General features: G+C 46.1%; 53 protein-coding genes, 1 pseudogene and 1 other annotated feature (2 of these 55 only partly in view). Of the genes and pseudogenes, 47 read left to right on the forward strand and 7 right to left on the reverse strand.

Features of this window, described 5'->3' with window-relative positions; all coding sequences use genetic code 11:
* From BN1546_RS20095 to BN1546_RS20115, 5 genes are all read left to right on the forward strand, one after another.
* On the forward strand, nucleotides 1–31 hold the end of the coding sequence (locus tag BN1546_RS20095) for a DMT family transporter (protein ID WP_016821655.1). It extends 857 nt beyond the left edge of the window; 31 of the gene's 888 nt are visible here — the last part of the coding sequence; the start codon falls outside the window, past its left edge; its stop codon occupies nucleotides 29–31.
* A 166-nt stretch (nucleotides 32–197) separates the two neighbouring features.
* Nucleotides 198–974 (forward strand): NAD-dependent epimerase/dehydratase family protein, encoded by a 777-nt coding sequence (locus BN1546_RS20100; protein ID WP_025675177.1) that lies wholly within the window; start codon nucleotides 198–200, stop codon nucleotides 972–974.
* 233 nt (nucleotides 975–1,207) lie between these two features.
* On the forward strand, nucleotides 1,208–2,200 hold the full coding sequence (locus BN1546_RS20105) for an ABC transporter permease (RefSeq protein ID WP_090738710.1): 993 nt from the start codon (nucleotides 1,208–1,210) through the stop codon (nucleotides 2,198–2,200).
* A gap of 18 nt (nucleotides 2,201–2,218) precedes the next feature.
* Nucleotides 2,219–3,112: a carbohydrate ABC transporter permease gene (locus BN1546_RS20110; protein ID WP_013372217.1), complete on the forward strand. Its 894-nt coding sequence runs from the start codon at nucleotides 2,219–2,221 to the stop codon at nucleotides 3,110–3,112.
* Between the two features lie 111 nt (nucleotides 3,113–3,223).
* The gene (locus tag BN1546_RS20115) at nucleotides 3,224–4,765 is read left to right on the forward strand and encodes an extracellular solute-binding protein (RefSeq protein WP_090738711.1); all 1,542 of its coding nucleotides are present in this window, start codon (nucleotides 3,224–3,226) and stop codon (nucleotides 4,763–4,765) included.
* A 72-nt stretch (nucleotides 4,766–4,837) separates the two neighbouring features.
* Here BN1546_RS20115 and BN1546_RS20120 read toward each other — a convergent pair whose 3' ends face one another.
* A complete protein-coding gene (locus tag BN1546_RS20120) occupies nucleotides 4,838–7,099 on the reverse strand; it encodes an AraC family transcriptional regulator (RefSeq protein ID WP_090738712.1) in 2,262 nt (753 codons plus the stop codon).
* Nucleotides 7,100–7,329: 230 nt separating this feature from the next.
* Nucleotides 7,330–8,043 carry an expansin ExlX gene (locus BN1546_RS20125; RefSeq protein WP_040103278.1) on the reverse strand — a complete coding sequence of 238 codons (714 nt, stop codon included), beginning with the start codon at nucleotides 8,041–8,043 and terminating at the stop codon, nucleotides 7,330–7,332.
* A 350-nt stretch (nucleotides 8,044–8,393) separates the two neighbouring features.
* Between BN1546_RS20125 and BN1546_RS20130 the strand changes: the two genes are divergently transcribed.
* Complete coding sequence (locus BN1546_RS20130; RefSeq protein ID WP_058710248.1) at nucleotides 8,394–9,110, forward strand: metal-dependent hydrolase; 717 nt, start codon at nucleotides 8,394–8,396, stop codon at nucleotides 9,108–9,110.
* Nucleotides 9,111–9,204: 94 nt separating this feature from the next.
* Here the strand turns inward: BN1546_RS20130 and BN1546_RS20135 are convergent, their stop codons facing one another.
* Entirely contained in the window at nucleotides 9,205–10,284 is a 1,080-nt protein-coding gene (locus BN1546_RS20135; RefSeq protein ID WP_016324571.1) for a M42 family metallopeptidase, read from the reverse strand.
* A gap of 184 nt (nucleotides 10,285–10,468) precedes the next feature.
* On the opposite strand from BN1546_RS20135, the gene spoVAC reads away from it, so the two are divergent.
* The 15 genes and pseudogenes from spoVAC (at nucleotide 10,469) to BN1546_RS20210 (ending at nucleotide 23,363) form a co-directional block, all read left to right on the forward strand.
* Nucleotides 10,469–10,975, forward strand: a complete 507-nt coding sequence (gene spoVAC, locus BN1546_RS20140; protein WP_016821646.1) for a stage V sporulation protein AC — start codon at nucleotides 10,469–10,471, stop codon at nucleotides 10,973–10,975.
* The gene (gene spoVAD / locus BN1546_RS20145; RefSeq protein ID WP_013372210.1) at nucleotides 10,972–11,994 is read left to right on the forward strand and encodes a stage V sporulation protein AD; all 1,023 of its coding nucleotides are present in this window, start codon (nucleotides 10,972–10,974) and stop codon (nucleotides 11,992–11,994) included. The genes spoVAC and spoVAD overlap by 4 nt, the downstream gene beginning before the upstream one ends.
* Complete coding sequence (gene spoVAE, locus BN1546_RS20150; RefSeq protein WP_013372209.1) at nucleotides 11,991–12,347, forward strand: stage V sporulation protein AE; 357 nt, start codon at nucleotides 11,991–11,993, stop codon at nucleotides 12,345–12,347. Before spoVAD ends, spoVAE begins: the two co-directional genes overlap by 4 nt.
* Before the next feature lie 216 nt (nucleotides 12,348–12,563).
* The gene (locus tag BN1546_RS20155) at nucleotides 12,564–13,523 is read left to right on the forward strand and encodes an AAA family ATPase (protein WP_025675587.1); all 960 of its coding nucleotides are present in this window, start codon (nucleotides 12,564–12,566) and stop codon (nucleotides 13,521–13,523) included.
* Between the two features lie 3 nt (nucleotides 13,524–13,526).
* Nucleotides 13,527–14,774: a DUF58 domain-containing protein gene (locus BN1546_RS20160; RefSeq protein ID WP_090738713.1), complete on the forward strand. Its 1,248-nt coding sequence runs from the start codon at nucleotides 13,527–13,529 to the stop codon at nucleotides 14,772–14,774.
* The gene (locus BN1546_RS20165; protein ID WP_090738714.1) at nucleotides 14,771–17,017 is read left to right on the forward strand and encodes a transglutaminase domain-containing protein; all 2,247 of its coding nucleotides are present in this window, start codon (nucleotides 14,771–14,773) and stop codon (nucleotides 17,015–17,017) included. The genes BN1546_RS20160 and BN1546_RS20165 overlap by 4 nt, the downstream gene beginning before the upstream one ends.
* Before the next feature lie 142 nt (nucleotides 17,018–17,159).
* The gene (locus BN1546_RS20170) at nucleotides 17,160–17,690 is read left to right on the forward strand and encodes a YqeG family HAD IIIA-type phosphatase (RefSeq protein WP_013372205.1); all 531 of its coding nucleotides are present in this window, start codon (nucleotides 17,160–17,162) and stop codon (nucleotides 17,688–17,690) included.
* Nucleotides 17,683–18,810 carry a ribosome biogenesis GTPase YqeH gene (gene yqeH / locus BN1546_RS20175; protein WP_013372204.1) on the forward strand — a complete coding sequence of 376 codons (1,128 nt, stop codon included), beginning with the start codon at nucleotides 17,683–17,685 and terminating at the stop codon, nucleotides 18,808–18,810. Before BN1546_RS20170 ends, yqeH begins: the two co-directional genes overlap by 8 nt.
* Before the next feature lie 105 nt (nucleotides 18,811–18,915).
* Complete coding sequence (aroE, locus tag BN1546_RS20180; RefSeq protein ID WP_013372203.1) at nucleotides 18,916–19,785, forward strand: shikimate dehydrogenase; 870 nt, start codon at nucleotides 18,916–18,918, stop codon at nucleotides 19,783–19,785.
* A gap of 68 nt (nucleotides 19,786–19,853) precedes the next feature.
* Nucleotides 19,854–20,150 (forward strand): ribosome assembly RNA-binding protein YhbY, encoded by a 297-nt coding sequence (yhbY, locus tag BN1546_RS20185; protein WP_013372202.1) that lies wholly within the window; start codon nucleotides 19,854–19,856, stop codon nucleotides 20,148–20,150.
* 17 nt (nucleotides 20,151–20,167) lie between these two features.
* A pseudogene (nadD, locus tag BN1546_RS20190) lies at nucleotides 20,168–20,757 on the forward strand (nicotinate-nucleotide adenylyltransferase).
* Entirely contained in the window at nucleotides 20,741–21,337 is a 597-nt protein-coding gene (yqeK, locus tag BN1546_RS20195) for a bis(5'-nucleosyl)-tetraphosphatase (symmetrical) YqeK (RefSeq protein WP_013372200.1), read from the forward strand. Before nadD ends, yqeK begins: the two are co-directional and overlap by 17 nt.
* Complete coding sequence (gene rsfS / locus BN1546_RS20200; protein ID WP_090738715.1) at nucleotides 21,334–21,681, forward strand: ribosome silencing factor; 348 nt, start codon at nucleotides 21,334–21,336, stop codon at nucleotides 21,679–21,681. Before yqeK ends, rsfS begins: the two co-directional genes overlap by 4 nt.
* Nucleotides 21,678–22,586, forward strand: a complete 909-nt coding sequence (locus BN1546_RS20205; RefSeq protein WP_013372198.1) for a CvfB family protein — start codon at nucleotides 21,678–21,680, stop codon at nucleotides 22,584–22,586. Before rsfS ends, BN1546_RS20205 begins: the two co-directional genes overlap by 4 nt.
* A 3-nt stretch (nucleotides 22,587–22,589) precedes the next feature.
* Entirely contained in the window at nucleotides 22,590–23,363 is a 774-nt protein-coding gene (locus BN1546_RS20210; protein WP_058829918.1) for a class I SAM-dependent DNA methyltransferase, read from the forward strand.
* A 72-nt stretch (nucleotides 23,364–23,435) separates the two neighbouring features.
* Here BN1546_RS20210 and BN1546_RS20215 read toward each other — a convergent pair whose 3' ends face one another.
* Complete coding sequence (locus tag BN1546_RS20215; protein ID WP_058829917.1) at nucleotides 23,436–23,825, reverse strand: tautomerase family protein; 390 nt, start codon at nucleotides 23,823–23,825, stop codon at nucleotides 23,436–23,438.
* A 179-nt stretch (nucleotides 23,826–24,004) separates the two neighbouring features.
* Nucleotides 24,005–24,262 (forward strand) — a binding site (T-box leader).
* A 61-nt stretch (nucleotides 24,263–24,323) separates the two neighbouring features.
* Between BN1546_RS20215 and leuS the strand changes: the two genes are divergently transcribed.
* Entirely contained in the window at nucleotides 24,324–26,762 is a 2,439-nt protein-coding gene (gene leuS, locus BN1546_RS20220) for a leucine--tRNA ligase (RefSeq protein WP_013372195.1), read from the forward strand.
* On the opposite strand, the gene comER is transcribed toward leuS, so the two are convergent.
* Complete coding sequence (comER, locus tag BN1546_RS20225; protein WP_058829916.1) at nucleotides 26,743–27,588, reverse strand: late competence protein ComER; 846 nt, start codon at nucleotides 27,586–27,588, stop codon at nucleotides 26,743–26,745. The two genes, leuS and comER, sit on opposite strands and share 20 nt — an antisense overlap.
* A 287-nt stretch (nucleotides 27,589–27,875) precedes the next feature.
* Here comER and BN1546_RS20230 point away from each other — a divergent pair, with 287 nt between their 5' ends.
* The 6 genes from BN1546_RS20230 (at nucleotide 27,876) to holA (ending at nucleotide 35,605) form a co-directional block, all read left to right on the forward strand.
* Nucleotides 27,876–28,523: a ComEA family DNA-binding protein gene (locus BN1546_RS20230; protein ID WP_058829915.1), complete on the forward strand. Its 648-nt coding sequence runs from the start codon at nucleotides 27,876–27,878 to the stop codon at nucleotides 28,521–28,523.
* Between the two features lie 87 nt (nucleotides 28,524–28,610).
* A complete protein-coding gene (locus BN1546_RS20235; protein WP_013372191.1) occupies nucleotides 28,611–29,129 on the forward strand; it encodes a deoxycytidylate deaminase in 519 nt (172 codons plus the stop codon).
* A gap of 89 nt (nucleotides 29,130–29,218) precedes the next feature.
* Complete coding sequence (locus tag BN1546_RS20240; RefSeq protein WP_081317871.1) at nucleotides 29,219–31,951, forward strand: ComEC/Rec2 family competence protein; 2,733 nt, start codon at nucleotides 29,219–29,221, stop codon at nucleotides 31,949–31,951.
* 394 nt (nucleotides 31,952–32,345) lie between these two features.
* The gene (locus tag BN1546_RS20245; RefSeq protein ID WP_013311184.1) at nucleotides 32,346–32,894 is read left to right on the forward strand and encodes an RNA polymerase sigma factor; all 549 of its coding nucleotides are present in this window, start codon (nucleotides 32,346–32,348) and stop codon (nucleotides 32,892–32,894) included.
* Entirely contained in the window at nucleotides 32,891–34,360 is a 1,470-nt protein-coding gene (locus BN1546_RS20250) for an anti-sigma factor family protein (RefSeq protein WP_090738716.1), read from the forward strand. Before BN1546_RS20245 ends, BN1546_RS20250 begins: the two co-directional genes overlap by 4 nt.
* A gap of 213 nt (nucleotides 34,361–34,573) precedes the next feature.
* Nucleotides 34,574–35,605, forward strand: coding sequence for a DNA polymerase III subunit delta (holA, locus tag BN1546_RS20255; protein WP_025674274.1), 1,032 nt, complete (start codon nucleotides 34,574–34,576; stop codon nucleotides 35,603–35,605).
* 83 nt (nucleotides 35,606–35,688) lie between these two features.
* Here the strand turns inward: holA and rpsT are convergent, their stop codons facing one another.
* Complete coding sequence (gene rpsT, locus BN1546_RS20260; RefSeq protein WP_013372187.1) at nucleotides 35,689–35,961, reverse strand: 30S ribosomal protein S20; 273 nt, start codon at nucleotides 35,959–35,961, stop codon at nucleotides 35,689–35,691.
* 198 nt (nucleotides 35,962–36,159) lie between these two features.
* On the opposite strand from rpsT, the gene gpr reads away from it, so the two are divergent.
* The 6 genes from gpr to BN1546_RS20290 all read left to right on the forward strand — a co-directional run bounded on the left by gpr (nucleotide 36,160) and on the right by BN1546_RS20290 (nucleotide 43,313).
* Nucleotides 36,160–37,161 carry a GPR endopeptidase gene (gene gpr, locus BN1546_RS20265; RefSeq protein ID WP_013372185.1) on the forward strand — a complete coding sequence of 334 codons (1,002 nt, stop codon included), beginning with the start codon at nucleotides 36,160–36,162 and terminating at the stop codon, nucleotides 37,159–37,161.
* 232 nt (nucleotides 37,162–37,393) lie between these two features.
* Nucleotides 37,394–38,653 carry a stage II sporulation protein P gene (locus tag BN1546_RS20270; protein WP_058829912.1) on the forward strand — a complete coding sequence of 420 codons (1,260 nt, stop codon included), beginning with the start codon at nucleotides 37,394–37,396 and terminating at the stop codon, nucleotides 38,651–38,653.
* A gap of 26 nt (nucleotides 38,654–38,679) precedes the next feature.
* Nucleotides 38,680–39,189, forward strand: coding sequence for a hypothetical protein (locus BN1546_RS20275; protein ID WP_025674277.1), 510 nt, complete (start codon nucleotides 38,680–38,682; stop codon nucleotides 39,187–39,189).
* Nucleotides 39,190–39,260: 71 nt separating this feature from the next.
* Nucleotides 39,261–41,075, forward strand: coding sequence for a translation elongation factor 4 (gene lepA / locus BN1546_RS20280; RefSeq protein WP_013372182.1), 1,815 nt, complete (start codon nucleotides 39,261–39,263; stop codon nucleotides 41,073–41,075).
* A 417-nt stretch (nucleotides 41,076–41,492) separates the two neighbouring features.
* Nucleotides 41,493–42,680 carry a radical SAM family heme chaperone HemW gene (hemW, locus tag BN1546_RS20285; RefSeq protein WP_025674281.1) on the forward strand — a complete coding sequence of 396 codons (1,188 nt, stop codon included), beginning with the start codon at nucleotides 41,493–41,495 and terminating at the stop codon, nucleotides 42,678–42,680.
* A gap of 156 nt (nucleotides 42,681–42,836) precedes the next feature.
* Entirely contained in the window at nucleotides 42,837–43,313 is a 477-nt protein-coding gene (locus BN1546_RS20290) for an N-acetyltransferase (protein WP_025674283.1), read from the forward strand.
* Between the two features lie 71 nt (nucleotides 43,314–43,384).
* Here the strand turns inward: BN1546_RS20290 and BN1546_RS20295 are convergent, their stop codons facing one another.
* Nucleotides 43,385–43,849 (reverse strand): hypothetical protein, encoded by a 465-nt coding sequence (locus BN1546_RS20295; protein WP_058829911.1) that lies wholly within the window; start codon nucleotides 43,847–43,849, stop codon nucleotides 43,385–43,387.
* 442 nt (nucleotides 43,850–44,291) lie between these two features.
* Between BN1546_RS20295 and hrcA the strand changes: the two genes are divergently transcribed.
* The 13 genes from hrcA to BN1546_RS20360 form a co-directional block, all read left to right on the forward strand.
* Nucleotides 44,292–45,323, forward strand: coding sequence for a heat-inducible transcriptional repressor HrcA (hrcA, locus tag BN1546_RS20300; RefSeq protein WP_013372178.1), 1,032 nt, complete (start codon nucleotides 44,292–44,294; stop codon nucleotides 45,321–45,323).
* Nucleotides 45,324–45,444: 121 nt separating this feature from the next.
* Nucleotides 45,445–46,017 carry a nucleotide exchange factor GrpE gene (gene grpE / locus BN1546_RS20305; protein ID WP_040103293.1) on the forward strand — a complete coding sequence of 191 codons (573 nt, stop codon included), beginning with the start codon at nucleotides 45,445–45,447 and terminating at the stop codon, nucleotides 46,015–46,017.
* A gap of 87 nt (nucleotides 46,018–46,104) precedes the next feature.
* Complete coding sequence (gene dnaK, locus BN1546_RS20310) at nucleotides 46,105–47,940, forward strand: molecular chaperone DnaK (RefSeq protein WP_013372176.1); 1,836 nt, start codon at nucleotides 46,105–46,107, stop codon at nucleotides 47,938–47,940.
* 246 nt (nucleotides 47,941–48,186) lie between these two features.
* Complete coding sequence (gene dnaJ / locus BN1546_RS20315; protein ID WP_013372174.1) at nucleotides 48,187–49,311, forward strand: molecular chaperone DnaJ; 1,125 nt, start codon at nucleotides 48,187–48,189, stop codon at nucleotides 49,309–49,311.
* A 153-nt stretch (nucleotides 49,312–49,464) separates the two neighbouring features.
* A complete protein-coding gene (gene dcuS, locus BN1546_RS20320; protein ID WP_090738717.1) occupies nucleotides 49,465–51,120 on the forward strand; it encodes a DcuS/MalK family sensor histidine kinase in 1,656 nt (551 codons plus the stop codon).
* Nucleotides 51,113–51,820 carry a two-component system response regulator DcuR gene (gene dcuR, locus BN1546_RS20325; protein ID WP_058829909.1) on the forward strand — a complete coding sequence of 236 codons (708 nt, stop codon included), beginning with the start codon at nucleotides 51,113–51,115 and terminating at the stop codon, nucleotides 51,818–51,820. Before dcuS ends, dcuR begins: the two co-directional genes overlap by 8 nt.
* Nucleotides 51,821–51,940: 120 nt before the next feature.
* Nucleotides 51,941–53,287: a 2-hydroxycarboxylate transporter family protein gene (locus tag BN1546_RS20330; RefSeq protein WP_058829908.1), complete on the forward strand. Its 1,347-nt coding sequence runs from the start codon at nucleotides 51,941–51,943 to the stop codon at nucleotides 53,285–53,287.
* 63 nt (nucleotides 53,288–53,350) lie between these two features.
* A complete protein-coding gene (locus tag BN1546_RS20335; RefSeq protein ID WP_058829907.1) occupies nucleotides 53,351–54,547 on the forward strand; it encodes an NAD(P)-dependent malic enzyme in 1,197 nt (398 codons plus the stop codon).
* Nucleotides 54,548–54,729: 182 nt separating this feature from the next.
* Complete coding sequence (locus BN1546_RS20340) at nucleotides 54,730–55,104, forward strand: hypothetical protein (protein ID WP_013372169.1); 375 nt, start codon at nucleotides 54,730–54,732, stop codon at nucleotides 55,102–55,104.
* Nucleotides 55,105–55,128: 24 nt separating this feature from the next.
* Complete coding sequence (locus BN1546_RS20345; protein WP_016324562.1) at nucleotides 55,129–55,314, forward strand: YfhD family protein; 186 nt, start codon at nucleotides 55,129–55,131, stop codon at nucleotides 55,312–55,314.
* A 248-nt stretch (nucleotides 55,315–55,562) separates the two neighbouring features.
* Nucleotides 55,563–56,528 carry a 50S ribosomal protein L11 methyltransferase gene (prmA, locus tag BN1546_RS20350; protein ID WP_040103299.1) on the forward strand — a complete coding sequence of 322 codons (966 nt, stop codon included), beginning with the start codon at nucleotides 55,563–55,565 and terminating at the stop codon, nucleotides 56,526–56,528.
* 2 nt (nucleotides 56,529–56,530) lie between these two features.
* A complete protein-coding gene (locus BN1546_RS20355; RefSeq protein WP_013372166.1) occupies nucleotides 56,531–57,223 on the forward strand; it encodes a site-2 protease family protein in 693 nt (230 codons plus the stop codon).
* 157 nt (nucleotides 57,224–57,380) lie between these two features.
* Nucleotides 57,381–57,671, forward strand: the beginning of a protein-coding gene (locus BN1546_RS20360; RefSeq protein WP_090738718.1) for a 16S rRNA (uracil(1498)-N(3))-methyltransferase. 474 nt of this gene lie beyond the right edge of the window; 291 of the gene's 765 nt are visible here — the first part of the coding sequence; the start codon lies at nucleotides 57,381–57,383; its stop codon lies beyond the right edge, outside the window.

Consider the following 57,671-nt stretch of genomic DNA (forward strand, 5'->3'; position numbering starts at 1 on the left):
TCGCAGAGTGAGGGTAGTACGGCAAGCTTGAAATTAATATCTTAAAAAAAGCAACAAGTAAGGACTCTGCTCAGGTAGCAGGGTCCTTTTTTATAGGTGACAGAATGCAGTGAATGACGGTACAAGGTTCCCTCTCTAGGTAGTTGGTTAAGCTATGGATGACGGCACACTGTCAAAGAAGAAGGGAGATGCGGACGATGGCACGGAAATTGTTGATTACAGGAGCGGCGGGCACAATTGGGAAAGTACTCTATGAAGGGCTAAAAGCGGAAGGAAGATATAAAATAACCGCCGCAGATGTAAGGAGGGATGAAGAAGCAGGGATTGTCGAACTGGATATACATGATGCTGCAAGATTGGCTGAGCTTACACACGGAGTGGATACGGTACTACATTTTGCATGGATTAAGGATGAAGGGGACTTTCTCGGCAAAGTGCTGTCTGGCAATGTAAGCGGAGCTTATAAGCTGTATGAAGCTGCGGTTAAAAATGGGGTAAAACGCATTATTTTTGCCAGTTCCAATCATGCCACGGGGTTTTATAGAGTAGGCGAAACCATAGATGTAGAAGATCCCTACCGACCAGATAGTTTTTATGGATTGAGTAAGTGCTACATTGAACTGCTAGGACGGCTATATGCCGATCAGGGCAAAATATCTTCAATTAATATCCGCATCGGTAATTTTCCTGGGGATGATCGACCGCATTCGGAGCGCGCTGCTCATATTTGGATCTCTGAGCGCGATATGATCCATCTGACCGTCTGCTGTATCGAGGCCCCTTCAGAGATGAATTATCTTAATTTGTATGGGACATCAGCCAATACGGATAATTATTATGATATTGGCTACTTGGAAGAACGAATCGGATATAAGCCGCAGGATAATGCTGCTGAGTTGCTGGAGCAGGCCAAGAAAATTGGATTTCATGTGAAACAAGATGAAACCACTTTTCAGGGTGGACAAAAGGAATAGAGCAGATTGTCCAAATGTGCTTTATAATAGGCTTAAGGCGTCGATCAGGCGCCTCTTATTACACAAAACTTCACAAATATCCGAATTGTTCACTCCTCTAGACACTCCTTTGTTCATGAAGCATGAGAGGCTTCACTTTTCATTTTGAATGCGCTTACATAATATATAGTTATACGGCGGCGATGCTACAAACCTTGCAGTCGGTAATGTATATAGAGGGGGAGTGACTCACATTGAATCAGCCTATGCCCAAAAATTCTGCAATGCTTACGACGGATTCCCGCTTGAACGGTAGGCTGGGAACAGGTAGGAAACACGGTTTCTTCTATGAACTGATCCGCAATCGAATATTATTTCTGATGTTGTTGCCCACTTTAATCTTTTTCTTCATAAATTCATACATTCCTATGGTCGGCATCTATTATGCATTTACCCAGTTCGACTTCAATACCAGCCTTTTTGAGGCCCAGTTCGTCGGACTCCAGAATTTTCGCTTTCTATGGCAATCCGGCACGCTGACAAAATTGACATTGAATACGGTTGGATACAACGCGGCTTTTATCTTACTCGGCAACGTGTTAGCGATTGTCCTTGCCATTTTACTGAATGAGTTGCGAGGTCGCTACTTTAAAAAGATCACTCAATCTGTGATGTTTCTTCCATATTTTGTTTCTTTCGTTATTCTAAGTGTCATCGTGTATAACATATTTAATTATGATAATGGTTTTCTGAACACGCTGCTGCTGCAATTCGGCGGTGAACGCGTGGATGTGTATAACAAACCATGGGTGTGGATTTTCTTGATTATCCTGTTCTATTTGTGGAAAAATCTCGGCTACAGTATGGTAATCTACCTAGCAGCGATTACAGGGATCAGTGACGAATATTATGAGGCAGCTAAAATAGACGGAGCTAACATTTTTCAACGAATCTGGTACATTACCGTTCCTATGCTCAAGTCAACATTCGTTGTGCTGTTGTTATTTGCGCTGGGTAGTATTATGAAAGGACAATTTGATCTATTCTATCAGTTAATTGGTAATAACGGAGTGCTGTACAATACGACAGATATTTTGGACACTTATGTGTATCGTTCCTTGAAAGTGACTTTTGATGTGGGTATGGCTTCGGCGGCAGGCGTGTACCAATCCTTGTTCGGATTTGTACTGATCATGACCGTGAACTATATCATCCGCAAGCTGAACGACGAATATGCCTTATTCTAGAAAGGAGGACCGAAACGGATGGCGATCAAAGAGGATGTATACACTCGGATTTTTAAAGTCATTTCTTATGTGGTTATCATTGTGGCATCCATTGCTTGTTTACTCCCGTTCCTACTTATTATCTCGGCTTCACTAACCAGTAATGAATCGATTATCAGGGATGGTTATCACTTTATTCCACAGCAATTCTCGCTGGAAGGATACCGGACGGTGTTCACCTTTCCTGAAGAGGTGTTAAGGGCGTACGGGGTGACGATTTTTACCACGGTTGTAGGCACGACATTGGGCCTGTTCCTGATGACGATGGCCGGATATGTGCTGGCGCGTAAAGATTTTAAATACCGCAATGCGTTTTCATTCTATATTTACTTTACGACGTTGTTCGGAGGCGGCTTGGTACCTTGGTACATTATGCTGACGAAGTATTTAGGGCTGCTAGATACGTACACAGTGTTGATTTTCCCAGGATTAATGACTCCATTTCTGATCATTTTGATGAAAAACTTCATTCGTTCCTCCATGCCGGAAGAGCTGTTCGAGTCTGCTAAAATTGATGGTGCGGGTGATTTTAAAATATATTATCGAATTGTACTGCCTTTATCTACACCGGGTATTGCCACTGTGGGGCTGTTTCTGGCCTTGGCTTACTGGAATGACTGGTTCTCATCCTCACTCTTTATTAATGACCCGCACAAATACCAGTTGCAGTATTATCTGTATAATGTAATTAACTCCATGCAATTTATTGCTCAAATGGGTGCGGGTACCGGCGTGTCCCTTTCCAACGATATGCCGACAGAGTCGACCAAAATGGCAATGGCGATCGTGGTTACGGGTCCCATTTTACTACTGTATCCGTTCATTCAGCGTTACTTTGTCAAGGGATTGACCATTGGTGCGGTAAAAGGATAAAGCGGTACTATAGAGCTGCGATGGCATGACGTGCTGACGGCGTGCCATCCAAGCAGCACTTTTTGTAAGCGTTTTATTAAAACGGACTACCATTTCAAAGGGAGGATTCACATGACATTCACAAAGAAAAAAAAACAACGCATGTCCATCCTGATTGCAGTAATGGTCATCATGGCGCTCTTAGCTGGATGTGGAGGCGGTAGCGGAAACAGCGCACAAAAAGCAAATGGAGAGGATGATAAATCCCAAAAAGTACAGCTGCAATTTTATATGCTGGGTGATGCTCCTAAGGATCTGCCTACCATTGAGGCAGAGATCAATAAGTTGGCAGAAAAAGATCTGAATGCCACCGTCAAATTTAACTATACGACGTGGACCGACTGGGATCAAAAATATAAGCTGTTATTGTCTTCGGGTCAGCCTATTGACCTCATCTTCACAGCAGATTGGACGCAGTATCAGGCCTATGCCAAGAAGGGCGCATTCCTGCCGTTAGACGATCTGCTGCCTAAGGCCGCACCTGCCTTGCAAAAATTTGTACCTCAGGATATGTGGGATGGGGTTAAAATCGGAGGCAAAATTTATACTGTACCTGGCACGTATAAAGAATATGTCACAAACGGTTTTGTATGGCGTGAGGATTTACGCGAAAAGTACAATTTGCCTAAACCGACTGATATCAAAAGTTACGAGGCTTATATGGATGGGATACGTCAGCATGAGCCAAATATGAAAACCGTATCTCTGAACAGCGATATCAAGGGAAATCTGCATGATCGATATACCGAATTAGTAACGAAGAGTGTGGGGGCTTTACCTTATGGCATTGGTATCAAATATGAAAAACCAACAGAGGTATATAAGTATTGGGGCTCAGATGAACAAAAAGAAGAGCTGAATACTTACAAACGCTGGGCTGATAAAGGATTCATTCCTAAAAACGTATTAAACGTAAAAGATACGCTTCAGGATCAAGTCACTTCTGGTAAAGCAGCGAGTATTTTCGGCGACAACCCAACCCGGTTTAATGACATGGTCATTAAGCTCAAAGCATCCCACCCGGACTGGAAGCTTGAGTACTATCCATTCCCGCTGACAACGGGCTATGCCACTCCGGTACATCCGATTCATAATGGCTTTGCAATTCCAAAAAGCAGCCCGAACCCAGCCCGCGCATTGGCCTTTTATGAGAAGCTGGTGACAGACAAACGCTATAACCTGCTTACGCAATATGGTATCGAAGGCAAAAACTACGAAGTTAAAGATGGTTACTATCAAATGATAGGTAGCGGTAGTACGAATGGATTTTCACGGGAAGGTATGAACAGCTGGGCTTGGCGTAACCCGGAATACATGCTGTTTGATTCAGGTTTTGACCGTGTGAAGAAGATTTTTGCTGAGCTGGATAAAATCCAGAAGCCTGACCTGTTTACCGGCTTTGCAGAGGACTATACGACCTACCAAGCAGAGAAAGCGGCCTTGGAACAGGTTGAGAAGCAATACCTGTACCCGCTCCAAGCTGGACTGATCGACAACGTTGATCAAGGTCTTGAGACCTTCATGCAAAAGGCGAACCAAGCTGGCTTAGAGAAAATTCAAACCGAATATACAAAACAATGGAAAGCCTATGTGAAGGAGAAGGGGATAAAGTAAAACATAAGAGCAGTGATACAAAGCAGAAAAGCAAGTCTCCAGAAAATTGGAGGCTTGCTTTTTTGATGTCGCCTATTGCGCATTCGCTTTAGAACGGCGAAAATCTGTGGGCGTCACGCCCAAGCTACGTTTGAACATACGGTGGAAATAAGAGCTACTCGCAAACCCGGTTTGTTCTGCCACGTCAGCCACTGACCAGTCGGTCTGTTCCAGCAGCTCGCAGGCCTTGCGAATACGGAGCTGCTGGATGACGTCTACGATGGTGGACATGGTTTGTTGCTTATAAAGCCTGCTGACATAGATTGGCGACATATCCAGCTCTTCCGCAATCTGATTGAGACAGAAATTAGGATCTGTATAGGCCTGTTCCATTCGCTCATTGATCTGTTGCACCAAGCGTTCTTGCTTCGTATTTCGTTTTTCCGCTAGACTGGAGCGAATCTGATCAAAGACTAATTGGTAATGATCAATAAGATCCTCGGCGGTCTCTAATCGATCTGCGGATGGTAATTCAGGTTTAGATTCGATAGCAAATCCATTGAGTTCACTTATATGCCGAACGGCATTATTCACACTCATGATGAGCCGGGATATTGCCACCCGAACAGAGGAAAACGGATATTTCTCCATATGCATCAACAGATCTTTGAACATCCGGTGCGCATCCTCCGTATGACCAGATAGCAGCGTATCCAGCAATTTTTTTTCTTTATCCGATGGATACACATAAGTATTTTGGACATCTTCATCTGTAGTGTTTCGTGCATTAATAATACAGCCATGACCCTGAAAAAAACGGTGCATAGATGCGTTCTCTACCTGGCGGTACAGCAGATGTAGCCGTTCTGGTTGACTGGTAATCGCGCTGTAGGTTAGTGATACACTCAGCTTCAAATATTCAAAACAAGCTTCACGTATTTGGCGTAATAGGGTCTCCAGTAGTACCGTGTCTGTATGTTCGGCGGGGTCTAGAATATTGAGCATCAGCAGGACGCTATCCTCATCCATATCAACGGTTTCCACCCGGTATGTCTGCCCGCATATTTCGGAAGCGATATTCATGATTGCAAACTTGTAGGGTAGCAGATCAGGTCCACGCTCGCTTTGCCATCGGGCATATTCATCTATGCGCAGGAGTACAAGGCGATAGTCTTTGTCGAACTGGAACGTAATCCCAAGCTCGCGCAGTCGTTCCGGTTCTTCACCAGCAGGAAGATTTCGGATTCCCCTAATCACATTCCGCAAAATGTTTTGCCGGATCGTATACATACTGTTGCGTTTTTCCGATTCCAGTGAATTCATATGCACAACAATTTGGCCAATAGGCGTATACAACATTTTGGACAGTAGCCAGGAAGCCACAAATCCTGCCATTCCGATGATGGCTGCGATCAGTACCATGGCATTACGAATAACACTCGCCATTTTGATAACGCTTTCATATGGTGTGACACTAATATACTGCCAACCTAGTCCATCCGGGGAAGTATAGGAAATCAGTGATCTTTTACCATGAAATTCTTCTACAAAATAGCCTGTTTCCTGTTTTTTGACTCTGGTATGCAGCCATAGCTGTTCTTTTTCGTTCAAAGCTTCGTCTGTCAACGTCGTCCCAGATAACAGTCTGCCTTGATCGTCTAAAATATAAGCGGTCCCGCCTGAGATGGGGCTCGCCGCCATTTCCTTGTTCATCCAGGCCGCCGATACATTCACAATCACTGCCGAATTTATCGCTTCGTTCGAGTTGATTGCGTCATAACATAAATACGTATAGGCTGCGATGTCTGGGCTTGCTTGCTCTAGGCCAGCTCCCGAGTCTGAGGCAGACAGCAACGGATACGTACGTGGGATAGGCATAAAGGGTTTGTAGTCCTGATAATGATCGAGCACGCGAATGATATCTGTATCAGCCAGTTCATGTTTGCTGAATAACCCGTTTTGCCCTTGTGATGACGCAATGTAGAAAGTGTCACTTTTAGGGTTATACACATAAATGGATTCAATATACGGCATGGAGTTAAGATAATTATTTAATTCGGTCATGGCAGCGGTTACATCATATACATTGGGTTTGGGATAATACAACAGCTTGGATAGGGTACTGCTGCGGTACATTTGGAATGCCAACGATTGAGCAATAGATGTCATGTTGATGACCTCTTTGCTTCTCAACGTCAAGCTATTGTGATTGGCTTCGAACGCCTGCTCCTTTTCCACGCGGATATAGTAGAAATAATATACAGTGGTGGATACCAGCAATGTTAGTGTTATACATAACGTAATGCTGACCAGCAATTTGCTGTGTAGCTTATGATGCTTTTTGAAATTGCTCATATGAACAGGCCTCCTGTCTGTGTGCACGTAGCTGTAAAGTACACCCTATTTATGTATTCATTATACGTATGATCTTATGAACAGGACAGTGAACAAACCGATTCTTTGTGAAAAATAATGATTTTTCCGTAAAAAGACCGAGAACACGTATACGCAAACTGGATTGCGTCGGTTCCCGGTCGGTTTTATTGGTTCAAATGAAAAGAAGCAAAGATGAGGCGGCACTTCAATCAGTCTGGAAATTGAACATTACCTTTAACGATATAGGCTTGGCCTGTGCCATTTTCGGCTAGAGCTGGGATGGTATCGTTCAGTACGACACCGCGAATGTCCGTAATCCGTATTTTCAGAGGCTGTTTTCCTAAGTTAGTACCCAGAAAGTGGTTGTAATCCTGTTTTTCGAGATTGAGCCATTGTCCGTTTTGTTGGACTTCCATTTTTAAGACCGGATATTTATGATTGCGTACTTGAATGGCTGCCCACCATTGGCTACTGCCTTCTTTAATGCGGTAAGAGACATTGCCGCTAACCGGAGCTTTGACAACTTTCCATGAAATATTGATTTTTCCATCCTTTTGATTGCCGATCAGGTTGAAGGCATTCGGAGATAGATCAAGTGCGCCACTCGGACCCTCAGGATATAAATCTGTTACATAGACGGTCGTTTTTCCTTTGGGGCCTTGAACTTCCAGATAAGCTCCAGCTAATGCGGCTTTGATTCCGTTATAATTCAGTTGTGTGGGGTTAAGCGCTGTAATTTTGGCATCAGAAGGGATAGGGTCAAGCAGTAATGCTCCTCCAGAGTAACCTGATCCTGTATATGTGGCGTACCCGGTGTATGTATCATTCCAAGCAGCTGAAGCGGGCAGGGCGAACAATACGACACTTAGCAACGATGTCAGACCGATAGTTTTGAACTTTCGAAACAGAGATTTTTCTCGCATAATCATTTCCTCCTTGTTCATTTAATAGATTTATATAGTAAATATAAACACTATATTACCTAATATTCCAAATTGTACAATAGGACTTTGAGGCAAAAAGAAAATGTTGGAAATATTTGTCGACCTACCTATAGGCCATATGGGGTGTTTTTTAAGAAATGGCTATACAGATAAAAAATAAGGAGAGAGTTAAGTAATGGGGGCGAAACTAGGACTTTTGGATGAAGTCTTTTAAATAGAATAAGCGAACTATTGTTCTCGTTTTGATTGTCGTATACAATCGAATCATGCTGATTCAAATAGAGTGATGTCGACTCTGTGTATGCTGCAACGAAAGGATGTTATGCATCATGATGGGAAGAGCCCATTTAATTATTGGAACCGGGGTCTCCCTGTCGGTATTAGCCTTAAGTGGATACGAAGTGACTCCGGCTGCCGTGGCAGCCGCTGTGGTTGGTTCATTGCTACCGGATATTGACGAGCCTAACTCCATGCTTGTTAGCCGTGCGTTACCGAACAAAATGCTTAGACTCGTACAGCTTCTAATGATTGGGGCTGCGGGTTGGGTGTTTTTCACCCGTTTGGCTCCGCCGCCCTGGAATCTTGTTTTGGCTTTGCTGATGATCAGCGCTTCTTTTATGCCTTCACGGTCTATGCGTAAAGTTATCATTTTTCTAATTGGTATCGGCCTAGCCTGGTATGGGGAATCATATGCACCGTGGAATTATATCGCCGGGTGTCTGCTGATCATATGTACGCTTGTTCCGCACCGAGGATTGACGCACACGGTGTATGGCACAGTAGCATGGACCGCGTTGCTTTATGGTACGACACGTTTGCATGGCGATAGCATATGGCTGGCTGGAGGGATAGCGTACTTACTGCATTTATTGGCAGATTCCTTGACGAATAACGGGATTAAGCCTTTGCCACCATTCAAATGGAAGCTACGATTTAGATTAATGAGTACCGGAACCCGGAAGGGAACAAAGGTAGAAAATATCTGTATTACTTTAACAGCTGTACTTGTAGTGATTGCTTTACTTCGGTACAAACATTTAATTTGAAATCTTCTATTTTTTCTTCTATTAAAAAAACAGTCAAGTACACGTTGTATGTGTCTTGACTGTTTTTTTATAGCTTCCTATTCTCTGTTACTTCTTAAGCTCGTTCAATAATGGTATTCAGTGTTGTGCGATCCAGATTTTGAACCAGCTTAATGATCAGTTCCTTGGCCGCATCATAATCATCAGTATGAATAATGGACGAGGAAGTATGGATGTACCGTCCACATATGCCGATGACGGTGGATGGCACACCAATTCCGCTCAAGTGCACTTGACCAGCATCCGTTCCCCCAGTGGAGATAAAATATTGGTACTTGATTTTGTGGGTATCCGCCATATCTTGCACATACTCCACAATCCCGCGGTGTGTAATCATACCTGGATCAAATACCCGCAACAGTGCTCCTTTACCAAGCTGTCCGTATGCATTCGGATCTCCACCCATATCGTTGGCAGCACTGCAATCCAGTGCGAAGAAAATATCCGGCTGAATCAGATTGGCAGCTGTGCGCGCACCGCGCAGTCCCACTTCCTCCTGCACAGTAGCTCCTGCATACAATGTATTGGGAAGCTGGTCCTTTTCCTTATGTAATGCCTCCAACAGCTCAAGCGCCAGGCCTACACCATATCGATTGTCCCATGCTTTAGCCATGATTTTTTTGGGATTCGCAAGTGGAGTGAAGTCACAGATCGGGGCAATAGCCGTTCCGGGTACAATCCCCAGATCTTGCGCCTCCTGTCTGCTGTCTACGCCGATATCCAGGTACATATGCTTGATGTCCATCGGCTTGCTGCGTTGCGCTTCATCAAGCAAATGTGGTGAGACAGATCCAACTACACCAATGATTGGGCCATTTGGGGTCAATACTTGAAGACGTTGTGACATGATGGCTTGGCTCCACCAGCCTCCAACCGGCTGAAAACGAATCATTCCATTTTCCGTAATGCCATTCACAATAAAACCAACTTCATCCAGATGTCCTGCGACCATTACACGTGGTCCACTTTCTTGCCCGCGTAGCACACCAAAAAGACTGCCCAAACGGTCCTGCACGATTTCATCCGTATAACCGGATATTCGTTCTTTAACCCATGCCCGCAGCTCTCGCTCATGTCCAGGAATAGAAGGGAACTCTGTTAAGGTTTTAAACAATTCCAATGTTTTTGCTTCCATGATGTATACCTCACTCCTTATTAATTAACCAGTGGTCGTCATGTATTCAGTATGAATGGATTTGTACGGAATGTCCACGATATCATTTTCCTGACATAACATTTCCCCTAAAAGCTCATAATGTTAAGGAGCCAAGCAATCTGAACCGCCAAGCGCGGAACTTACGAATAAGGGGTGGTGAATGATGCCAGCTAAGTCAGGACAGCGCGGTTTTCGTACCAATTCGTCGCCGTTGTCCATAAATGAGAAAGACTATCAAAGTGTTTCCCAAAAGCATGAACCTTCCAGAAAAGTATTTGCCAATTGTGTGCGTGCTTTCCTGGTTGGAGGCGTCATCTGTGTGATTGGGCAGGCGATCCAGGAAGCCTTTATGGCAGGTATGCATATTCCCGCCAAAGAGGCTGCGGCACCGACTGCATCCATGATGATCTTGTTGTCTGTTATATTAACTTGCATCGGGGTCTACGATAAGATTGCCCAATGGGCAGGAGCGGGAACCGCTGTACCGATTACAGGTTTTGCGAACTCAATGTGTTCAGCTGCATTGGAGTATCGTTCCGAGGGATTGGTACTTGGAGTGGGCGCAAATATGTTCAAGCTGGCAGGCTCAGTTGTCGTATTCGGTGTTGTGGCCGCATTTATCGTAGGCGTTATATACGCGATCCTCGGTGTGGGGGGCAACCACTTATGAGAAGACAGGGAGGACAAACCTGGAAGTTTGAGTCGAGACCGCGCATCATTGGTAGTGCAACTGTTGTAGGCCCGGATGAAGGAGAGGGGCCGTTGTCCACAGATTTCGATTATATTTATGACAATATCGAAATAAACGAGAAAACATGGGAAAAGGCGGAACGAAGATTAATTGAGCATTCTACAGAGCTTGCGTTAATTAATTCCAATTTAAACAAAGAGGAAGTGCAATTTTTCATCAGTGGTGATCTGATGAATCAGATTGTCAGCAGCTCATTTTCGGCTAGCAAGCTGGCTATTCCCTATTTAGGCGTTTTTGGAGCCTGCTCAACGTCGATGGAAAGCTTGGCTTTAGCAGCACTTATTGTGGATTCAGAGGCGGGCGACTACGTGATGGCGGGTACAACCAGCCATAACTGTACCGTGGAAAAGCAATTCCGCTATCCTAATGAATATGGAGCACAGAAGCCCCCCACAGCCCAGTATACTGTTACCGGTTCCGGTGCGGCCATTGTGGGACATGCGAAGTCAGGGACGGTGGTGGATTGTGCTACCATTGGGCGTGTAATGGATATGGGCATTAAAGATCCCTTTAATATGGGCGGAGCCATGGCTCCAGCGGCGGCGGACACGCTTTTGTCTCATTTTCGAGATACAGGCAGGGACCCAGGCTACTATGATCTTATTGTAACAGGGGATTTAGCCTCTGTAGGGCTGCCGATTGCCAAAGAGCTGCTCAAAAAAGATGGATTCGATATGAATCAAACGGAATTTAATGATTGCGGTTTACTGATTTACGACATCAATAAGCAAAAGAAGGTCATTGCAGGTGGAAGTGGTTGTGGATGCTCGGCTGTTGTAACCTATGGGCATCTGTTAAAGCGGATCGAAAAGGGAGAACTACAAAAGGTGCTGGTCGTGGCGACCGGGGCGTTATTATCTCCTTTGACTACACAGCAGGGTGAAAGCATTCCTTGTGTTGCACATGCTGTAGCTTTTGAAGCGGGAGGAAAAGTATGATATTTCTATGGGCTTTTTTAGTAGGCGGTGCCATTTGTGTCGTGGGTCAGTTGATGATGGATGTTATCAAAATGACTCCGGCACACACAATGAGTACGTTGGTGGTAGCAGGTGCAATTGCGGACGCTGTCGGAATATATGATCCGCTTATCAAATTTGCCGGAGCGGGTGCGACGATTCCAATTACCAGCTTTGGTAACTCACTCGTACACGGTGCATTAACCGAATTGGAAAAGGACGGATGGCTTGGTGTCATTACAGGGATCTTTAGTCTGACCAGTGCAGGGATTTCCTCAGCGATTATTTTCTCTTTTCTGGCATGCTTGTTTGTTCGTCCAAAAGGAAGCATATAAAAGCAGGGTGCTTTAAATAGGACAAAAGTAAAATAAACTGTATACAATCAACCCTTCGGATTTGATAGCCGAAGGGTTTTTGACTGTTTCGAAAAACATGTACGTGCAAGAGAAGATGGAGCTTGAATAATATGGGCAGGGAGTTAAGTGTACTCTATGTCCACCTTCATGTACAATAATAGGAAACATGTTGCTATCTAGGAGGTTTACAGAGTTATGCCCGTGCGTCAAGAATCTGTGCAGATTGTATCTGCAATACGTTCTAATCTGGAATCATGCATATTAGGGAAATCCTTTGAAATAAAATTACTGCTTACGGCTATGCTGGCCGGTGGACACATTCTGATCGAGGACGTTCCGGGTACGGGGAAAACGCAAATGATCAAGGCTCTTGCTAAATCCATGCGTGGTGATTATCGCCGCGTTCAATGTAATCCTGATATTCTACCGAGCGATATTACAGGGGTATCTATATTTCATCCACGGGACGAGCGTTTTTATTTCCGTCCGGGTCCAGTTATGACTAACATTTTACTGGCAGATGAAATTAACCGGGCGACGACGAAAACCCAGTCAGCTCTGCTGGAGGTTATGGAAGAACGAAGTGTGACGGTGGATGGGGACACTCATATGTTGCCTCATCCTTTTATGCTGTGTGCCACTCAAAATCCAATTGATTTTGAAGGTACTTATATGCTGCCGGAAGCACAATTAGATCGTTTTATGCTCAAAATCAGCTTGGGCTATCCTGATTTGGAGACGGAGCGAAACATGCTACTTCATCATCAGACGGGCCAGCCAGCAGACCGTCTGGAGGCTGTAGCGCATATGGAACAGATTGCTGACATCCAGCAGGAAATCAGAGATATCTATATGGATGAAGCGGTGACGTCCTATTTACTCGATATTGTGCGTGCGACGAGAGAACATCCATCCGTATTGCTGGGAGCTAGTCCACGCGCCGCACTTGCTTTTGTAATGGCTGCCAAGGCATACGCTTTTCAGGATAACCGTGACTATGTGCTGCCTGATGATGTGAAGGCGCTGGCACCTTATGTGCTGACGCACCGTTTGCTGCTTCGTCCCGAAGCACGCCTCGATAGCTCCAACGCCCAGTCCGTGCTGCAGTCCGTTCTCCGACAGGTTCATGTACCCGTACGAATGGAGCGTTCTTAGGGAATGAACATGGTCAAAAGGAAGCGCAGGCTTCCCCGGCTATCAGGTCGCATCTGGCTTATGTTGCTTATATGGGTGGTGTGCCTGCTTTATTTGTTGTTTCAGGGTGGCAAAACATCGGTCATGCTGTTGTCAATGGTTACGCTGTTAATCGTTTATCTGTGGATGGTTGGTCTGAGTGGAGTTCGTCGCGTTCAGGGCCATCGGCAGCTTTCGCAAGGCTCGGAGTTCGGGGAACTACTGCATGCGGGAGATCAGGTACACGTAAAGCTCAGTCTGAGCATTCCGGGCTTTCTTCCGTTACCCTATGTCATTGTTCGCGAGGTGCTCAAGCGGCATACGGGGGAATCCTGGTCGTTTGAAGACAGTGTCATCCCCAGTATGAAAGGGGGCGGGCAGCTTACATTTCAAACCCCTGCTTTAGAACGAGGAAGCTACTATTTTGAGGAAACCGAATGTGTGAGCGAGGACATCTTTGGCCTGTTGGAGCACAAGGGCAGGTTGAATGCACGTGGTGAATTTCGGGTGCTCCCCCGAACGGTATTTATCCCCTACTGGCAGATCAATGATCGCCGTTCAAGGATGTCTGGACCGCAGACCGTTCAAACTCGAACGCGTCGTGAAACGACACAAATCAACGGCGTGCGGGATTATGTATATGGAGATCGGTTTTCACGCATCCATTGGAATGCGACGGCTCGTACAGGTAATTGGAAATCCAAGGAATTTGAGCATGAGACGGTTCCCAAAACGATGTTTGTGCTCGACGTACAAACAAAGCATTATGTAAACGCCGATCAGTTTGAGCTAGCTGTATCTTCTACCGCTTCATTGCTGGAATATGGTGGACGGGAGCGGATGGGGGTCGGACTGTGTACAGCTGGAGAGAAGGGGACTGTTTTTCAGCCAAGTGAGCAGACGATGGAACGACAACGAATGATGCATCACTTGGTAGACATTCACACTACTTCGCAAGGTAGCTTGATGACCGCTGTAGAGAGCTGTGTGCGCCAGTTTCCGCAAGGTTGCTATTTTATACTGATTAGTCCACTGAAGGATCATCAGGCGCTGGAGCTTCTTCGTTGGGCTGATACGCGGGGGATGACCCCGTGCCACGTCTATATCGGGGAAGGCTCTGCCGAGGGAGAAGCTGAAAAGTGGATGAGCATGCTTCGTGCAAGGGGAATTAAGGGCTACGTTGTTGAGAGCCTCGAAGAGCTCCCGGCTGTAATGGGGGGAGGGACACAATGAAAACCTGGTTACAATCGTTAAAGAGCTCCTGGGCCCTCGCCTTTACTTTCTTGTGGATTATTATTATTGCCATGCAATGGGTGTCTTTTGCTTCCGAATTGTGGCTGGAAGAGACAAGAGCACTTGTACTGACGACCATTACAATGCTGGCGCTGGTGAAGATTTTACTACCATTCCGTCCATGGATTGAATTTGTCGTTAAGGCGGTAACGCTGTTTTTTATTTTGTATCGGACATTAGTGTCTTACTCCATCATTATCCCCTTCGGTGGGGTAGCCAATCGTCTGGATCAATTTATATCTAACATGTCTCCTTATGTTTGGTTTTCACTCATTGCTTGGTTAGTTATTGAAATGGTGCCGCTCATCGTTACAACGAAGCAGCGGATTCTAGTTTTTGTGGGCATCAATATCGCAGCTCTGGCGGTGCTTGATTCCTTCACACCAACTGTGCTGTGGGAGGAGGTTGCCTGGATCGTCTTTGCTGGTATGGGATGGCTAGTGACACAGCATTTGCAGTATTTTCGTCAGCATTATCCTCAAGGATGGAAGCATATTCGGCGTTATCCGTATAAAATTGCGGCCAATATTGCTGTCATTTTTGCGCTTATTATTATGGCGGGTGTGAATATGCCCGAGGTGCAGCCTGCTTTGACGGACCCCTATACAGCGTGGACCCAGCGTATCAGCTCAACCACCGCCGGAACCACCAATGGCTCTGGGGCGCTGAATCAGCGCATGAACACTGCATCGGGTTATAGTCGCCAGGATAATCGGTTGGGTGGAGGTTTTAATTTTGATTATTCGCCCGTCATGACCATCACAACTAATCAGCGAAGCTATTGGCGGGGAGAAACAAAACGAATCTATTCCGGTACAGGCTGGAGTGACGGTGGGAACGAAGATCTAACGCCAAATGAGGTGCCGATGACCGCTGAGCTTGAAAACACACAAGAAACGCGGCATTCTACTGAACAAGTCGTACAGACCGTTACAATGCAAAATGATCAGAGCTATCCCGTTCTGTTTGGCGCCTATTCGGTGCATCGTGTTCAATCGGTGGATAGAGATTCACGGGCAAACGGGTTGCGTTGGAATCCGGAACAGGCAGAGCTGCTTTGGAATCCATCCTCTCGAAGAACTGCTTATCCTAAAACGTATACCTTGGTATCGCATGTTCCTGTAATCCCTGAGAAAGAACTGCGTACAAAAAGTTTTAATGAGTTGTACGGAAAAAGCAAACAGGAAGCCTATTTGCAAATTCCAGACGAATTGCCGCAGCGGGTTCGTGATTTGGCTCGGAACGTAACGTCAACGGCCAAAACGCCGTATGAAAAAGTCGGATTGCTACAGCAGTATTTACAGCAAAATTATGCCTATACGAATAATCCGGATCTTTCGCGGAAAAGAAGCAGGGATTTCGTGGATGCCTTTCTGTTTGAGATTCGGGAGGGCTACTGCGATTATTATTCCACTTCATTAGTCATGATGGCTCGCTCCGTTGGGGTTCCAGCTCGTTGGGTCAAAGGGTATGCACCTGGCCAGCAGACATTTTCCGATGATGCGACAACGGGCGATGGTGACGAAAGTATGTCCTCTTACTCTGTGACAAATGCGGATGCTCACTCCTGGGCAGAAGTCTATTTAGGAGAATATGGCTGGGTTCCTGTAGAAGCTACGCCTGGCTTTGATATGCCGTTGCTTACGGAGCAGGAGGATTCAAACACTCCAGACGCCCCAGAGGTCAAAGATCAGCCAGAACCAGAGCAGCCTGAGCAGGCCCCGCAGATGGATCCAGGGGAAGGATTTAAGATTCATCCTGTAATCATAGGCTCTGCTGTTGCCATTCTTCTGCTGTGGGTAGCTTATATCATCTGGCGTAATCGGGCAGACATTCACTTTTACCTGCTGCGTTTACGGACAGGTAAGCCGCTGACCCCGGATGAAAAGGTGGTCGTCGAAACTGAACACTGGTTACGGTACATGCGAAGGAAAGGCTTTGTCCGTGCCAGCCATGAGACACTGAGGGAATCAGTCGATAGATGGTCACAAGAAGCACCGGAACGCGCTGCGATTTTACATCAGTTGCTAGGACGCTTTGAACAAGCGCGTTATAGTCCTTCGTCGGTAACCGCGGAGGATTGGCGTAGTGTTCGCCAGCAAGCCTCCCTATTGCAGAAGGGACCCTGGATGAAACGATGGGCTGGACGAAGAGCAAAGCCTGATCAGAAGGATGAAGGCTAGTCTGTTTTTACTGGGTTTGATGCCGCAATTTTTAATCTTAATCAATATGTTTAGTAAAAAGCTGTCCGTTTGTTGCGGATAGCTTTTTACTAAGCCATAGTAATATGGTATAGTTTGTCGTATGAAACTGAGGTGACCGACGTTGTTTGAAATGCTGATGCCCAAATTACGGGTGAATACCGTCTTTGATATTGATCTTGAAGGCTTGTATGCTCAAGGATATCGCGGCATTATTACGGATCTAGATAACACGCTGGTTGGTGCAAAAGCGCCGAACGCAACTCCCGAGCTGGTGGCCTGGTTTGAAAAGGTCAAACAGGCGGGTTTTAAGCTTGTCATCGTGTCTAATAACAATATGGACCGTGTATCCGTGTTTGCTACGCCTTTGGACATTGAATTTATACATGCCGCCCGGAAGCCATCCAACTCGTCCTTTCGTAGAGCCATTCGTATGATGGGGCTTACTCCGGAAGAGACTATTATGGTCGGGGATCAAATGTTGACGGACGTGTTGGGAGGCAACCGAATGGGATTGCATACCGTTCTGGTACTACCTATATCCATTCATGATGAAGGAGTCATGACCCGATTTAATCGACGGTTGGAGCGAATCGCGCTCACAAGGTTACGTAAGAAAGGCTTATGGCTTGAGGAGGAAAAGAAGAATGACTGAAAGACCTGACGGCGGAACTGCCGTCAAATGTAGTGGTTGCGGTATCGTCATGCAGACCACTGGCCCGGACCTTCCGGGATATATTCCGGAAAAATTATTAACTCGCGAACCAGTCATCTGTCAGCGTTGCTTCCGGATCAAAAACTATAATGAAACGTCTTCGGTGACGGTAGATCAAGATGAATTTTTGAAGCTGCTTAGTCAGATTGGGGACAAGGATGCGCTCGTCATCCACATTGTAGATATTTTTGACTTTGAAGGTAGCTTGATTTCCGGTCTACAGCGTTTTGTAGGCTCGAATCCGGTTGTACTGGCAGTTAATAAGACCGATTTGTTGCCTAAGGTGACAAACTGGAACAAGGTACGTAACTGGGTACAAAAGCAAGCGAAGGAGCAAGGGCTACGCACGGAAGAAATCGTACTGTGCTCAGCTAAAAAAAATCAGGGCTTTGACCGTCTGCTGGATGTGGTATCTGAACTGCGTGGTAACCGCGATGTATATGTGGTCGGAGCCACAAATGTGGGTAAATCCACGCTCATTAACCGCTTGATTCGTGATTACAGCGATATGGAGCAGGAACTCACAACATCCCGTTACCCAGGAACTACACTCGATATGGTGAATATTCCGCTCGACGACGGCAAGCACATTATTGATACTCCGGGTATTGTGTACCCTTGGCGGTTCAGTGAAATCGTCTCCCGCCAGGACTTGAGCGCAATTATGCCGGACAAGCCGCTGAAGCCTGCTGCATATCAGCTTGATGCCGGACAAACATTGTTTTTCGGCGGTATGGCCCGATTTGATTTTGTAGATGGTCAGCACCAATCATTTACCTGCTACATTAACGGTGGTCTTAAAATACATCGTACGAAGCTGGAGCGAGCTGATCAGTTGTTCGCTGATCATGCCGGGGAGTTATTGTCTCCGCCAACACGCGATCAATTGGCAGAGATGCCGGAATGGACCAGACATGAGTTCCGTGTTCCACGCAAATCTCCATCGGACATCTATATATCCGGTTTGGGATGGATTAGGGTAAATAGCGAGAACGGAGCTCTGGTAGCGGTTCATGCTCCTCGGGGAGTCCGTGTGCTTTTGCGGCCTGCGTTGATTTAACAATGCTGTAACCAAGTGATAGGGCGGCAAGGAACACAACCTGGTTCCTGCCGCCATTCATGTATTTGAGCGGCCTAATATTTTGTAATATGGGGGAGAACAACGATGAGCAGCGGGGAGTCTGGAGCGATCGAACGAGATCTTGTACTATTGGGCGTATTGGGTGATCCGATCAAGCACTCCAAATCGCCCCTTATGCATAAAATAGCTTTACAGGCAGCGGGGGTTGATGGAGATTTTGTACCTCTTCATGTCACACCGGATCAGCTGGAGGATGCCGTGAAGGGGATTCGTGCTTTGCATTTCCGCGGAGTCAATGTGACGATTCCCCATAAGGTTGAGATTATGAAATATCTGGATGAGATTGATGAAGGGGCCAGGCTCATTGGCGCTGTCAATACGATAGTGAATGACAATGGGCGGCTCAAGGGCTATAATACGGACGGAATTGGCTACGTGCGTTCCCTCAAAGAAGAGACTTCTGTCGAGTTAAAGGGTGCAAGAATTGCTGTTTTAGGAGCCGGTGGGGCTGCTCGGGGCGTGATTCATGCCCTGTTGGAGGAGCAACCTGAATCGGTCATTATTCTGAACCGAACACGTGACAAAGCTGAACAACTGGCATTGGAGTGGACGACAGAAGCAATTCCAGTAATGGGCTATTCCAACGAGGAAGCTAGGAATGTGCTCACGACAGTGGATGTGTTGATTAATACAACCTCGGTGGGAATGTCTCCTTTATCTGATGAGCTTCCAGTGGAAACGAGTCTGATTCCGGAAGGAATCATTGTGAGTGATTTGATCTATAACCCGCTGGAAACGAGACTTTTACGCGAAAGCCGTGAACAGCGTGGCTGCACTGTACATGGAGGTTTGGGCATGTTTGTGTACCAAGGGGCAGTGGCTTTTGAGTATTTTACGGGGGTGGCCCCTGCAGTAGACCAAATGAGAGCGGCTGTGCTGAGAAGCCTGTCGTAAGTCGGATTATACATTAAAATTATGGAAATGCCGCATTGCATATGTGGCGACGAAGGGGTTAAATATACATGTTAACAGGTAAACAAAAAAGATATCTGCGCTCTATGGCGCATCATTTGGACCCGGTTTTTCAAGTAGGTAAAAACGGTACGAATGAGCATCTTATGCGTCACATCAATGATGCGATTGAAAAGCGTGAGCTGATGAAAGTACAAATTTTGAACAACTGTTTGGACGACAAACATGAAATTGCGGAAGAACTGGCAGCAGAGACGGGTTCCGAGCTTGTACAGCTTATTGGAAGCACCATTATTTTGTACAAGGAATCTCGTGATCATAAGCAAATCGAGTTGCCTAGAGGATAATACGCGGGGAGAAAATTATGAAAATCGGTATTATGGGTGGTACATTTGACCCGATTCATATTGGACATCTGCTGGCTGGAGAAGCGGCAAGAGATGCCTATGAGCTGGATCAAGTATGGTTTATGCCTTCTCATATTCCTCCGCACAAGCATCAAGCGGGGGCAAGCGGCAAGGAGCGTCTGGAGATGACAAGTGAAGCGGTGGCGGGTCATCCTGCTTTTGAAGTGCTGGATATTGAAGTGCTTCGCGGGGGGTATCCTATACCATTGACACGATCAAGAAGCTTCAGGAGCTGCATCCTGCTGTAGATTTTTATTTTATTATTGGTGCGGATATGGTGAACTACTTGCCTCATTGGCAGGGAATTGAGGAATTGGCGCAGCGGATTTGTTTTATTGGGGTGCGGCGACCAGGCTTCCAGCTTGCGTTGGATGAGTTGCCACATTATTTGCAGGACAAGGTACTGCTGGCAGATATGCCAGTGGTGGACATTTCTTCGACGGATATACGGGAGCGTGCTGCAGAAGGCCGTACCATTCGTTATCTTGTGCCTGATCGTGTACATGACTATATTACAAGGGGCGGTTTGTATGAAGTACAGCCGTGAGCAGCTAATGGAAGCCGTATCTGGTCAGATGCCTGAAAAACGCTGGAAACACACGCTGGGTGTTATGCATACCTCTGTGGAGCTTGCAAAACGTTATGGAGCAGACCCGGATAAGGCGGAACTGGCGGCTATTTTGCATGATGTGGCGAAATATTGGCCTGTTCAACAGATGGAAGAAGTGATTCGTAACTATCCTGAATGTGATCAGGAGCTATTGGAGCATGACAAGCAGCTCTGGCATTCAGAGGTAGGGTACTGCGTTGCAGCAAGAGATTACGGAGTGGATGATCCGGAAATAAGGAACGCAATCCGCTGGCATACATCAGGACGTGTAGGTATGAGCCTGCTGGACAAAGTCGTGTGTTTGGCTGATTACATCGAACCAGGGCGGGATTTCCCTGGGGTTGAACATATCCGTAAACAGGCAAAGAAAAGTTTGGAGCAGGGCCTTATTGCTGGATTTGACTCTACAATTTCATTGTTGCTGGAAAAGCAAAAGGTTATTTTTCCGCTGACGGTCTTGTCGCGCAATGACTTGATTCAACAGCTAAAACAGAAAAAAACGGAGGTTCATGAATGACCCTAACGAATGAGAAATTAATGCAAACGGCGGTTGAGGCCGCTAATGATAAAAAGGCAATGAATATTGTCGCATTGGATTTGCGTGGAGTATCGCTAGTCGCGGATTATTTTGTAATCTGTCACGGTAATTCGGATACACAAGTACAGGCGATTGTAACCGAAATTCGCAAACGCGCTCATGATGAAGGTGTAGCCATCAAAGGAATCGAAGGAATGGATTCCGCTCGCTGGGTTCTAATGGATTTGGGAGATGTTGTAGTGCATGTCTTCCATCGCGACGAACGCGAATATTACAACATTGAACGACTCTGGTCGGATGCTAAGGTTGTGGAGATGGTATGAGTTTGATCGCTGGTACTTATGTCACCATTATGGTGGATCGTGAAGTATCGCCTTTCGGCTACTTCCTTACCGTCGGCGAGCAGGATGTGCTGCTGCATTATACGGAGCTGACTCGTGAAATCGAGGTGGGTGAACGGCTGGAGGTATTTATCTTCCACGATACAGAGGACCGTTTGGCTGCAACTATGAAAAAACCGTTCTTGTCTTTGGGAGAAATGGCAAAGCTCGAGGTGGCCGATGTGCATCCGCGTTTGGGATGTTTTCTGGAGATGGGACTGGGTCGTCAACTTTTGCTGCCGATTCGTGAGTTGCCAGAAAACCGGGATCTGCATCCTCGTGTGGGTGACTACGTGTATGCCATTATGGAGCATGACAAACAAGGCAGACTGCGAGCTAAGCTGGCAGGGGAGCAGGAACTGGCTCCATTGTGCTTCCATGCTCCTAGTTCGTGGCTTAATACATGGGTGCAGGCGACGGTGTACAAGCCGCTTCAGATGGGCACATTCGTCCTGGTGGACGGGGGTGTGCTTGGATTTGGTGCAATAGGGATGATTCATTCCTCGGAACGTAACCGCATGCTTCGCTTGGGCGAGGAGGTTAAGGTACGGGTCACGCTTGTTCGCGAAGATGGTCGGGTCAATCTGGCGATGTCGCCACGCAAGGAAGTAGGCCGTGATGAGGATGCGGATCGGTTAATTGCATTTCTGAAGGAACGTCCGGGTGGCGGCATGCCATATTCTGACGCAACGCCGCCGGATATTATCAAACAACGGTTTGGTATCAGTAAATCCGCCTTCAAGCGTGCGATGGGCAAGCTGATGAAGGAAGGACTGGTTACACAAAAAGAAAACTGGACCTACCTGGTGGAGACAATGCCTAAACCGAAGGACGGGAATGGGGAATAAAAGATGGCTTCTTACCGCAAGTTTGCCTATGTGTATGATGAGCTAATGCAGGACATGCCGTACCCGGACTGGTTGCGCTTTGCACGGCAGGCTTGGGATCGATACGGTATGCCACATACAGTGGCAGAGCTGGGCTGCGGAACGGGCTCAATTACGATTCCACTGGTTAACTCGGGCTTCGAGGTGGCTGGCATCGATTTATCCTCTGACATGCTGGCAGTAGCCCGTCGCAAAATGGAAACCACTCCTCAAGGACAGCGATTGTTTCGTGAGGGAAGCGTTCGCTGGATACAGCAGGATATGCGAGAATGGATTTTACCGGAGCCCGTGGATTCTGTCATTTCTTTTTGCGATTGCCTGAATTATTTACTTGAGGAAGAAGATATCATTTCTACTTTCCGCAGAACGTATGCTGGTCTGAAGCCTGGTGGAACCTTTCTGTTTGATGTACATCACCCCCAGACTTTTTTGCGTTATGATGAAGAACAACCATTCGTACTGGATGAACGCTCTATCTCGTATATCTGGACATGCGTATTGGACACTCCACGTTGTGAAATTGAGCATCATCTCAGTATCTTTGCCAAAGCAGAACATGAAGGACGCGATCTGTACCAGCGTTTTGAGGAAATTCATGTACAGCGTGCTTATGATCCAGACTGGATGAAGGCAGAATTGTCCAAAGCGGGTTTTCGTGATGTGAAGGTATATGCAGATTTTGAATGGGTAGAAGCAGAAGATGACGCGGCGAGACTTTTTTATGTCGCTGTAAAATAGCCAGGAATCATTGGCCTAATATAGAAAAAGAAAGACGCTTTTCATGAAGTCATGAAGGGCGTCTTTTTGCACTCATATATTCACTTTATAGTTCAGCTGAAGTTCATCACCCGGTACACCCCGAATTCCCCAATTCTGTTTCGGGGTTTCAAATATCGTAATCTCAAGATCCTGTGGAGAAATCCCCAAAAGTTCGTTAATTCTTTGAAATAACAGGTTGATGAGTTGCTTCTTAGCTTCTGTCGTTCTGCCTTCAAAGATACTGATCTCAATAATGGTGTACGCCTCGGAGCGACCATCGGCATATATAAAGTCTTCATGATTCATAGGGAAGAAACGATGAAACCTCTTGTTTGGAGGATAGTTGAACGCATCCACCACGGTAGAGTGAATTACCTCTGAAAGTTGCTTTTTGATCGGATTTAGCTTTTCTTTGATCCCGAAAATTTTAATCTGTGCCATGTCTCAGCTCACCTTTCTTATCTCATCTCAACTTGAATCATTGTAACTTGGAGTTATTATAAAACATTCGTATTCATGTGTCATGGACAACTAGTATGAAGATGGGGTTTAGTATCAAATGTAGTCTTTATTTGACTTTTTTCGCGGTTTTCAATATAATAGTGCCATTATTAACGGTTAAACAATCGCTGATGAGGAATAGTAGTTTTGACTGGACATGTAGAGAGCCGGCGGGTGGTGCAAGCCGGTTGACAGTGCAAAGCGAACTCACCTCGGAGATATGCGTCCAACGCAGGAAAGCACTATATAGGTGTTAGCATCCTGTTATTAACACGCATCGGATCACCTCCGTTATCAGGTGCAAAGGGAGTAGAATGCGAAGAACGCTTTCTGCTAACTAGGGTGGTACCACGGGAATATAACCTCTCGTCCCTAGCGCTGACACGCTACGGGATGCAGAGGTTTTTTTGTTGCATACCGTTTGAGGAGGAAAAGACAATGACAGACACACAGCCGAAGCACGGCTATCAACCGCAAAGTATTGAACCAAAATGGCAAAAATATTGGGATGAGAACAAGACGTTCCGCACTGGGGAAGAGCCGGGCAAACCGAAGTTTTATGCTTTGGATATGTTTCCGTACCCGTCTGGAGCTGGTCTGCATGTAGGCCATCCGGAGGGATACACAGCTACAGATATTGTTTCACGTTATAAAAGAATGCGTGGCTACAACGTGCTGCATCCGATGGGTTGGGACGCCTTTGGTCTGCCTGCCGAGCAGCATGCTTTGGATACAGGTGAGCACCCACGCGAAATTACGGTAAAGAACGTAAACAACTTCCGCCGTCAAATCAAATCACTTGGCTTTTCATATGACTGGGACCGTGAAATCAGCACAACTGATCCTGATTATTACAAATGGACACAGTGGATCTTCATCCAGCTGTATAAGCGCGGTCTCGCTTATGTAGCTGAAGTGCCTGTAAACTGGTGTCCAGCACTGGGAACAGTACTGGCGAATGAAGAAGTAATTGACGGTAAGAGCGAGCGTGGCGGTCATCCGGTTATCCGCAAACCAATGCGTCAATGGATGCTGAAAATTACGGAATACGCGGATCGTTTGCTGGATGATTTGGAGGAGCTGGACTGGTCCGAGAGTATTAAGGATATGCAGCGGAACTGGATTGGTAAGTCTACCGGGGCAGAGGTTCATTTCCCAATTGAAGGCTATGACGAGCAACTCACAGTATTTACAACCCGTCCGGATACGCTGTTCGGTGCAAGCTACTGTGTGCTGGCCCCTGAGCAGGAATTGGTGGATATGATTACTACACCTGAGCAAAAGGACGCTGTACAACAGTATCGTGAACAAGCTGCTCGGAAAAGCGACCTGGAGCGTACGGATCTGGCCAAAGATAAAACAGGCGTATTCACAGGAGCTTATGCAGTGAATCCGGTGAACGGCGAAAAGCTGCCAATCTGGATTGCTGACTATGTACTGGCAGGCTACGGAACAGGTGCAATTATGGCAGTACCGGGTCATGATACACGTGACTGGGAATTTGCTAAGAAGTTCGGATTGAAAATTACTGAGGTCGTTCAAGGTGGAGACGTGGACAAAGAGCCATACACCGAGGATGGCCCGCATGTCAATTCAGGCCTGCTGAATGGACTTACCAATGAGGAAGCTATTCCGAAAATGATCGAATGGCTCGAAGCTGAGGGTAAAGGACAGGGCAAAGTAACCTATCGTCTGCGTGACTGGCTGTTCAGCCGACAACGCTATTGGGGCGAGCCGATTCCAGTAATTCATCTAGAAGACGGAACGATCAAAACGGTTCCTGAGGATCAACTGCCGCTCGTACTGCCAGAGATGGACAATATTAAGCCTTCAGGTACAGGTGAATCCCCGCTGGCGAATGCGACAGATTGGGTAGAAATTGTTGATCCTGAGACAGGTATGAAAGCACGTCGCGAGACAAATACGATGCCGCAATGGGCAGGAAGCTGCTGGTACTACCTGCGCTTTATTGATCCGAAAAATGATAAAGAGCTTGTATCCAAAGAGAAACAGCGCGAATGGATGCCTGTTGATCTGTATATTGGCGGAGCGGAACATGCGGTTCTTCACTTGCTGTATGCCCGTTTCTGGCACAAGGTACTGTATGATATCGGCGTAGTGGAAACTAAAGAGCCTTTCTATAAGCTGGTCAACCAGGGTATGATTTTGGGCAACAACAATGAAAAAATGAGTAAATCACGCGGTAATGTCATCAATCCTGACGATATTGTAAATACGTTTGGCGCCGATACGCTGCGTATTTATGAGATGTTTATGGGGCCGCTGGAAGCGACCAAGCCATGGAATGAGAATGGCGTTGAGGGAGCGCATCGTTTTCTGTCCCGCGTATGGCGCCTGTTTGTTTCCGAGGATGGTAGCCTGAACGAAAAAATTAAAAATGACGGCGGTAGTGACGAGTTCAAACGCACCTGGCATAAAACACTGAAAAAGGTAACCGAGGACCTGGACGCATTGCGTTTCAATACAGCAATCAGCCAGCTGATGATCTTCACCAATGATGCATACAAAGCAGACCTTTTGCCGCGTGCAGCGATGGAAAACTTCGTGCAAATGCTGTCTCCGCTTGCACCGCATCTGGCCGAGGAACTATGGCAGCTGCTGGGACACAACGAGAGCATTACGTACGCGGCTTGGCCTGCCTATGATGAAGCATGGACGGTGGACGCTGAAGTGGAAATTGTCATCCAGATGAATGGTAAAATTGTACAGCGTGCAACGATTGCCAAAGATCTTGATGCCAAAGCGATGGAAGCCTTTGCTTTGTCGCTGGACAGCGTCCAGGAAGCACTGGCTGGTAAAACGGTTCGCAAGGTAATTGCTGTTCCTGGTAAGCTGGTTAATATTGTTGCCGGTTAATCGGCTTTAGGCCGAAGGAGACATCTATCTTTTGCATGTCCTCTTCATACTTGTTGTGCGTCGCCCGTATTAGCTCAGGGAAGACACTATGCAGGCTGATGTCCAACAATGCGAGAGCTTCGGCGGTGATCCCTCCGGGAACCGCTACTCTTGCTTGTAACTCGGCTGGTGTCATTCCGCCTTCCGTGAGCAGCTTTCCAGTACCGATGATCATTTCACCGGCCAATGCGCATAGTTCTGTACGGTCTATACCCGTAGCTTGAACTGCGGCTTGAATCCACTGGTCCATAAAAAAGGCCAAGAAAGCAGGGCCGCAACTCGAAAAATCCGATGTGATCCGTGTATGAGACTCTTTAACCCGTATTGGCCTGCTGATGTGGGACATAAGCTCTTCCAGAAGGGAGCGATCCTCCTCTGTAATCCGGTTTCCATGGATGCATAGTGAGGCTCCGCTTCCAATCTGGTGAGTGATACTCGGAATAATTTTGGACACTTTGGCTTTCAGTGCATGCTCCAAAATACGGATCTGTACTGGACTTGTGATAGAAACGACGATCTGATCTTCTGTAATGACGTTGCGTATTTCATCCGTTACGGTTTTTGATTCCAGCGGCTTCACGCAGATAAATAGAATATCGCTTTCCGCTGCCGTCTCACGGTTGCTTTGAGCTGCATGCAAACCTGGATAACGACGGGCTAGCTCGGCTACCTTGGAATACGTTCGGTTGCTTGCTAATATTTGCTGCGGTTTGAGTGCGTCCGAATGAATAAAAGATTCAATTAGCAGACTTCCCATGCTGCCAGTCCCGATAAATCCAACTTTCATTGTTCAACGTCCTCCTTTCATACTTTGCGGTATAGACGCTGTGCTGTCATTCTTCTTAGTGTATGCACTTGGTCTTGGCCGACATGACGAATTTTATGTCTGAACACATTAGATCATGCTTGGGGCCGCACCACTCTTTGTATAAATGCTCACAGCGAGACCGTATGGAGGTGTTTACAAACCTCCGGTTTGACGGAAATTGGACAGATTTGCTCTGTTAGATTGAGACGTTGGTCTTCAGTCGGTTCAATTCCGAAATCCATGTGGAGTAGGGGACGATACGAAAAATGAAACGCGTATGGACAGGAACGGCAATAACGCTTGCTGTAATCGGGAGTGGACTTATTTTGTTCGCCGGAGGGCAGCGCTCTGAGCCACAAGAAGAGTGGAGTTTGCTTAACCATAAGGTGGAGCATGCTTTGGCGATAGAGTCGGAGTCAATTGAGTCGCAGCGAAGCAGTGACTATGCCCAAGGAAAGCATGCTGTAAAAGAGGCTTCAGACCAAGCTGAACGCAGAGCGAATGTCGAAGCTGTTGACAATGTGAAGCATAATACTAAGCAGAGTTCTACTGGTGTATCTGCTGCTATGAGTGAAAACTCCATGGCGGGGAATTCAAGTACCGTAAAGCAGTCAGATGTTGCGGATTCGAGATCAGACACAGCTGTTGCCAGTTCGGATGCTGCAACGACGAGTAGGACAAATACGGTGAATGATTCGGTTATTCCATCCGTTTCCGGTGAAAAAAAGGTAAACATTAACACAGCGACTGCTGCCGAGTTAATGGAACTTCCGGGGGTTGGGGCTAAAAAGGCCGAGGCTATTTTGAACTATCGTAATCAGCACGGGCTGTTCAAACGTGTGAACGATTTGGATCGTGTAAAAGGAATCGGAGCTAAAATGTTAGCGAAAATGAAGCCGTATGTCAGCTTATAACTTATTTAAGTTTACGGTATAGGCTTTGAGAGAGTGGCTGTAACGGATATGTTTTACGTTTAACTTGTTTATACGGGAGAGATGGAAATGAGTGCAGATGTACGCAAGGACTGGGACACCTACTTCATGGATATCGCTTATATGGTATCCACCCGTTCGCGCTGCGCGCGGCGTCATGTTGGAGCCGTACTTGTACAAGGTAAGAAGCTATTGGGGACGGCCTATAATGGCGCACCATCCGGGGTGCCTGACTGTTCTGAGGCAGGCTGTATGATCTCGGAGGAATATGAGGTCGTTCACCGTGATGGACGGGAGGAAATGGTTAAGAAGCAGCGTTGTATTCGCACTATTCATGCGGAGCAGAACCTGTTGCTGTTTACTGACCGGATTGACCGTGAAGGCTCCTCCGTATATGTCACCGACCAGCCGTGCTGGACGTGTGCCAATATGTTGGCGAACAGCGGTATTGTGGAGATTGTATATCACCGACCTTATCCAAAAGATGCCGACAAGGTTCGTGCTATGATGGAGGAAAAGGGAATCGCCTTTCGTATGCTGGAGACATATCATCCACCACAGGAAACGCTGATGGATGTTAAAGATTAATCAATAAACGAGGAAGAACCTCTGACAATGCTATTTTGTCAGGGGTTCTTTTTTTGTTTTGTGAGTTGGACAGAAAGCAATGTTTGCTAATGGAAGGTGATTGTATTCAAACCCAACTTGTGTTTACTAGGCCTATATTAAGTCTCACTGTTTGTTGGATTATAGGAAGTGCAGGAGCGTGTCTGTATTCGGGACGGATACTTTTATTACTGTGGGCGGGAGTTACCCTGATTTCCCCACTTATAGCTTTACTGATGAAAATTCCCATCCGACATATGGTATTGCTATGGATTGCATTAAGTGGTGGTGGATTTCATTGGTTTTGGCATGATACGCATAATGTAAGCAGTATTCCTGGTGCTCTTCATGTATCGTCTTCTGTCATAGAAGACATGCCTGTTCAAGCAGCAGGGTTTATTGCTTCAGAAGTTGAGATTGATGGGGATCGTGCGCAGTTTGAGATGAGAGTTACTTCAATCCATCACTTTGCAAGTCAATCCAATAAGGTTGAACATCGAGGATCTATTTCTGAACAGGTCATTGTTCATATCAAGTTGGCTGCGAAGCAGGAACAGCAACTTGCGGCAGCATGGCAGCGTGGGGATGCAATCCTGCTCCGTGGCAACTTAAAGGCACCAGCAAAAGCGGGTAATTTTGGTAGCTTTGATTACAGTAAATATCTGCACACGCAGGAAATTCACTGGCTTTTCAAGGGGGCTGGAGCCGCCTCGTTACAGAGGCAGGAGGCTTCACAGTGGAACCGCTACATATTATTCAGATGGAATGATCAGCTTAGAGAGCAGCTAGGTCAAAAAATGGAATCTGCTTTTACATCACTTCTTCAGGCAGGATATATGAAAGGCCTGGTACTTGGGGTTACAGATGAGCTGGACCCAGCAACGTATAATGAATTTACGCAGCTTGGTTTAACGCATATTTTGGCGATATCAGGTATGCATGTGGCGGTATATGCGGCCACATTATTATATTTACTCAAGTTATTACGAGTTAGCCGTGAAACCTCTCTTACGATTGTGATGGTACTGATTCCGGCTTATGTCCTGCTGACAGGTGCTTCTCCCTCTGTTGTAAGAGCGGGAATTATGGCGATGATTGGCTTGTTTGCAGCCCGACGAGGGCTGCTCAAAGACGGACTTAATATTTTAAGTATATCTGCGTTGCTTATGCTGCTATGGAATCCATACTACCTGCTTAGCGTCAGCTTTCAGCTGTCCTTTTTGGTAACAGGTGGGTTGCTCATATATATGCCGCTTATGAAGCCGTTTTTCGCCAAATGGCCCCTCCTGATCGGTGGTGAAGTTGCGATTACAGTCACGGCACAGCTTGTTTCGTTTCCAATGACGGTATTCTACTTTAATCAATTTTCGTTATTATCATTTGCGGCTAATTTTGTACTTGTCCCCCTAATTACATATATAGTGCTTCCACTGGGTACGGTAGCCATGGGAATGGCCTTTTTATGGGGGGATGGTGCTCGTATCCTTGCGTGGCCGGCAGAGCAATTGAACGATCTGACCTTTTGGCTTGTGAAATGGCTGAATGTAGATGATGCTTATGTGAGTATTTGGCCGTCTTCTTCTATTCTGTGGGTTCTGGCGTATTATGCAGCTTTGTACAGTGTTTTGTACTGGCTCAAAACGTGGTTGACATCCCGAAGGAAAACGGGCGACATTTCCGTTGTGAATTCTACTACCATAACATCACCTATGTATACAGGATTAGAGGCTGCTGCTGAGTGGGCTGCTATTTTGCAAACGGCTCATGAACCCGAGGGTGCAGGGAAATTTGCGCGTCGACAGTGGAATGGATATCGTCATGTGGCACTGGCTTTAAGTGGTATTGCCTGGCTTGGCATACTATGTATAGGGTACCAATCTCCTAGTGAAAGAAACACGGGAGTTGTTCAGTATCTGGATGTGGGCCAAGGTGATAGCATTTTAATTACAACGCCGGGAGGGAAACATATTTTGGTGGATGGCGGGGGTACAATGGACTTTGCAACAGGAAAAAACGCTTGGCGCAAGCGTACAGATCCCTACGAGGTAGGCGCGGATACGATTGTGCCCTTGCTAAAGCAACGTGGGGTGCACCGGCTGGACGCTGTCATTTTGACGCATGGAGATCATGATCATGCCGGAGGTCTACAGGCTGTATTTGACCAAATTCCCGTATCCACCTTATTTTTTAACGGTACCCTAACAGACAAAGCCCCATTCCGGAAGTTGTTAAACACGGCTTTGGACAAGCAGATCAAGCTGTACGGTGCACATCATAGCATGGAGTGGGGACCGGACCGGGATACGAAAATTCGCTTTCTCTATCCGTTTAAGCTGGAGGAGAACGAATCTGAGCAGTTGCCTGTTATGAAGGAACAGAATCATTATTCTGTTGCCATGATTTTAGAGATGGAGGGGGCCTCGTTTTTATTCACAGGAGATATGGATGATGCTGCAGAGTCGCTGTTGCTTTCTGAATTAACCCGTTCTCCATCTCGTGTGAAAGCTCAGGAGGGAATAGGAGATGCAAGGAAAGCTGTCGACGTTATGAAAGTGGCACATCACGGAAGTAAGTATTCCACCTCGGAAGAGTGGTTGTCCTACTGGCAGCCGAAAGTATCCGTCATTTCAGTTGGTGCAAGCAACACATATGGACATCCGAATAAAGCGGTATTGGAACGTTTGGCGGAAGTTGGTTCTGCCATATATCGAACAGACACAATGGGAGAGGTACAGATTCGTGCGCAGCAAGGGAAGCTGAGTGTGCGGTATCAACGCAAACGTGAACAAATAGATACAAAATGATTTTGATTATACAAAAAACAGGCTTATAACAGCCAATAATTTGCCTGCCGTTATATCAGATAAGGGATACCAATACTCAATCGGCGATTTTTATTTTCAAGATCCGATTGCTCTGTCTTATCAATTAGAACTCATATCTGATTTTCTGATTTCTAATAAATCACAAAACGTTTCATGCAATTCAATAGGTTTAGTATCTAGATATATGTAGGGGCTGAGGGAAGGTGACTACCTTCCCTTTTTCTGTTATTCTAAGGGAGGATACAATGGGGATTCTGGGCATTTTGTTATAATTTTTTTTTATTAAAAAAATAAAATTAGCGTCAGACGTCTATCCTGCAACAATTTGCAAAAGGGATACGTCTGTAATATTGCAGGGAGAGGGGGATCCTTTGTGGTAGAGCAGGGACTCATCCGAGCCGCTCAATCGGGCGATCGCGACGCTCTCATTACCCTATTAAGAGAGATAGAACAGCATGTGTATCGTACGGCATATTACATTCTAAATAATGAGCAGGACGCCATGGATGCTTCACAAGAAGCCCTCATACGAATATATTCCAAAATTAACTCTTATGAGGAAAAAGCGCAGTTTAAAACCTGGGTCCAACGCATTGTAACGAACATATGCATCGACAAATTCAGAAGAACGAAGCCTTCGGTTTCCATTGACGAGCATGACATGATATTTAACGACCCCCAAAACGTGGAGGTCGAGGTGTTAACCTCTTACATGGCACAGGATGTTCGTGAGGCTATACAACAGCTCCCGGAACACCACCGGACGGTAATTGTCCTGAGATATTTGCAGGATTTCTCTTATAACGAGATTGCCGATTCTCTGGATTTGCCGCTAAATACGGTCAAGTCATACTTGTATCGTGCAAGACAACAATTGCAAGGGCTACTTCAGGAGTATCAGAAAGGTGGTGTATCAGGATGAAGTGTGGAGAAGAGGTGATGGATTGGATGCAGCGTTATGTGGATCATGAACTGGGTGAAGAAGAGACGTCCCAATTAATGAACCATATTGCGACTTGCCCGGACTGTGCGGAAAAATTTCATATTCTTCAGACACTCTCTCGCGAGCTGGAGGAATTGCCTGCGGTTTCCCCGGCGTTCAGCCTGGTGGATTCCATCATGCCTCAGCTTGATGCCATTGACCGCGCACGTGAAGAGCAGGGAAGCGCGCTTCAGGAAATGCAGCCTGTAGCTGCTGATCCTGAGCCTGGAACAGGGCTTGGACAACGTACTCAGCCTGTGCCTTGGTGGAACCGGGTGGGAGGGCGTGCTGCCATGGGCGTGGCTGCCGCTGCCGTTGCCGTTGTACTGGGGATTGTAGTATTCAACTTCGAGCCTAAAACAGTGCAGGATGCGGAAGGCATACTTACATCCCAGTCGCCCGAGGTGACAAGTCAGCAGAATCAGACGGAAATCCCAGGTACGACCAATGGGAGTGGAGGACGTGATGCAACCATTGGAGCGGAATCGACCAAGCCGCCATCTGAACAGGGACAAGGAGCCGATTCCTCTCTGACACCTGCAGATAAGGAACCTGACTTGGGCGACCAGGGAATAAACAGTTCAGATGACAAAAAGGATCCTTCCAAACCGGATGCTGGGAAGGTGGATGATCAGCAAGCTGGCGAGGAACCTTTAACAAAGTCTGCACCGACTAAACATTCTTCCCGTCAGGATGAAAAGCAGGGACAGCCAAACGTCGATCGTCAGGCCTCAAAGGATGACTCATCTGCAGATGCTCCTCAATCCGATGACAAACAGTTAAAACAGAAAAAATCTGATCAACCTACGATTGCTCCTGATGAACAGCTGGATCCGAAAATGGAAAAGGCACCATTAGCAGATACGGGTACCGCTCAGGAGGATAATAGCGATGATACAAGTACAAATGATGCATCTTCGTCGCTTAGTCAGGAATTGAAGGTACAGAGTCGAATTGCTTCAAATGAAACGTCGAAAGATACGACATCCAAAAGTGTCACCAAGGATGCGGGCAACTCCTTAGGAGCGGATAGCAGCAATGCAGCTTCTAATGATGAGCAATCATCCGTGTCACAAGACCCGGTTCGTAGAGAAGGTTTTGTATCTAATTCGCTGGTCTCTCCGGACAGCAATAATGCTTCCACCTATGGTGCCCAGTCCGCCTCTACAGATCAGTTCAACTCGCCTGATGGTAGCTATGCAGTGGCTATTGAAGGCAAAAAGCTGAAAGTGTATAAACTTTCCGATAACGGTGTAGACCGAACAACACTGGAAGTCCGTACTCTGAAGGGTGCTTGGGTCAAAGGAAGCTGGTCAGATGACAGCCAGACCTTTATGTATGAGACGGAGCAGGATGGGACTGCAAGTAAATATACGTACACCGTCCCGCGTAGCACTGGAAAATAGTTTCCGTAAGTTGGCACACTTTTAGAAACAGAGAATAAACTATATGAACCGACGTCGTATCCCGACGGTTGAAAGTTTCTAGAGCTTTCTGCTGCCGTGTTGATATAGATGGTGGTGAAGGGATTCTGCCTAAAGGTGGGGTCCCTTTGTTTGTGTCATGACTTGCCTTCCGGTCGGATGTCAGGTACGATCAGTGGGTGGGGGGAACGGAAAATGGATGTAAAAACAGCCTCTAAGGCTATTCGCAAAGGTGATATTTCGCCAGTGTATCTGCTATATGGCAGTGAAAAATATCAAATGAAGCAGTTTGTTGATATGCTAAAAGAGAAGGTGGTGGAGGAGGAGCATCGTGACTTCGCCATTATTTCTTATGATTTAACCGAGACGCCAATTGAGGTGGTTGTGGAGGATGCGGAGACAGCGCCTTTTCTGGTGCCGAAAAAGCTAATTATTGTACGGGATACCAGTGTATTTGCAGCAGGCAAAGATAATGGCAAAATAGAGCACCGTCTTGAGACTCTGTTGACTTATATGGATAACCCGACTGACTATAGCGTCATCGTTTTTACGGTTCAGGCTGAAAAGCTGGACGAACGGAAAAAGATCGTCAAGAAACTGAAAAGTGATGCCTCAGTTATTGCTTTCGCCCCTATGGGTGGAGATGATCTTGTAGCTTGGGTCCATAAGCGTGCAGCAGAAAGAGAAGTGCAGTTGGCAGCAGGAGCGGCTGAGAGACTCATTCAATACACGGGTACCGGGCTTCAATCCTTGGCTGCCGAGATAGATAAGCTGTGCTTATACGCAGGAGCGCAGGGAACGATTTCATCCGCTGACATTGAATCCCTTGTGCCTCGTAATACAGAGCAAAACGTATTTGCGATGGTTGAGGATCTGGCTAATTTGCGGCTGGATAAGGCGCTCAGTATTTTTTATGAATTGCTTAAGCAAAAAGAGGAACCAATCAAGATTGCAGCTTTGATCACACGGCAGTTTCGTATTATGTTGCAGGTCAAAGAGCTGGCAGGTCAAAGCTATTCTCAGCAACAAATTGCGAGTCAGCTCAGCTTGCATCCTTATGGGGTGAAAGTTGCAGGGGATCAAGCGCGACGCTTCCGTCCTGAGCAGCTGCGCCAGCTTCTCTATGAACTGGGCGAGCTGGACTATCATATGAAAACAGGTGTTGTTGACAAGGTGCTGGGACTCGAACTATTTTTGATGAAAATGGGAGCAGGTGCTTCAATCTAATCTCATAAAGTTATAAACTAAAAAATCCTGATCAGCCAAGGCTGGTCAGGATTTTTTCATTAACGTATAAAAGTAGCTCTTGCTTACGCTTGAGCTGTAAGAGCGTTAAGTTTTTTCGCCAAGCGGGATTTCTTGCGAGCAGCTGCATTTTTGTGGATCAGACCTTTAGTTACAGCCTTGTCCAGCTTTTGGGAAGCCACTTTGAAAGCAGCAGCAGCAGCTTCAGCTTCGTTACCTACCAACGCTGTATCGGCAGCTTTTACTGCTGTACGAAGCGCGGATTTTTGGGAAGCGTTCAACGCACGGCGTTTGTCGCTAGTTTTAACGCGTTTGATAGCGGATTTGATGTTTGGCATTACATTCACCTCCTGTAAAGGCATTACTTATGAACACAAACGTTTCACAACTTAAAATATTTTAGCACGCCACACCTCAAATTGCAATAAGAAAACATTCTAAGACAATGCAAATTACAGGATGAAAATGGATGTGCATAAACCTGCTGGGTGTCTCGCACACTATAGCCAGAGATGGTATACAAGGAGGTTTAAAAGATGGATTTGGATTTGCAGAAGTATGCGGTACGCACGGATTTGGCATTAGAGGCAAGAGAGCTGGCAGAACGGAATCAGCCTGTACCACTGGCGGGTATAAATGAGAATGTGGAGGAAGATAACGGTATTAAAATTACGCGGCTGGATGTATTAAATGAAGAAGGAGCTAACCGTATTGGTCGGGTACAAGGGCATTACGTTACGCTCGAAGTACCTGGCTTGCGTGAAGGCGACACTGGACTTCAGCAACGGGTAGCTATTGCCTTTGCCAAAGAAATGGAGCATTTTATACAAAAAATAGGGATTTCTAAGGTGGCAAGAGTGCTGGTGGTAGGGCTGGGAAATTGGAATGTTACTCCTGATTCTCTGGGTCCGCTTGTCGTTGAAAATTTAATGGTCACCCGTCAATATTTTGAACTGACACCTGATCAGATCAACCCTGGATATCGGGATGTGAGTGCAATTGCGCCGGGTGTTCTTGGTATCACGGGAATCGAATCCAGTGAGATCGTTCAAGGCATTGTGGATCGCACAAAACCAGAACTGATTATTGCTATTGATGCTTTGGCGTCACGTTCACTGGAGCGTGTCAATACGACTATCCAAGTGGCGGATATCGGAATACATCCAGGTTCAGGTATTGGCAACAAGCGGCGTGGTATCACCAAGGATATTATGGGGGTTCCATGTATCGCTATTGGCGTTCCAACGGTATGCTATGCTTCGACCATCGTCAACAATGTAATCGAACTGATGAAAACGCATTTTACCAAAGAAAAAGCTTCTACCAAAGTAATTCTCGGAATGTTGGATGAAATATCAGAACCTGAGAGACTTGGGCTAGTGAAAGAGGTGCTCCAACCACTAGGGCATGATTTGATTGTGACTCCAAAAGAGATTGATGAATTCATTGAAGATATCGCGAATATCATTGCGACCGGATTGAACGCTGCTCTACATGAGGCTGTTGATCCCGACAATGTCGCCGCTTATACGCATTAATGAAGGGCTAGCAAAACCATCTTTCTAAGACACGACACAAAAATCTCTATTTAACAGGTAGCTTATCTCTTTCGAAAAGGGGTGGGCTGGACCTGTGATAGAGATTTTTGTGTTCTAGTAATTGTTCTCCGTTCATAGAGTTGAAGTATAAGAGATTTCCGCAACAGATAGGAACCCTGTGTTCTGAATGTAATAAGCGGGTTTCGACGGGACGAAGGAGGACAAGGCTCACATGAAAAAAATTCAGACCTGGAACGTCGGAAGATGGAGAAGAAAAGGTATCGAAATTTTGGCAATGGGACATACGCTTGTGCTGCTTATCATGGGCTCGGCGCTTTTATTTGTCGTTTTGGGACTAGGAGGGTTGGCAGAAAATCGTTTGCAAACCTCTCCTGTTTCTTCGATGAAAGGATTGGCAGGCTCGGTGTCCAGCGGTTTTTTCGCGGATATGCTAGGTATGGAGGTACCTCATTTGGCACAAAAGAAGCAGCATTCTTCGTTGTCGGGTGAACAATGGTCGCCATTTGTTTTTCAGATGCTTACAGGTATTAATCCGCAGGATCCCAAAAGTCTCATTTCTCGTGAAATTCCTGGCATGTCTGCTGGTGCGCCTGTCTTGCTGCGCAAGGGTTCGGGGAACGACAAGGTAGAGGGTCCTACGGATTATCAACCTGATCAGGGAACGACAGATACCCCTGGGGGTTCAGACGCAGCTGAGAACCCGCCGTCTACTACGCCGGGTATTCCGACAACACCGGAAACAGACCCTGCACGTGAGGATGATCCAGGTGATGCCGCCAAAGGGGAGAAGCGTATATTAATCTACCATTCTCATCCCAGAGAAGCATATAATCCATTACTGAGCAAAACCAGTTCTAACCCCAATTCAGGTTCTAAGTCAGCTAATGTATCAAGGGTAGGTGACTTCGTAAAGAAGAGACTGGAAAAGCAAGGGATATCTACACTGCATGTAAACAAGGATTATGCCACCACAGTTCAAAATTACAATTGGAACTACTCCTATAAATATTCACGCGCAACAGTCAAGGAGGTTTTGGCTCAAAATAAAGGTTTAACTTATCTACTTGATATTCATCGTGATTCCCAACGTCATGGAAAAACAACAGCCACCATTAATGGACTTTCTTATGCCAAAGTGTATTTTATCATCGGACATGACAACAAAAATTGGCGTAAAAATGAAGCTTTTGCTGCTCGTATTCATGAAAAGCTGGAAAAATCCTATCACGGCGTATCACGAGGTGTATGGGGAAAAGATGGCGGCAAAGGAAACAACGGTGAATATAATCAAAGCTTGTCTTCGCATAGCATTTTGATCGAAATCGGAGGGATTGACAACACGGAGGAGGAGTTAAAACGAACTTCTGACGTTTTGGCGGATATGATCAGTGAAGTGTATTGGGAGGATCAGAAAGCCCAGAAGGCGGGCACCAACGTATCTGACACCAAAAAGAGCAATAACGGCAATTAAATAAGGTAGCAGTTAGGGGGGATAGAATGACCGGACATTTTCGTAAAAAAGCGCTTGGATTTGTGCTTCTGATCGGAGCGGGCGTGTTACTTGGCATGCAGCTGGCAGGTTCTGGTCTGCGCTCAGTCTATGGCCCGGAATGGGACGAGAATCCAGTTTCATCAGTAAATCAACAGAAAGTTGAATATGAGCAGACGGTGATTGAGGATACCCCGGCAGCTGATGCCCAAGTGCATAATCGTACGTATAATACAAATAGAAAGGTCGAGTTTGAGCCACAAACGAACACGAACGAAGGGAATACAAACGAACGAAGTGAGGAACAGACCGCGCGCTGGACACATGAATGGGATATGAAGGCTGCACAAGATGACAATACTCGGCAGGGCCTAGAGACTCCTCGTGAGCTACTAGCCGTAAAGGCGCAGCAGGCTTCGGTGGATACCATGGCTGACAAAACGGCTGGACTGCTTCAAAACCTGTCAAGACAGGGCATTCGCTGGGTTGTATCTGTATTTGACGGGGTAACAGAATAGAAATATTGCTGACCCCCCTTACAACTGCTATAATAAGCTGATTGATACTAGGCATTGTGTGGGGGTAAGGCATGACTGACATTTTGGCAAGACAACGTAAAATTCGGAACTTTAGTATCATTGCACATATAGACCATGGTAAATCTACGCTGGCTGACCGGATCTTGGAGTACACCGGTGCACTCACTTCCCGCGAAATGCAGGAGCAAGTGCTTGACCAGATGGAACTGGAGCGGGAGCGCGGGATTACGATTAAGCTCCAGGCAGTGCGACTCACTTATAAGGCCGATGACGGCGAAGAGTACATTTTGAATTTGATTGATACACCGGGACACGTCGATTTTACCTATGAGGTATCTCGTAGTTTGGCAGCCTGCGAAGGTGCTTTGCTGGTAGTAGACGCAGCGCAGGGGATTGAGGCGCAGACATTGGCTAACGTTTATTTGGCGTTGGACAACAATCTGGAGATTTTGCCAGTGCTTAACAAGATTGATTTGCCAAGTGCTGATCCTGAACGGGTAAAGCAGGAAATCGAGGATGTTATCGGTTTGGACACGAGCGAAACCGTACATGCTTCAGCCAAAGCTGGAATCGGTATCAAGGAAATTTTGGAACAAGTGGTCAGAAGTGTGCCTGCTCCGCAAGGAAATCCGGATAATCCGCTCAAGGCGCTTATTTTCGATTCGCATTATGATCCTTATAAAGGCGTTATCGTATATGTACGTGTTGTAGATGGCAGTATCCGTGCGGGTTCGAAAATTAAGATGATGGCCACTGACAAAACGTTTGAGGTTATCGAGGTTGGAGCTTTCATGCCACGTATGACGATCGTGGATGAGCTAAATATCGGTGATGTTGGTTTTATCGTTGCCGGAATCAAGCATGTGGGCGACACTCGTGTCGGGGATACGGTAACGGATGCCAAAAATCCAACACCAGAACCGATGCCAGGCTATCGGAAAATTAATCCAATGGTGTATTGCGGTCTGTACCCGATTGAAACATCGGAATATAACGATTTGCGTGAGGCGCTTGAAAAGCTGCAACTGAACGATGCTTCGCTCAGCTTTGAACCGGAAACATCCAGTGCGCTGGGCTTCGGCTTCCGTTGCGGTTTCCTTGGTCTGCTTCATATGGACGTTATTCAGGAACGTATTGAACGTGAATTCAATATTCCACTGATTACAACGGCACCAAGCGTAATTTACCGTGTACAATTGACTAACGGGGAAACGATTGAAATTGATAACCCATCCAACTACCCGGAAGTAGGACGTATTGAACATGTAGAAGAGCCATATGTTAAGGCAGGCATCATCGTGCCCAATGATTATGTAGGTACGGTTATGGAGCTTTGTCAGAGCAAGCGTGGTGAATACGTGAACATGGAGTACCTGGATACAACACGGGTAACGATTACGTACCAGATTCCTTTGTCTGAAATCGTATATGATTTCTTTGATCAGCTTAAATCCAGCACCAAAGGTTATGCTTCCTTTGACTATGAGATTTCAGGCTATCGCCAATCTAATCTGGTGAAGATGGATATTCTGTTGAATGGTGAGCAGGTCGATGCATTGTCATTCATCGTGCATAGAGATCGAGCTTACCACCGCGGACGTATCATTTGTGAGAAGCTGCGCGAGTTGATTCCACGGCAAATGTTCGAGGTGCCAATCCAGGCATCTGTAGGAACAAAGGTTGTTGCGCGTGAAACCGTTAAGGCTATGCGTAAAAACGTCTTGGCCAAATGTTATGGCGGCGATATTTCCCGTAAACGGAAGCTGCTTGAAAAGCAAAAAGAGGGCAAGAAGCGTATGAAGCAGGTCGGTAACGTAGAAGTACCACAGGAAGCATTTATGGCGGTACTGAAGATAGATGAGTAAAGCAGTTTGAAGTATTCGTCCATTCTTTCATGAGGCATTTGCCATGCATGGAGAATGGACGTTCTTTATTTGAGCAAGCTATTCAGGACAGAGGGCTCGTTCAAGTTCTGATTTAGAGTAATATGGCAACTATATCTTTAAATCAATCTTTAGAGTATGTTTAAAGATGTTTTTCTTTTACTGCAACACCTACACCACAAAAAATGACCGATTCGTGGTGGGCAGCAGCGGAGTGGGCCATTTGAATCTGGAGAAGCGTAGCGTTCGCCTTTACTCCCCAATTTTATCCCAAAGAGTGCTTATATAATGGAAAATTGGGGAGTAACAGCGATCAGAAGATCAAATGGAACACGAAGCGGTTGGTCTCGACCTCGGCTCATTTTCTCACTATACCCTGAATCGACAAGGAGGATCGGTATGACCGCATCCATACAAAAACATGAATATTCATCCGCGCCTCAAGCGGTTTATCTGCATATACCTTTTTGCACGAATAAATGCTTTTACTGTGACTTCAATTCTTATGTGCTCAAGGATCAGCCTGTTATGGAATATCTGTATGCCTTAGAACGGGAGATGGAACATACGGTCAAACTTCACCCGCCAGGAGAGATAAAGACCATTTTTGTCGGGGGAGGAACACCAACAACCCTCAATCCGAAGGAAATGGAATATTTCCTGAAGAGCGTTCGTACCTATTTTCCAAACTGGGCGGAAGATATTGAGTTTTCCATGGAAGCCAATCCAGGCACAACTGATTTTGAAAAACTTTCTGTGATGAAAGAGGGCGGCGTCAATCGACTCAGTTTTGGTGTGCAGGCTTTCCAGAATGATCTGCTTACAGGCATAGGTCGTATTCATAGTACAGATGACGTCTATCGTAGTTTGGAAAACGCACGTAAGGCCGGCTTGGACAATCTGTCGATTGACCTGATGTTCGGTTTGCCGAACCAAACGGTCGACATGCTGGATGAAAGCGTCAGTAGAGCGCTGGAGCTGGATCTTCCTCATTACTCTATCTACAGTTTGAAGGTTGAAGAGAACACGCTCTTTCACACGTTATACCAGAAAAATCAGCTGCCACTTCCACATGAAGATGACGAACTGGAAATGTATTTGCTCCTTATGCGTCGCATGAAAGAAGCGGGTTATGAACAGTATGAAATTAGCAATTTCGCTAAACCAGGTTTGGGTAGTAAGCACAATATGACTTATTGGCGGAATGAGGATTATTATGGTCTTGGCGCTGGGGCACATGGTTATGTTGGCAGAGAGCGTCATATGAACATTAAGGGCATTAACCCTTATGTGGAGGCTACTCGGAATGGCCTACCGCGTTTGGACAGCTTTGAGGTGCCGACGGCGGAAGCTATGGAGGACTTTCTCATGGTCGGTTTGAGAATGCTGGAGGGTGTGTCCAAATCCCGCTTTGAAGCTCAATTCGGTCAGACATTGGAAGACACGTTTACAGTTCCTCTTAGAAAAATGCTGAATGCAGGGTTAATCGAATCAATCGAGGATGGGTATCGTTTGAGCGAACGCGGTATTTTATTCGGAAATGACGTATTTGCAGAGTTCATCGGTTCGATCACGGTAAATTCATAAGTTGCAAGCTTCAATACAGTACATTTTGACTTCGTAAGCTGGGCCATCATTTTATTACACCATTCTGCCACAGCAGGGTAAATGGAGTATTGAAATTCTATGCGTAATGTTGTATATTTATTCATTATATGCGGCAAGCGGCAGGAGGAGAGCAAAATGGCTTCAGTGTGTAAAGATGTATTGTGCAGAAGTGCGGTTCCTGAGGATGTGGAGCCTTTATATCAAATGATTAGCGGCTATGCAGAGCGGGGGATTATGCTGCCACGTTCAAGGGAAGTGCTTACGCGCCAACTGGAGCTGTTTATTGTTGCAGAGGTGGACGGCGAAGTCGTTGGTTGTGGTTCTTTATGCAAATTGGGGGCTGATTTGGTAGAGATTCGCTCCCTTGGTATCTCTGAGGGGCATAAAGGAATGGGAATCGGCTCCAAGCTTGTGGAAGGCCTTATTAGAGAAGCACGGCGGCAACATATCCCTAAAATTATGGCACTGACCTACGAGGTATCCTTTTTTATAAAAAACGGTTTTGATGTAGTCAGCAAAGAGATTTTCCCTGAAAAGGTATGGACTGACTGCATTCATTGCAGTAAACAAAACAATTGTGATGAAATCGCAGTGTTGAAAGTACTGAACTGACCTGTCAATAATGAGGTCAGTTCAGTGTTTTTTTATCAGGACGCAGCCTTGCGTATGTGTTACAGCTTACATTATTGTGCCTCTGTTCGTTTCTCAAATGTTTGGAGTAACCACCAAATAAATTGATGATGAGGCTCCAGTTCCGAAGGTATATCACTCAGGCTTCTTATGGGATGGTCCTTATGATAATCCGTATCATTATAAAAGTATGTAGTGCCATCTAACGGGACTTGACCTTTGTATTTATACAAGGCGACAATATATTTTTCAGACTCTCCAGTTCGGCTTGGACGATATGTGTACTCTTCCCAATCAGCTGGTGTTAAATCATCATAATGTAATATAGCAGTGACACTATATTTTATTTGCTTGGTAATGCTTGGACTGAATTCTTGTGGGTAAAATAAAATGGTATTCCATATGCTTAACAGTATTGTAGGGATCAAGATTAAGGCACACCACAAGGTTCTTAATTTACGAATTAAATGGTTCACTGAAATCATAAGGGCAGCGTTCAGAATAAAAACTAGTGGCAAAGCAAGGATTCTTCCTAGGCCTGTGTACGGAAACAATTCGATTAAAATGTAAAACATACAAATTGTAGGTGAAAGAGCGATTAATGCGTATAAAAGGTTGCGGCGCTGGCTTCTCAGATCCTATTCCTCCTCAAAGACAATAAAGTTACAACAGTTTGGAGACACAGTCTCAATTTTTTGCATTCTGTATCCCTATACATAAATACGGTTTGGATATGATGAATAATGAGGGTTTATGTGAAAAAGTGTAAACGCTCTGTTTCCATATCAATAATCAAAATGGATGTAATAAATCTCGTTTATTGAAAATACTGATCTGACTTGACAATGATCAGGTCGGTTTGGTATTTTTGTATTATCAGTTAGCACTCATCGCGAACGAGTGCTAATGATTCCATTTAACAATCATGCTATTATGGATAGACGATAAGGGGGGATTCGCTTGTTAACCGAACGTCAGAGACTCATTTTGAATGCGATTATTGATGACTACATTCGTTCGGCTGAGCCAGTGGGTTCCCGCAGCATATCCAAAAGGCAGGATGTCGGATTCAGCCCAGCCACAATCCGTAATGAAATGTCGGATTTGGAGGAACAGGGCTATCTGGAGCAACCCCATACTTCTGCGGGACGCATCCCGTCTCATAAAGGTTATCGTTATTATGTGGACCATTTGGTGCCACTAAATACACTGAAGCCTATGGAAATGCGGGAACTAAAAGCCTTTTACGCCGAAAAGCTGAATGTAATGGAGCAAGTGATTCAGCATGCATCAGGCATTTTGTCCCATATGACCAATTATACTTCCATCTTGCTTGGGCCGGAGGTTTTTCATACTTCGTTGCGTCATTTTCAGCTGTTGCCGCTCAACGAAACGACGGCTGTGGCGATTATCGTGACCAATACCGGTCAGGTGGAGAATAAAACGGTGGATATTCCACCTGGAATTTCAATTTCCGAGATGGAAAAGGTTGTGAATTTACTGAACAGCAAGCTGGTCGGTGTGCCGATTTATCAGCTTAAATCACGCCTTTACACCGCGCTTGGTCAGGAAATGGAGAAGCATGTGTCTCATTTTGAGGACGCTATGAAGGTGCTGGATAAAGCACTCGATAATGAATCGGATCAGCGCTTGTATTTGAGCGGTGCGACGAACATGCTGAATCAACCTGAATTTAAAGATGTAGAAAAGGTTAAACATATTCTCGATCTGCTGGAGGAAACACCAACGCTGCTTAAACTGATGACTCCTGTAGCCGGAGCCCCTGAAATTCAAGTCCGCATCGGTACAGAAAATGATCATGAAGCATTTGCCAATTGCAGCCTGATTACTGCTACATATGCAGTAGACGGAGAAGCGTTGGGTACGATAGGTATATTGGGTCCGACGCGGATGGAGTATGCGAGAGTTATTAATATTTTGGGTATCCTGTCTAAGGATTTGACCGCAATGCTAACGCAACGGTTTAAATAGAACAAGATCGCACAGGTTGCGGTCCTACATGTTCCGCGCCGGGATACGGCTTGTATCCTGCGCGGGTGCATTGTTGCGTGCTTTTGTATGGGTAGTTATGACTTGAAGGAGGTGAAACATTTTGAAGGAAGAACAAGCGTTCCAAGATGAAAAACAACAAAATGTAAGCACAGAGGAAGCTGCCGAAACGAGCCAGCAGGAAGAGCCGGTGAATGAAGCGGCATCACTGGAAGCCGAGGAAGAAAACACAGAGGTGGCAAAACTTCGTGCAGAGGCTGAGGAGCATCAGCAGCGGTTTTTGCGCGCACAGGCGGATTTTGATAATTTTCGCCGCCGTACACTGAAAGAAAAGGAAGACCTTGCTAAATATGCGTCTATGAAGCTTGTTACCGAGTTGGTGCCTGTTCTGGATAACTTCGAGCGAGCGCTGGCAACAGCATCGCAAGGAGCGGAGTCTGAGTCATTCACCAAAGGCGTGGAAATGATTTTCCGCCAGTTTGAGAGTGTGCTTCAGGCAGAGGGAGTGACGGCCATGAATGCAGTGGGACAACCGTTTAATCCTGATTTCCACCAGGCTATTATGCAGGTAGAGAGCGAAGAGCATGATGAAGGCATCGTCGTTGAAGAGGTACAAAAAGGATACATGCTGAAGGACAAGGTGCTTCGTCCAGCGATGGTAAAAGTTAGCATGTAACTTTTTCTATATACATTAGAATTACATCATTTTGATTCAACCATTCTGGCCTGAGGGCCTCGTATATACAGAAGGAGGAATTGTCCGATGAGCAAAGTAATCGGTATTGACTTAGGTACAACCAACTCTTGTGTGGCTGTTATGGAGGGCGGCGAAGCCGTCGTTATTCCAAATCCGGAAGGCGCGCGCACAACCCCTTCCGTTGTCGGTTTCAAAAAAGATGGGGAGCGTACTGTAGGGGAAACGGCAAAACGCCAAGCAATTACGAACCCGGATCGTACAATCATGTCCATCAAGCGCCACATGGGTACAAATCATAAAGAAAACATCGATGGTAAGGAATATTCCGCACAGGAAATTTCCGCTATGATTTTGCAAAAGCTGAAAGCTGACGCTGAAGCTTATCTGGGCCAAACGGTTTCTCAAGCGGTTATCACTGTTCCAGCTTACTTCAATGATGGTCAACGTCAAGCAACTAAGGACGCAGGTAAAATTGCCGGTCTGGAAGTTCTGCGGATTGTCAATGAGCCAACAGCAGCTGCATTGGCATATGGTATGGAAAAATCCGAAGACCAAACGATCCTCGTATATGACTTGGGCGGCGGTACATTCGACGTATCCATTTTGGAACTGGGCGATGGTTTCTTCGAAGTTAAAGCAACAAGCGGCGATAACAAGCTGGGTGGCGATGACTTTGACCAAGTGATTATTGATTACCTCGTAAATGAGTTCAAGAAAGATCAAGGTATTGACCTGAGCAAAGATAAAGCAGCTGTACAACGTCTGAAAGACGCAGCAGAAAAAGCGAAAAAAGAACTGTCCGGCGTGCTGACAACGACAATTTCCTTGCCGTTTATCACAGTAGCTGATGGCGTTCCACAGCATTTGGAGTTGAACCTGACTCGTGCGAAGTTTGAAGAATTGTCTGCAGGTCTGGTTGAACGTACTTTGGGACCTACTCGTCAAGCGATGAAAGATGCAGGCATGAGTGCTAGCGACATCGATAAAATCGTTTTGGTCGGCGGCTCTACACGTATTCCAGCTGTACAAGAAGCAATCAAAAAGCTGACAGGTAAAGAGCCTCATAAAGGCGTAAACCCTGATGAAGTAGTAGCTTTGGGCGCAGCAGTTCAAGCAGGTGTATTGACAGGTGATGTTAAGGACGTCGTTCTCCTTGACGTAACTCCACTGTCCCTCGGTATTGAAACCGCAGGTGGCGTATTCACCAAAATGATTGATCGTAACACGACAATCCCTACGAGCAAATCGCAGGTATTCTCGACGTATGCCGACAATCAGCCTAGCGTAGAAATTCACGTGCTGCAAGGTGAACGCGAAATGGCAGCAGGCAACAAAACACTGGGCCGTTTCCAATTGGGAGATATCCCTCCAGCACCACGTGGTGTACCGCAAATCGAAGTTACTTTCGACCTCGATGCGAACGGTATTGTGAACGTATCTGCTACAGATAAAGGCACAGGTAAAAGCCAAAAAATTACGATCACATCTTCTAGCGGCTTGAGTGACGAAGAAGTAGAACGTATGATGAAGGATGCCGAGTTGCATGCGGAAGAAGATAAGAAACGCAAAGAGTTGGTAGAAGCGAAAAACGCTGCGGACCAACTGATCTACTCCGTAGACAAAACGATTAAAGATCTGGGCGAAAAAGCGGATGCAGGTGAAGTCGAAAAAGCAAATGCAGCTAAAGAAAATCTGCAAAAAACGCTGGAATCCGACAACCTGGAAGACATCAAAAAAGCTACTGAAGAACTGACTGAAATCGTTCAGCAATTGTCTGTGAAATTGTATGAGCAAGCTGCTCAAGCAGCACAAGCTCAAGACGGAGCAGCAGACAGCAAAGGCCGTGACAATGTTGTTGATGCGGACTATGAAGTTGTTGACGAAGATCAGAAGAAAGACTAAGCAACGGATCGGGTAGTGTAACTTTACGGTATACCGGTACGTTATGATATACTGAACAGTAATTGCAGCGTAGCTGCCTTGATAAATAACAATTAGCCTAAGGGTAACCGTTATTTCCAAGATAAATAAGCATATTACGGGTTGTACTGCCTTGAAATGATGGGAAGGTCAGAGCCGGGTCATCCCGCGCCTTTGGCTTTCCTTTTATATGTAGTGCAGACACGTTGTAGGCATGGGGGTGGAACATTGGCTGATAAGCGTGATTATTATGAGGTGCTAGGTGTCGCAAAAGGCGCTTCGGATGAAGAAGTCAAAAAGGCTTACCGCAAGCTTGCGCGTCAGTATCATCCGGACGTGAACAAGGCTGCGGACGCAGAAGCTAAATTTAAAGAAGTAAAAGAAGCTTACGATGTTCTCAGCGATGGTCAGAAGCGGGCAAGATACGACCAATACGGTCATGTAGACCCAAATCAGGGCATGGGAGGCGGCTTTGGTGGTGCCGACTTCGGTGGCGGGTTTGGTGATATTTTTGATATGTTCTTTGGTGGCGGCAACGGTCGGCGTGATCCGAATGCACCGCAACGAGGGAACGATCTTCAATATACGATGACGATTGAATTCAAAGAAGCGGTGTTTGGTAAAGAAACCGACATTCAAATTGAACGCACGGAAACATGCGATACGTGTCATGGTACAGGAGCCAAGGCGGGCACTCAACCACAGACCTGTTCCGTCTGCCATGGCAGTGGACAAGAAGAAGTGGTACAGAATACACCGTTTGGCCGCATGGTTAATCGACGCGCTTGTTCCAATTGCGGCGGTTCCGGAAAAATTATCAAGGAAAAATGTACGACTTGTAGCGGATCAGGCCGTGTCCGCAAGAAACGTAAAATTCATATTCGCATTCCGGCGGGTGTGGATGACGGCGCACAAATGCGTATCAACGGGGAAGGCGAAGGCGGTGTCAACGGAGGACCGGCTGGTGACTTGTACGTCGTATTCCGTGTGAAGTCGCACGACTTCTTTGAGCGTGAGGGAGACGATATCTACTGTGAAATTCCGCTGACGTTTTCACAGGCAGCATTGGGAGATGAGGTGGAGATCCCCACGTTGACCGAGAAAGTGAAGCTGAAAGTTCCAGCAGGCACACAAACAGGCACTTATTTCCGTCTTAAAGGAAAGGGTGTGCCAAAACTGCGCGGCGTAGGTCAAGGTGACCAGCATATTAAGGTAGTTGTGGTAACGCCTAGCAAGCTGAGTGAGGAACAGAAGGATTTGCTGCGTCAGTTCTCTTCGCTTAGTGGAGAGCAGACACATGAGAATGAGCAGTCCTTTTTTGATCGTGTGAAGCGGGCTTTCCGAGGCGACTAAGCCAAAGTCTAAATCGCGGAGCTTCAATCATGAATCCGAGGGGACTATTCCGCAATTGCGGGATAGTCCCTTTTTTTATATTCACGTAAACACATACATAGCCATTTTTGTATAACCAAAGTTAACTATTGAGCTTCTATCAACTAGAAAGGGGTGAGTTCCATCGAAAAAATACGGACAAGTCTGCGTCGGGGTAAGCCGCTTTTAAAGCTCAGAGGTCTAATAACGCTGCTCGTATGTCTGGTTATGGCACTTGTGCTCCTGCCAGTAACACTGTTATTTGCGGAGAGAGTTGAGCTTGAAACGGAGAAAGGGCTTGAGGAAAAGGCAATGTCCATTGCCCGTACACTCGCCCATACACCGCTTATTATCGAGCAATTGCAACAGACGGGTTCTTCTCCTTCCATGCAGGAGTATGTGAAGAAGGTCTCAACAGCGAATCATATCCAATTTGTCGTGGTTATGGATATGAAGGGAATTCGTAAAACGCACCCCGATGCTAGGAGGATTGGCAAAGCCTTTGTCGGAGGAGACGAGTATACTGCACTTCATGGTCAGGAGAGCGTGTCCGTTGCAAAGGGGACATTAGGCATGTCCATGCGAGCCTTTTCCCCCGTGTTCAGTGTGACGGGAAAGCAGGTAGGGGCAATTGTTGTTGGTATATCCATGCAAGATATACAGCGGGCCCAGGAAGGCAACACCCGTCTTATTGCTATCGCCATTGGTATCGGAATGTTGATTGGCACAGGAGGAGCGGTTGTGCTGGCTCGTAAAATCAAAAGTATGCTGGTCGGTCTGGAACCGCCGGAAATCGCACGTTTGCTGGAGGAACGCAGCGCGATGTTGCAGTCCATCAAGGAAGGAGTCATTGCGGTAGATGAATGTGGTCGTATCATGCTGATGAATGCAGAAGCGATCCGTCTACTGAGGCAAGCGGGGATTGAAGACTTCTCATTCTCTGGACAGGAAATTACTGTTTATTTATCTGCTTTCCGATTACAAGAGGTCTTGGAAGTAAGCACTCCACTGATGGATGAGGAGATGGAGTTGGGTGGGATCACCTTGCTGACCACCAGTGTTCCGATACGGGTCAAAGGAAAAATTGTCGGAGCCATTGTAACCTTTCGGGATAAGACGGAGATGAACCAGCTTGCGGAACGTTTGACCGGAGTTTCTTTGTACACGGAAGCACTACGCGCACAGGCTCATGAATTTATGAACAAGCTGCATGTCATTATGGGGATGGTGCACTTGCGAATGTATGATAAACTGGAACACTATATTATGGACGCCGTCGAACATCATCAAGTAGAGATTGGTTCCATTACTCGGCAGCTTAAGGACCCAGTGATGGCGGGGTTTGTATTAGGAAAATTAAGCCGGGCCAGAGAGGCAGGGGTAAGTTTTGAACTGACTTCGGGGAGTCACTTACCTGAATCCAGTCAAACTCAAACGACTCACGAGCTGATTACTATTCTTGGCAATCTGTTTGATAATGCGGTGGAGGCGATGGAATCTCTGGAGCACAAGCGGATTACCCTTTCACTTTATTATGAGGAAAATCAGAAGCATGGCTGTCTGACCTGTATCATGTGCGACAATGGTCCGGGTATACCGGAGGACCTTGTGAAGGCTATTTTTGAAAAAGGTTTTTCGACCAAGGGAGAGTCACGAGGGATGGGACTTTATCTAGTGGCGCAAAGCGTGAAGAGGCTACAAGGTAGTGTAAAGTTGATCCCAGTCGAGCAGGGGTGCTGTTTTCAGATTAAGATTCCATACATTATAGCGGGGAATGATGAACATGATTAATGTCCTGATTGTAGAAGATGATCCGATGGTTGCAGAATTTAACCGCAAATATATGGAGCAGGTAGAGGGATTCCAATGTGGCGGTTGGGCTTCTTCGGTGGAAGAGGCTAAGAAATATTTAGCTGAACAAGCTATTGATCTGATATTGCTGGATGTGTATATGCAAGAAAGTAATGGCCTCGATTTATTGTCATTCATACGGGAGGCTGGAGTGAATGTGGATGTTATTGTCATCTCAGCTGCAAGTGACATGAGCAGTGTCAAAAAGGCGATGAATTTTGGCGCTGTGGATTATTTGATCAAGCCTTTCCACTTTAACCGTTTTCTAGAGGCACTTACCGGATATCGAGAGCACATTAGTATTGTGCGTGAGCGCAGTCTACTATCGCAGGAGGAGCTGGATCGACTGATTTATCATAAAAGCTTGACTAAAGACTTGGCACGGTTGCCCAAGGGGATAACAAAATCCACGCTGGCTATGATATGGAATTGTATCCAGCAGCATCATAAGGTTCTATTTTCCACCGAGGATATTGCGGAGAGTGCAGGGATCTCCAGGGTGTCTATGCGCAAGTATTTGGCTTTTATGACAGAAATTGAAGTGCTTTCTATGGAAACTATATATGGTACCATTGGACGCCCTGTTTACCAATATCAAGTTTTACCGCAGGCAGAAGAAATCATCAATAGTTATATTTAGCCCTATTTCTGATTACTTTAGTTACAAAAGTTAGTTTTTAGTTTTAAAACCAAATAAAGCGTTTTCCAAGGTGTAGAATGGGAACATGATCATCATTCTTCACTTTATGGAGGGAGATTTATGGAAAATGCTACGAACCAGCCTGTCATTCAAAAGGGGCAAAGATGGAGTAAAAATACTGTAGATGGGTTTAGGATGCTGGGGAGGATAAAGGTGGGAGTGATTCCTCTTCCGCTATATGCCGTGATCGCGCTAATTGTTTATGCGGCTGCAATTACAGAAAGACTTCCGAACGATCTATTAGGCGGGTTTGCCGTCATCATGATTTTAGGTATATTGCTCAGTGATCTGGGAGCCAAACTTCCGCTGCTTAAACATATAGGCGGGCCAGCCATTTTATCCCTTATGGTTCCATCGTTAATGGTATTTTGGAATATGTTCAGTCCATCTGCGATGGGGGCTGTGCACACGCTTATGAAAACCTCGAATTTTCTTTATTTTTACATCGCATGTCTAGTAACCGGCAGTATTCTTGGTATGGATCGCAAAATGCTGATGAATGGAATTGTCAAAATTTTCGCCCCCATTATCATAGGATCTATTGCTGCTGTTGCCGTCGGTATGGTGGTGGGTATGGCTTTTGGCTACAGTGCTTATCATACATTTTTTTTCATCATCATTCCGATTATTTCCGGCGGGATTGGAGAAGGCATTCTACCGTTGTCTATTTCGTATGGAATGGTACTGGGCAAGGATTCTGCAGTATTCGTATCCCAGTTTATCCCGGCTGCAATTATCGGTAACATTGTTGCAATTATAGGTGCAGGCGTTTTGAAGAGATTAGCGGAGAAAAAACCGAAAACTTCTGGTAACGGAAGGTTGTTAAAACTCGAAAAAGACAAAGGTGAGTTAGCTCCGGTAAACTTGGGACAATCCGTTTCTTTTCCATTAATGGGTGGTGGTCTGCTGTTGGCCTGTACTTTCTTTATTGTGGGTAAGCTGCTGGAGCCGTATCTCCATATTCCAGGACCGATTCTCATGATTCTGGCGGCGGCATTAATTAAGTGTATTCAGATCATGCCGAACACATTGGAGCAGGGAGCTTTTCATTTGTACAAATGTATAACCGCTAGTCTGACGTGGCCCTTGATGGTGGGGTTAGGTATTTTATATGTGCCATTAGATAGTGTAGTTGGGATTCTAACGGTTCCTTATGCGATTACCTGTGCATCTGTAGTGGTTGCATTGATTGTTACTGGATACTTCACAGGAAAATGGATTCACATGTATCCCGTAGAAGCTGCTTTGGTGACCAGTTGTCGCGGTGGATTAGGGGGCACAGGCGATGTAGCCATTCTGTCTGCATCCAATCGGATGGAACTGATGCCTTTTGCCCAAATTGCAACACGGATTGGCGGGGCGGGCACGGTCATTTTAGCCACCTTGTTACTCCAATTATGGAGCTGATGAGTTTTATACACAGGAATGAGTTTCATATCCAAATAGAGGCATGAAAGGACGGAGAAAAATATGAGCAGTTTAATAGATGAGATTAGAGAATTACATGCAGGTGGCAAAATGGAGACCTTACCCAAGAAGCCAATTGAAACGATGGAGGGGTTATCCAAAGTTTATACGCCGGGTGTAGCTGAAATTTGCATGGAAATCGCCAATGACCCAGCCAAAGCATATCAATTAACGATCAAAAAAAATACAGTAGCGGTCGTATCAGATGGAACCGCGGTACTTGGATTGGGAGATATCGGGCCAGAGGCTGCTATGCCTGTGATGGAGGGTAAAGCAGTACTGTTCAAACAATTTGCAGGTGTCGATGCATTCCCCATCTGTCTCAATACGAAGGACCCTGATGAGATTGTTCAAATTGTCAAAATGATCGCTCCTGCCTTTGGCGGCATTAACTTGGAAGATATATCTTCGCCACGCTGCTTTGAGATTGAAAGACGGTTGAAGCAGGAACTCGACATCCCAGTATTTCATGATGATCAGCATGGTACGGCAGTTGTTGTATTAGCAGGTTTGGTCAATGCACTAAAGGTATGCGGCAAAAAAATGGAAGATGTCAAAGTCGTATTTGCTGGGATCGGTGCGGCAGGTATGGCCTGCTCCCGTATGCTGCTCAAGGCAGGAGTACGCAATCTGATTGGCGTGGATCGGCAAGGAGCCATTCACCGTGGGGTAGAATACAGTAACCCGCATTGGACAGAATATGCGAACATGACTAACCCGCATAATTTAAGTGGAAGCTTATCAGAGGTGATTGTGGGAGCTGATGTGTTCATCGGTGTGTCGGGTCCAGATATACTAACTGTGGAAGATATACAATGCATGGCAACTGATCCTATAGTGTTCGCTATGGCGAATCCGAAGCCAGAAATTGATCCGGCTGTAGCCTTACCTTATGTGCGTGTGCTTGCTACCGGCCGCTCCGATTTTCCTAACCAGATTAATAACGTATTGTGCTTCCCGGGAATTTTTCGGGGCGCTCTGGATTGCCATGCCAAGACGATTAACGAGGAGATGAAACTGGCAGCCGGTCTTGCCATTGCTGATGCAATTTGCCCTGAGGAGCTAAGTGAAACTTATATCATACCGAATGTTTTTAATGCGAAGGTGGTCCAGAAGGTACGGGATGCTGTTATTCGCGCAGCCTGGGAGACAGGAGTAGCCATGTCAGGAGAAGCTCCGGCTACTACTTTACATCCATAAAAAGTTATGTTCTTCACAAACTTTAGTTCATGGTCTTGGCCTGCTGTTCTTGATAATGTCTGTATCTGTTTAGCCCTTCGTGGAGAATATAAAGTCTTGCCAATGAGCAGGCTAAAGTAAAGCGTAACGATCCATATTCTCAAACAAGAGTTGCGCTCAATTACTACACAGGGGGTTTTGGAATGGGCGAAAAAAATATTTTGGCGTATTTCAAAAGTCCTGAGGAAGCACAGGGAGCCGCGAGAAAGCTGGAAGCTCTCCGGGTAACGGATATGTCGATAGATCGTTTTAGCCGCTATCCGCGGCAGTCTACGGGCAACGCCGGACTGCCTGTGTTTTCGGGACAGATTAACAGCTTGTCTTCACTAACGCAGGGAGTGGAATTTACAGATCGTAGTCCGGCGATATTGGCTGCGGCTGACCCTGCTGCCAGTGGCATGAGTGACGGAGGACAAGGTGGACCGACGGGCCGCGATATTTTATTGACTGCTGTGGTGGATGAGTCCATTCATCATCAGGCGATGTCCATCGTGGAACAAGCGGGTGGAATGCTGTGACAAGTTTGGAAGGAGCAGTGACCGATGTCTAAAAACAAACGGTTCGATAAAGTGCTGACCAAAACCGAGAAAATCAAACGCATGCAATCTGCCAAAAACGAGGATGTTGAGTTCTCGGCAGAGCTGGCAGATGCAGAGGATCTGGAAGCGATCCGGCGTAGTGAAGTAGCTGACCGCCGTCAGCAACGTATCATAAACGACAACGAGTAGAATACAATAAGGCGGGTATCCCATCTAAAAAGGTGATTTGCGGGATAGCCCGTCTTATTTGTGTTTTCCCCTTGTTCTATTCATTATCCGCTATATGCTGTTGCGCTAAAAACTAGAGGGCTGAAGACAAAGGCAGTAGTCGCAGGTGTTTGACTTTCAATAATGAGTCCATCTGCTTTTTTGAACTCCTATGCGAGTATATAGTACAATGTAATGTATGCATGTGAAATGAGGAGGAAATGTAAACCATGTTGTGGAATGAAATTACAATACATACAAGCGAGGAAGCCGTCGAAATGATTTCGAATTTTCTGCACGAAGCAGGTGCAGGAGGGGTTTCCATTGAAGAATCCGGTTCGCTCAACAAGCCGCGGGATACGTCTTATGGACAGTGGTACGATCGCCCTTTGAACGATATTCCTGAAGGACAAGCGATCATCAAGGGCTATTTTGCTGAAGAAATAGACATGGACAGCGTGCGTGCACAAATTGAGCCGCGGGTTGAACAATTGAGAACATTTGATATTGACCCTGGCGAGGTTCGGTATGAGCTGAAAACGGTCAACGAGGATGACTGGGCTAATGCCTGGAAACAATATTTCAAGCCTTTGCGTGTATCGGATCATTTGACCATCAAACCGACTTGGGAAGAGTATGAGCCTGCGAGTGAAGATGAAAAAATCATTGAGCTCGATCCGGGTATGGCCTTCGGCACTGGTACACATCCGACGACATCCCTTTGCCTGAGAACGCTGGAATCCGTGATTCAGGGTGGAGAAGAAGTCATTGATGTTGGTACAGGCTCCGGTATCTTAGCCATTGGAGCGATAAAGCTGGGAGCAAAGCATGTACTTGCCTTGGATCTCGACCCGGTGGCAGTATCGAGTGCGCGTGAAAATACGCGTTTGAACGGACTGGAGGAACGTATCACCATTAAAGAAAGCGATTTGCTCTCTGTACTCAATGCAAGCGATCCAACGCTGGGGATCCAGCTGCCAGTCAAGCTGGTCGTAGCTAATATTTTAGCTGAGATCATTTTGCTGTTCATTGATGATGTATATAAAGCCTTGGAGCCAGGTGGCATTTATATTGCTTCAGGGATTTGGAAGAACAAAGAAGAGGTTGTCGAATCTGCGTTGAAAGCAGCTGGCTTTGAGATTGCCGAAATCAACCGGGATGAAGATTGGCTGGCGTTTGTAGCGAGAAAGAGGTAAGCATGGATTTTTTACAAAGTATTTTTCGGGTAAATTTAAATGTCCTTCCATTTTACTTGCTGGCTGTGATCATATCGTTTACGGTGCATGAGTTTGCGCATGCGTATTATGCCAATAAATTTGGTGATCCTACGGCCAAGCTGCTTGGGCGTGTGACTTTAAATCCGGCAGTTCATATTGATCTGCTGGGTACGCTGCTGCTGTTGATCGGAGGCTTTGGCTGGGCCAAGCCAGTTCCGGTTAATCGTGACAATTTTAGCCGTCCGCGCCTCATGGGCATTATCGTATCAGCTGCTGGTCCGCTGAGTAATCTGCTGCTTGCATTTGTGACGACGCTGATCTATGCTGTGCTCCTGCATTTTCAAGTATTGCCGGGAATGGAGAACCAGCGGGTGGCACAGGCAATCTATTTGTTTATCAATGCGCTGATCAATTTAAATCTGTTTTTGTTTATCTTTAATCTGATCCCACTGCCTCCACTCGATGGTTACCGGATTGTGGAGGATGTGGCTCCGACTCCTGTGCGCCGCAAGCTTCAGCAGTTTGAGCAATGGTCGATCTTTATTTTTCTGCTTATACTGATAATTCCGCAGGTACGAGCTGTAACGATTGAACCTCTTTACACGCTGTCTCAGATGATTTATATACAGTTTTTGCAGTTCTCTTTTTACATTACCGGACTGTTCGGAGCCTAAGGGCTCCTTTTTTTACGAGAATCGGTATAACGTGAATGGAAGAGGGAACAGACTGGTCATAGAGGAGCAAAAGATGATATGATGGTGCTTGGTGATTTTATCGGAATTTGTACGGAACGTTAGTGGATAATAGTTATTTTAGAATAGGTGTGAGAGAATGCAGCGTTATTTTATTCCGGCAGAGCAATTTCTAGAAGATCACGTAATTGTTACGGGTGAGGACGCGCGACATATCGCCAAAGTCATGCGAGGCCGTAGTGGTGACAAAATTATAGTCAGTGATGGGGTATCCAGGGAAGCGCTGGTTGCATTGGATACGATTGAGCAGGACCATGTAAAAGCGACGATCATCGAGCTGCTGGAGATGACCTCTGAACCGTATGTTCAGATCACCATCGCGCAGAGTCTTCCTAAAGGGGACAAGATGGAGACGGTGATGCAAAAATGT

The organism is Paenibacillus sp. Mc5Re-14 (assembly GCF_001049835.1).
Lineage (GTDB): Bacteria > Bacillota > Bacilli > Paenibacillales > Paenibacillaceae > Paenibacillus > Paenibacillus polymyxa_C.

Coding starts and splice junctions, on each gene's coding strand:
- BN1546_RS20100 (WP_025675177.1), top strand. CDS start 198: ATGGCACGGAAATTGTTGATTACAGGAGCGGCGGGCACAATTGGGAAA.
- BN1546_RS20110 (WP_013372217.1), top strand. CDS start 2,219: ATGGCGATCAAAGAGGATGTATACACTCGGATTTTTAAAGTCATTTCT.
- BN1546_RS20115 (WP_090738711.1), top strand. CDS start 3,224: ATGACATTCACAAAGAAAAAAAAACAACGCATGTCCATCCTGATTGCA.
- BN1546_RS20120 (WP_090738712.1), bottom strand. CDS start 7,099: ATGAGCAATTTCAAAAAGCATCATAAGCTACACAGCAAATTGCTGGTC.
- BN1546_RS20125 (WP_040103278.1), bottom strand. CDS start 8,043: ATGCGAGAAAAATCTCTGTTTCGAAAGTTCAAAACTATCGGTCTGACA.
- BN1546_RS20130 (WP_058710248.1), top strand. CDS start 8,394: ATGATGGGAAGAGCCCATTTAATTATTGGAACCGGGGTCTCCCTGTCG.
- BN1546_RS20135 (WP_016324571.1), bottom strand. CDS start 10,284: ATGGAAGCAAAAACATTGGAATTGTTTAAAACCTTAACAGAGTTCCCT.
- spoVAC (WP_016821646.1), top strand. CDS start 10,469: ATGCCAGCTAAGTCAGGACAGCGCGGTTTTCGTACCAATTCGTCGCCG.
- spoVAD (WP_013372210.1), top strand. CDS start 10,972: ATGAGAAGACAGGGAGGACAAACCTGGAAGTTTGAGTCGAGACCGCGC.
- spoVAE (WP_013372209.1), top strand. CDS start 11,991: ATGATATTTCTATGGGCTTTTTTAGTAGGCGGTGCCATTTGTGTCGTG.
- BN1546_RS20155 (WP_025675587.1), top strand. CDS start 12,564: ATGCCCGTGCGTCAAGAATCTGTGCAGATTGTATCTGCAATACGTTCT.
- BN1546_RS20160 (WP_090738713.1), top strand. CDS start 13,527: ATGAACATGGTCAAAAGGAAGCGCAGGCTTCCCCGGCTATCAGGTCGC.
- BN1546_RS20165 (WP_090738714.1), top strand. CDS start 14,771: ATGAAAACCTGGTTACAATCGTTAAAGAGCTCCTGGGCCCTCGCCTTT.
- yqeH (WP_013372204.1), top strand. CDS start 17,683: ATGACTGAAAGACCTGACGGCGGAACTGCCGTCAAATGTAGTGGTTGC.
- aroE (WP_013372203.1), top strand. CDS start 18,916: ATGAGCAGCGGGGAGTCTGGAGCGATCGAACGAGATCTTGTACTATTG.
- yhbY (WP_013372202.1), top strand. CDS start 19,854: ATGTTAACAGGTAAACAAAAAAGATATCTGCGCTCTATGGCGCATCAT.
- yqeK (WP_013372200.1), top strand. CDS start 20,741: ATGAAGTACAGCCGTGAGCAGCTAATGGAAGCCGTATCTGGTCAGATG.
- rsfS (WP_090738715.1), top strand. CDS start 21,334: ATGACCCTAACGAATGAGAAATTAATGCAAACGGCGGTTGAGGCCGCT.
- BN1546_RS20205 (WP_013372198.1), top strand. CDS start 21,678: ATGAGTTTGATCGCTGGTACTTATGTCACCATTATGGTGGATCGTGAA.
- BN1546_RS20210 (WP_058829918.1), top strand. CDS start 22,590: ATGGCTTCTTACCGCAAGTTTGCCTATGTGTATGATGAGCTAATGCAG.
- BN1546_RS20215 (WP_058829917.1), bottom strand. CDS start 23,825: ATGGCACAGATTAAAATTTTCGGGATCAAAGAAAAGCTAAATCCGATC.
- leuS (WP_013372195.1), top strand. CDS start 24,324: ATGACAGACACACAGCCGAAGCACGGCTATCAACCGCAAAGTATTGAA.
- comER (WP_058829916.1), bottom strand. CDS start 27,588: ATGAAAGTTGGATTTATCGGGACTGGCAGCATGGGAAGTCTGCTAATT.
- BN1546_RS20230 (WP_058829915.1), top strand. CDS start 27,876: ATGAAACGCGTATGGACAGGAACGGCAATAACGCTTGCTGTAATCGGG.
- BN1546_RS20235 (WP_013372191.1), top strand. CDS start 28,611: ATGAGTGCAGATGTACGCAAGGACTGGGACACCTACTTCATGGATATC.
- BN1546_RS20240 (WP_081317871.1), top strand. CDS start 29,219: ATGGAAGGTGATTGTATTCAAACCCAACTTGTGTTTACTAGGCCTATA.
- BN1546_RS20250 (WP_090738716.1), top strand. CDS start 32,891: ATGAAGTGTGGAGAAGAGGTGATGGATTGGATGCAGCGTTATGTGGAT.
- holA (WP_025674274.1), top strand. CDS start 34,574: ATGGATGTAAAAACAGCCTCTAAGGCTATTCGCAAAGGTGATATTTCG.
- rpsT (WP_013372187.1), bottom strand. CDS start 35,961: ATGCCAAACATCAAATCCGCTATCAAACGCGTTAAAACTAGCGACAAA.
- gpr (WP_013372185.1), top strand. CDS start 36,160: ATGGATTTGGATTTGCAGAAGTATGCGGTACGCACGGATTTGGCATTA.
- BN1546_RS20270 (WP_058829912.1), top strand. CDS start 37,394: ATGAAAAAAATTCAGACCTGGAACGTCGGAAGATGGAGAAGAAAAGGT.
- BN1546_RS20275 (WP_025674277.1), top strand. CDS start 38,680: ATGACCGGACATTTTCGTAAAAAAGCGCTTGGATTTGTGCTTCTGATC.
- lepA (WP_013372182.1), top strand. CDS start 39,261: ATGACTGACATTTTGGCAAGACAACGTAAAATTCGGAACTTTAGTATC.
- hemW (WP_025674281.1), top strand. CDS start 41,493: ATGACCGCATCCATACAAAAACATGAATATTCATCCGCGCCTCAAGCG.
- BN1546_RS20290 (WP_025674283.1), top strand. CDS start 42,837: ATGGCTTCAGTGTGTAAAGATGTATTGTGCAGAAGTGCGGTTCCTGAG.
- dnaK (WP_013372176.1), top strand. CDS start 46,105: ATGAGCAAAGTAATCGGTATTGACTTAGGTACAACCAACTCTTGTGTG.
- dcuR (WP_058829909.1), top strand. CDS start 51,113: ATGATTAATGTCCTGATTGTAGAAGATGATCCGATGGTTGCAGAATTT.
- BN1546_RS20330 (WP_058829908.1), top strand. CDS start 51,941: ATGGAAAATGCTACGAACCAGCCTGTCATTCAAAAGGGGCAAAGATGG.
- BN1546_RS20335 (WP_058829907.1), top strand. CDS start 53,351: ATGAGCAGTTTAATAGATGAGATTAGAGAATTACATGCAGGTGGCAAA.
- BN1546_RS20340 (WP_013372169.1), top strand. CDS start 54,730: ATGGGCGAAAAAAATATTTTGGCGTATTTCAAAAGTCCTGAGGAAGCA.
- BN1546_RS20345 (WP_016324562.1), top strand. CDS start 55,129: ATGTCTAAAAACAAACGGTTCGATAAAGTGCTGACCAAAACCGAGAAA.
- prmA (WP_040103299.1), top strand. CDS start 55,563: ATGTTGTGGAATGAAATTACAATACATACAAGCGAGGAAGCCGTCGAA.
- BN1546_RS20355 (WP_013372166.1), top strand. CDS start 56,531: ATGGATTTTTTACAAAGTATTTTTCGGGTAAATTTAAATGTCCTTCCA.